51 protein-coding genes, 2 tRNA genes and 1 pseudogene (1 of these 54 only partly in view) are annotated in these 55,597 nt (G+C 67.2%); 30 read left to right on the top strand and 24 right to left on the bottom strand.

All coding sequences use genetic code 11. From position 1 onward, the window contains the following. Together B6S44_RS10530 and B6S44_RS10535 are read right to left on the bottom strand one after the other, a co-directional pair. On the bottom strand, positions 1–536 hold the 5' portion of the coding sequence (locus B6S44_RS10530) for an SDR family oxidoreductase (protein WP_129156846.1). The gene continues 241 nt to the left of window position 1, outside the view; the window shows 536 of its 777 coding nt (coding positions 1–536); it begins with the start codon at positions 534–536; the stop codon falls past the left edge of the window. Positions 537–574: 38 nt separating this feature from the next. Further along, complete coding sequence (locus tag B6S44_RS10535) at positions 575–1,273, bottom strand: GntR family transcriptional regulator (RefSeq protein ID WP_248309538.1); 699 nt, start codon at positions 1,271–1,273, stop codon at positions 575–577. 185 nt (positions 1,274–1,458) lie between these two features. Here B6S44_RS10535 and B6S44_RS10540 point away from each other — a divergent pair, with 185 nt between their 5' ends. The 6 genes from B6S44_RS10540 (at position 1,459) to B6S44_RS10565 (ending at position 10,177) form a co-directional block, all read left to right on the top strand. After that, entirely contained in the window at positions 1,459–2,718 is a 1,260-nt protein-coding gene (locus B6S44_RS10540; RefSeq protein WP_129156848.1) for an ABC transporter substrate-binding protein, read from the top strand. Positions 2,719–2,918: 200 nt separating this feature from the next. Further along, positions 2,919–3,794: a branched-chain amino acid ABC transporter permease gene (locus B6S44_RS10545; RefSeq protein WP_129156849.1), complete on the top strand. Its 876-nt coding sequence runs from the start codon at positions 2,919–2,921 to the stop codon at positions 3,792–3,794. A 7-nt stretch (positions 3,795–3,801) separates the two neighbouring features. After that, a complete protein-coding gene (locus B6S44_RS10550; RefSeq protein ID WP_129156850.1) occupies positions 3,802–6,327 on the top strand; it encodes a branched-chain amino acid ABC transporter ATP-binding protein/permease in 2,526 nt (841 codons plus the stop codon). A gap of 202 nt (positions 6,328–6,529) precedes the next feature. Further along, positions 6,530–7,471: a 3-hydroxyacyl-CoA dehydrogenase gene (locus tag B6S44_RS10555; protein ID WP_129156851.1), complete on the top strand. Its 942-nt coding sequence runs from the start codon at positions 6,530–6,532 to the stop codon at positions 7,469–7,471. Positions 7,472–7,505: 34 nt separating this feature from the next. Further along, a complete protein-coding gene (gene kce, locus B6S44_RS10560) occupies positions 7,506–8,438 on the top strand; it encodes a 3,5-dioxohexanoate:acetyl-CoA acetone transferase (RefSeq protein WP_129156852.1) in 933 nt (310 codons plus the stop codon). Positions 8,439–8,536: 98 nt separating this feature from the next. Then, positions 8,537–10,177 (top strand): Na+/H+ antiporter, encoded by a 1,641-nt coding sequence (locus tag B6S44_RS10565; RefSeq protein WP_129156853.1) that lies wholly within the window; start codon positions 8,537–8,539, stop codon positions 10,175–10,177. A 15-nt stretch (positions 10,178–10,192) separates the two neighbouring features. Here B6S44_RS10565 and tam read toward each other — a convergent pair whose 3' ends face one another. Both tam and B6S44_RS10575 read right to left on the bottom strand, forming a co-directional pair. Beyond that, complete coding sequence (gene tam / locus B6S44_RS10570; protein WP_129156854.1) at positions 10,193–10,975, bottom strand: trans-aconitate 2-methyltransferase; 783 nt, start codon at positions 10,973–10,975, stop codon at positions 10,193–10,195. Positions 10,976–11,017: 42 nt separating this feature from the next. Beyond that, the gene (locus B6S44_RS10575) at positions 11,018–11,722 is read right to left on the bottom strand and encodes an SDR family oxidoreductase (protein ID WP_129156855.1); all 705 of its coding nucleotides are present in this window, start codon (positions 11,720–11,722) and stop codon (positions 11,018–11,020) included. 131 nt (positions 11,723–11,853) lie between these two features. On the opposite strand from B6S44_RS10575, the gene B6S44_RS10580 reads away from it, so the two are divergent. Next, positions 11,854–12,723, top strand: coding sequence for a LysR substrate-binding domain-containing protein (locus B6S44_RS10580; RefSeq protein WP_129156856.1), 870 nt, complete (start codon positions 11,854–11,856; stop codon positions 12,721–12,723). 7 nt (positions 12,724–12,730) lie between these two features. On the opposite strand, the gene B6S44_RS10585 is transcribed toward B6S44_RS10580, so the two are convergent. Continuing rightward, a complete protein-coding gene (locus B6S44_RS10585; RefSeq protein ID WP_129156857.1) occupies positions 12,731–13,528 on the bottom strand; it encodes an SRPBCC family protein in 798 nt (265 codons plus the stop codon). Between the two features lie 15 nt (positions 13,529–13,543). Continuing rightward, entirely contained in the window at positions 13,544–14,134 is a 591-nt protein-coding gene (locus B6S44_RS10590) for an ArsR/SmtB family transcription factor (RefSeq protein ID WP_129156858.1), read from the bottom strand. A gap of 99 nt (positions 14,135–14,233) precedes the next feature. On the opposite strand from B6S44_RS10590, the gene B6S44_RS10595 reads away from it, so the two are divergent. The 3 genes from B6S44_RS10595 to B6S44_RS10605 are packed head-to-tail and all read left to right on the top strand — an operon-like array spanning position 14,234 to position 15,700. Beyond that, entirely contained in the window at positions 14,234–14,872 is a 639-nt protein-coding gene (locus B6S44_RS10595; protein WP_129156859.1) for a TetR/AcrR family transcriptional regulator, read from the top strand. Continuing rightward, the gene (locus B6S44_RS10600) at positions 14,869–15,405 is read left to right on the top strand and encodes a GFA family protein (RefSeq protein ID WP_129156860.1); all 537 of its coding nucleotides are present in this window, start codon (positions 14,869–14,871) and stop codon (positions 15,403–15,405) included. Before B6S44_RS10595 ends, B6S44_RS10600 begins: the two co-directional genes overlap by 4 nt. Beyond that, positions 15,398–15,700 (top strand): DUF6958 family protein, encoded by a 303-nt coding sequence (locus B6S44_RS10605; protein ID WP_129156861.1) that lies wholly within the window; start codon positions 15,398–15,400, stop codon positions 15,698–15,700. Before B6S44_RS10600 ends, B6S44_RS10605 begins: the two co-directional genes overlap by 8 nt. Before the next feature lie 2 nt (positions 15,701–15,702). Here the strand turns inward: B6S44_RS10605 and B6S44_RS10610 are convergent, their stop codons facing one another. Together B6S44_RS10610 and B6S44_RS10615 are read right to left on the bottom strand one after the other, a co-directional pair. Then, positions 15,703–16,833 (bottom strand): aminotransferase class I/II-fold pyridoxal phosphate-dependent enzyme, encoded by a 1,131-nt coding sequence (locus B6S44_RS10610; protein WP_129156862.1) that lies wholly within the window; start codon positions 16,831–16,833, stop codon positions 15,703–15,705. Continuing rightward, on the bottom strand, positions 16,830–18,005 hold the full coding sequence (locus B6S44_RS10615) for an amidohydrolase (RefSeq protein WP_129156863.1): 1,176 nt from the start codon (positions 18,003–18,005) through the stop codon (positions 16,830–16,832). Before B6S44_RS10615 ends, B6S44_RS10610 begins: the two co-directional genes overlap by 4 nt. A gap of 65 nt (positions 18,006–18,070) precedes the next feature. Here B6S44_RS10615 and B6S44_RS10620 point away from each other — a divergent pair, with 65 nt between their 5' ends. Further along, the gene (locus tag B6S44_RS10620; RefSeq protein ID WP_129156864.1) at positions 18,071–18,895 is read left to right on the top strand and encodes an AraC family transcriptional regulator; all 825 of its coding nucleotides are present in this window, start codon (positions 18,071–18,073) and stop codon (positions 18,893–18,895) included. A 13-nt stretch (positions 18,896–18,908) separates the two neighbouring features. Here the strand turns inward: B6S44_RS10620 and B6S44_RS10625 are convergent, their stop codons facing one another. Further along, positions 18,909–19,619: an outer membrane protein gene (locus B6S44_RS10625; protein WP_129156865.1), complete on the bottom strand. Its 711-nt coding sequence runs from the start codon at positions 19,617–19,619 to the stop codon at positions 18,909–18,911. Between the two features lie 209 nt (positions 19,620–19,828). On the opposite strand from B6S44_RS10625, the gene B6S44_RS10630 reads away from it, so the two are divergent. The 4 genes from B6S44_RS10630 (at position 19,829) to B6S44_RS10645 (ending at position 23,434) form a co-directional block, all read left to right on the top strand. Beyond that, the gene (locus B6S44_RS10630; RefSeq protein WP_129156866.1) at positions 19,829–20,854 is read left to right on the top strand and encodes a YihY/virulence factor BrkB family protein; all 1,026 of its coding nucleotides are present in this window, start codon (positions 19,829–19,831) and stop codon (positions 20,852–20,854) included. A gap of 114 nt (positions 20,855–20,968) precedes the next feature. Beyond that, complete coding sequence (locus B6S44_RS10635; protein WP_129156867.1) at positions 20,969–21,340, top strand: DUF423 domain-containing protein; 372 nt, start codon at positions 20,969–20,971, stop codon at positions 21,338–21,340. Positions 21,341–21,429: 89 nt separating this feature from the next. Then, on the top strand, positions 21,430–22,326 hold the full coding sequence (argB, locus tag B6S44_RS10640; protein WP_129156868.1) for an acetylglutamate kinase: 897 nt from the start codon (positions 21,430–21,432) through the stop codon (positions 22,324–22,326). 340 nt (positions 22,327–22,666) lie between these two features. Next, the gene (locus B6S44_RS10645; RefSeq protein ID WP_129156869.1) at positions 22,667–23,434 is read left to right on the top strand and encodes a pyrimidine 5'-nucleotidase; all 768 of its coding nucleotides are present in this window, start codon (positions 22,667–22,669) and stop codon (positions 23,432–23,434) included. A 104-nt stretch (positions 23,435–23,538) separates the two neighbouring features. Here the strand turns inward: B6S44_RS10645 and B6S44_RS10650 are convergent, their stop codons facing one another. Further along, a complete protein-coding gene (locus tag B6S44_RS10650) occupies positions 23,539–24,873 on the bottom strand; it encodes an 8-oxoguanine deaminase (RefSeq protein WP_129156870.1) in 1,335 nt (444 codons plus the stop codon). Between the two features lie 195 nt (positions 24,874–25,068). Further along, positions 25,069–26,919 carry an ABC transporter ATP-binding protein gene (locus B6S44_RS10655; RefSeq protein ID WP_129156871.1) on the bottom strand — a complete coding sequence of 617 codons (1,851 nt, stop codon included), beginning with the start codon at positions 26,917–26,919 and terminating at the stop codon, positions 25,069–25,071. A 262-nt stretch (positions 26,920–27,181) separates the two neighbouring features. On the opposite strand from B6S44_RS10655, the gene B6S44_RS10660 reads away from it, so the two are divergent. Both B6S44_RS10660 and B6S44_RS10665 read left to right on the top strand, forming a co-directional pair. Beyond that, complete coding sequence (locus tag B6S44_RS10660) at positions 27,182–28,732, top strand: ABC transporter substrate-binding protein (protein WP_129156872.1); 1,551 nt, start codon at positions 27,182–27,184, stop codon at positions 28,730–28,732. Positions 28,733–28,753: 21 nt separating this feature from the next. Continuing rightward, a complete protein-coding gene (locus B6S44_RS10665; RefSeq protein WP_129156873.1) occupies positions 28,754–30,103 on the top strand; it encodes an MmgE/PrpD family protein in 1,350 nt (449 codons plus the stop codon). On the opposite strand, the gene B6S44_RS10670 is transcribed toward B6S44_RS10665, so the two are convergent. Continuing rightward, complete coding sequence (locus B6S44_RS10670; RefSeq protein WP_129156874.1) at positions 30,078–31,001, bottom strand: LysR substrate-binding domain-containing protein; 924 nt, start codon at positions 30,999–31,001, stop codon at positions 30,078–30,080. The genes B6S44_RS10665 and B6S44_RS10670 overlap by 26 nt on opposite strands. Before the next feature lie 90 nt (positions 31,002–31,091). On the opposite strand from B6S44_RS10670, the gene B6S44_RS10675 reads away from it, so the two are divergent. Genes B6S44_RS10675 through B6S44_RS10700 form a run of 6 tightly spaced genes read left to right on the top strand, consistent with a single transcriptional unit; the run spans position 31,092 to position 36,815 of the window. Beyond that, positions 31,092–32,210 (top strand): NAD(P)/FAD-dependent oxidoreductase, encoded by a 1,119-nt coding sequence (locus B6S44_RS10675; RefSeq protein ID WP_129156875.1) that lies wholly within the window; start codon positions 31,092–31,094, stop codon positions 32,208–32,210. Further along, entirely contained in the window at positions 32,191–32,487 is a 297-nt protein-coding gene (locus tag B6S44_RS10680; RefSeq protein ID WP_129156876.1) for a (2Fe-2S)-binding protein, read from the top strand. Before B6S44_RS10675 ends, B6S44_RS10680 begins: the two co-directional genes overlap by 20 nt. Further along, complete coding sequence (locus B6S44_RS10685) at positions 32,484–33,884, top strand: FAD/NAD(P)-dependent oxidoreductase (RefSeq protein ID WP_129156877.1); 1,401 nt, start codon at positions 32,484–32,486, stop codon at positions 33,882–33,884. The genes B6S44_RS10680 and B6S44_RS10685 overlap by 4 nt, the downstream gene beginning before the upstream one ends. Further along, complete coding sequence (locus B6S44_RS10690) at positions 33,881–35,011, top strand: NAD(P)/FAD-dependent oxidoreductase (protein WP_129156878.1); 1,131 nt, start codon at positions 33,881–33,883, stop codon at positions 35,009–35,011. The genes B6S44_RS10685 and B6S44_RS10690 overlap by 4 nt, the downstream gene beginning before the upstream one ends. Further along, entirely contained in the window at positions 35,008–35,952 is a 945-nt protein-coding gene (locus tag B6S44_RS10695) for an ABC transporter permease (protein ID WP_129156879.1), read from the top strand. The genes B6S44_RS10690 and B6S44_RS10695 overlap by 4 nt, the downstream gene beginning before the upstream one ends. Then, positions 35,949–36,815, top strand: a complete 867-nt coding sequence (locus tag B6S44_RS10700) for an ABC transporter permease (protein WP_129156880.1) — start codon at positions 35,949–35,951, stop codon at positions 36,813–36,815. Before B6S44_RS10695 ends, B6S44_RS10700 begins: the two co-directional genes overlap by 4 nt. 234 nt (positions 36,816–37,049) lie before the next feature. Here B6S44_RS10700 and B6S44_RS10705 read toward each other — a convergent pair. After that, a pseudogene (locus B6S44_RS10705) lies at positions 37,050–37,407 on the bottom strand (transposase); the annotation flags it as partial. A 142-nt stretch (positions 37,408–37,549) separates the two neighbouring features. Between B6S44_RS10705 and B6S44_RS10710 the strand changes: the two are divergent. Then, a complete protein-coding gene (locus B6S44_RS10710; protein WP_129156881.1) occupies positions 37,550–37,945 on the top strand; it encodes a GFA family protein in 396 nt (131 codons plus the stop codon). Between the two features lie 141 nt (positions 37,946–38,086). Here B6S44_RS10710 and B6S44_RS10715 read toward each other — a convergent pair whose 3' ends face one another. The 3 genes from B6S44_RS10715 to B6S44_RS10725 form a co-directional block, all read right to left on the bottom strand. Then, on the bottom strand, positions 38,087–38,395 hold the full coding sequence (locus B6S44_RS10715; RefSeq protein WP_129156882.1) for a hypothetical protein: 309 nt from the start codon (positions 38,393–38,395) through the stop codon (positions 38,087–38,089). A 6-nt stretch (positions 38,396–38,401) separates the two neighbouring features. Then, positions 38,402–38,848 (bottom strand): hypothetical protein, encoded by a 447-nt coding sequence (locus tag B6S44_RS10720; RefSeq protein ID WP_129156883.1) that lies wholly within the window; start codon positions 38,846–38,848, stop codon positions 38,402–38,404. 82 nt (positions 38,849–38,930) lie between these two features. Continuing rightward, positions 38,931–39,005, bottom strand: a tRNA-Gln gene (locus B6S44_RS10725). A 184-nt stretch (positions 39,006–39,189) separates the two neighbouring features. On the opposite strand from B6S44_RS10725, the gene B6S44_RS10730 reads away from it, so the two are divergent. Further along, positions 39,190–39,266: transfer RNA gene (locus B6S44_RS10730), tRNA-Pro, on the top strand. A 135-nt stretch (positions 39,267–39,401) separates the two neighbouring features. Here B6S44_RS10730 and B6S44_RS10735 read toward each other — a convergent pair. Then, positions 39,402–40,862, bottom strand: coding sequence for a methyl-accepting chemotaxis protein (locus tag B6S44_RS10735; RefSeq protein WP_129156884.1), 1,461 nt, complete (start codon positions 40,860–40,862; stop codon positions 39,402–39,404). Continuing rightward, positions 40,855–41,172 carry a hypothetical protein gene (locus tag B6S44_RS10740; RefSeq protein WP_129156885.1) on the bottom strand — a complete coding sequence of 106 codons (318 nt, stop codon included), beginning with the start codon at positions 41,170–41,172 and terminating at the stop codon, positions 40,855–40,857. Before B6S44_RS10740 ends, B6S44_RS10735 begins: the two co-directional genes overlap by 8 nt. Before the next feature lie 311 nt (positions 41,173–41,483). Here B6S44_RS10740 and B6S44_RS29330 point away from each other — a divergent pair, with 311 nt between their 5' ends. Continuing rightward, positions 41,484–41,627 carry a hypothetical protein gene (locus tag B6S44_RS29330; RefSeq protein WP_164985785.1) on the top strand — a complete coding sequence of 48 codons (144 nt, stop codon included), beginning with the start codon at positions 41,484–41,486 and terminating at the stop codon, positions 41,625–41,627. A 78-nt stretch (positions 41,628–41,705) separates the two neighbouring features. Here B6S44_RS29330 and B6S44_RS10745 read toward each other — a convergent pair whose 3' ends face one another. Beyond that, a complete protein-coding gene (locus tag B6S44_RS10745) occupies positions 41,706–42,332 on the bottom strand; it encodes a biotin transporter BioY (RefSeq protein WP_129156886.1) in 627 nt (208 codons plus the stop codon). A gap of 219 nt (positions 42,333–42,551) precedes the next feature. Here B6S44_RS10745 and B6S44_RS10750 point away from each other — a divergent pair, with 219 nt between their 5' ends. Beyond that, entirely contained in the window at positions 42,552–43,490 is a 939-nt protein-coding gene (locus tag B6S44_RS10750; protein WP_129156887.1) for an MBL fold metallo-hydrolase, read from the top strand. A gap of 3 nt (positions 43,491–43,493) precedes the next feature. Here B6S44_RS10750 and B6S44_RS10755 read toward each other — a convergent pair whose 3' ends face one another. The 5 genes from B6S44_RS10755 to ilvD all read right to left on the bottom strand — a co-directional run bounded on the left by B6S44_RS10755 (position 43,494) and on the right by ilvD (position 51,821). Beyond that, a complete protein-coding gene (locus B6S44_RS10755; protein ID WP_129156888.1) occupies positions 43,494–44,270 on the bottom strand; it encodes a DUF1499 domain-containing protein in 777 nt (258 codons plus the stop codon). Between the two features lie 41 nt (positions 44,271–44,311). Continuing rightward, complete coding sequence (locus B6S44_RS10760; protein WP_248309539.1) at positions 44,312–45,649, bottom strand: hypothetical protein; 1,338 nt, start codon at positions 45,647–45,649, stop codon at positions 44,312–44,314. A gap of 9 nt (positions 45,650–45,658) precedes the next feature. Continuing rightward, the gene (locus tag B6S44_RS10765; protein ID WP_465246103.1) at positions 45,659–47,713 is read right to left on the bottom strand and encodes a caspase family protein; all 2,055 of its coding nucleotides are present in this window, start codon (positions 47,711–47,713) and stop codon (positions 45,659–45,661) included. Between the two features lie 262 nt (positions 47,714–47,975). Beyond that, positions 47,976–49,811: a caspase family protein gene (locus B6S44_RS10770; protein WP_248309541.1), complete on the bottom strand. Its 1,836-nt coding sequence runs from the start codon at positions 49,809–49,811 to the stop codon at positions 47,976–47,978. 168 nt (positions 49,812–49,979) lie between these two features. After that, on the bottom strand, positions 49,980–51,821 hold the full coding sequence (gene ilvD, locus B6S44_RS10775) for a dihydroxy-acid dehydratase (protein ID WP_129156891.1): 1,842 nt from the start codon (positions 51,819–51,821) through the stop codon (positions 49,980–49,982). A 222-nt stretch (positions 51,822–52,043) separates the two neighbouring features. Here ilvD and B6S44_RS10780 point away from each other — a divergent pair, with 222 nt between their 5' ends. From B6S44_RS10780 to B6S44_RS10790, 3 genes are read left to right on the top strand one after another with little or no spacing between them, the layout of a single operon-like run. Then, positions 52,044–52,898, top strand: coding sequence for a phosphate/phosphite/phosphonate ABC transporter substrate-binding protein (locus tag B6S44_RS10780; RefSeq protein ID WP_206735128.1), 855 nt, complete (start codon positions 52,044–52,046; stop codon positions 52,896–52,898). A 2-nt stretch (positions 52,899–52,900) separates the two neighbouring features. After that, complete coding sequence (locus tag B6S44_RS10785) at positions 52,901–54,583, top strand: tetratricopeptide repeat protein (RefSeq protein WP_129156892.1); 1,683 nt, start codon at positions 52,901–52,903, stop codon at positions 54,581–54,583. 10 nt (positions 54,584–54,593) lie between these two features. Then, entirely contained in the window at positions 54,594–55,451 is an 858-nt protein-coding gene (locus tag B6S44_RS10790) for a LysR substrate-binding domain-containing protein (RefSeq protein ID WP_164985786.1), read from the top strand. Positions 55,452–55,597: the final 146 nt, after the last annotated feature.

Raw genomic sequence — 55,597 nt, forward strand, 5'->3', positions numbered from 1 at the left:
TTGACCCGGATGCCGAACTCGCCGAGCTCGGCCGAGAGCGCCTTGGTGAAGCCGATCACGCCCCATTTCGCCGCCGCATAGGGCGAGCGCAGCGGGAAGCCGTGCTTGCCGGCCTGGCTGGAGAGATTGACGATCGAAGCGTTCTTCGACTGCTTCAAGTGCTCGACGGCGAGCCGGGTGCAGTTGAACTGGCCGGTCAGGTCGATGGCGACGCAGGAATCCCAGTCCTCGGGCGCGATCTCGTCGACGCGCCCGGTCGGCCCGGCGATCCCGGCATTGTTGACGAGGCAATCGAGCCCGCCGAGCGCCGCCAGCGCCTCCTCGAACAGGCGCGCCACCGCCTTGCGGTCGGAGACGTCGCAGACCGACCGCGTGATCGCAGGGTCGCTCTGCGCCATCTCAGAGAGCGCTTTCTCGTCGACGTCGCAGATATGGACCCTGGCGCCCTCCGCCGCGAAGGCGCGCGCCGTCGCGCGGCCGATGCCGTTGGCGCCCGCTGTCACCAGCACGCGCAGGCCCTTGATCGTCAGATCCATCGTTTCCGTCCCTTTTTCCTTCGTTGTTCTCGCGGGGCTTATTCCACCAGCCGCGCCGTGCGTTCGATATGGTCCGCCGCAGCGCTGATGTCCTCGACCAGCGCCTGCCTCGCCGCGGCCGGATCGCGCCGTCGCAACGCCTTCAACAGTGCCGCATGCGCGACGACGGCGCTGCCGCCGTCGAGCCGGCGCGGCTCGTGCCGCATGTCGAGATTGAGGATCGGTCCCGCCTTGAGCCAGAGCCGGGAGATCATCTCGATCAGCGAGGGCATGCCAGCGGCTTCGTAAAGAGCAAAATGCAGGTCGCGATTGGTCGCAACCGCAGCCGCCGGGTCCGGCGGGTCGGCCCTCGCCGCCGCGAGGAACGCCGCCTCATGCCGCGCAACCAAGGCGATCTGCTCATCGGTGATCACCTTCGCCGCCTCCTCGGCGGCGAAGCCCTCGACCACCAGCCTGATCCGGGTGAGCTCGCGGAACTGCGCCAGCGTCAGCACCGGCACGCGCACCGCCCGCCCCGGCAACACCTCCAGCGCCTTGTCGGCTGCGAGCCGGCTGACCGCCTCGCGCACCGGCATCATCGAGACGCCGAGCGCCTCGGCGACACGGCGCAGCGAGAGCTTCTCGCCCGGCGCCAGCCGCCCGGCGATCAGCAGCGCCCGAAGCTCGCCGGTGACCCGCTCGCCCAATGTCTCGTGCTGGAGCGAGCCAACCTCGTCGAGCGCGGACGCCTCTCCCACCTTCCCCCTGACGGAGGAGGCGAGCCGCGATCGCGGCGCATCTGAGGGCTGGACTCGGGCAATCATGTCTGCCAACCTAACTGTGATCACAGATCACGACAAGCAGCTGCGATGCCGCGCAATAAAGAATGACGATCGACGTAATCCGACGCCAAAGCGCGCGGGAAAGTTCTGGGAGGAACGGAATGTCAGAGCAGTCACGGATCAAGAGCCTCTCGCGCCGCCAGACGCTAGTTGGATTGGGCGCCACAGCCACTGGCCTCATCGCCAGCCCGGCGGTCATTCTCGCGCAAACGTCGGAGGCGATCCGCTTTGGGCACCTGACGCCGCGCACCGGCTTTCTTGGGCCGCTCGGCGAGTACGGCGTCATGGCCGCCGATCTCGCCGCCGAGGAGATCAATGCGGCCGGCGGCATCAACGGCCGCAAGCTCGAACTGCTGAAGGAAGATTCGGTCAATCCGCAGACTGCCTCGACCAAGGCCGAGCGCATGATCGAGCGCGACAAGGTCGCCTGCATCATCGGAGAGATCTCGTCCGCCTCCTGTCTGACGATTTCGCAGGTCGCAGCCCGCAACAAGACGCTGTTCCTCAACACCGGTGGCAATTCCGACGCGCTGCGCGGCGAGAGCTGCAACCGCTACATGTTCCATGTCGAGCACCAGAACTCGATGTATGTGAAGAGCTGCGGCCGCTCGCTGCTGGCTCAGGGGCTGGTCAAGGGCAAGAAGTGGTTCTCGCTCACCGCCGACTACGCCTTCGGCCATGACCTCAGCAAGGTCGCCAAGCGCTTTATGGAAGCCAATGGCGGCCAGTTCGCCGCCGACAAGCTGGTGCCGACCGACGCGACCGACTTCTCGGCGCTGCTGCTCGAGATCCGCGCCGCCAAGCCCGATCTCGTCATCTCCAACCTCGCCGGCAACCAGATCACCAATTTCCTCAAGCAGTATTCCGAGTTCGGCCTGACCTTCCCGGTCGCCGGCTTCGGCTTCGACACGGCTTTGGCCTGGGCCGCCGGCAAGGACAATTTCGGCGGCACCTGGCCCTGCGTCTGGCATCACCTGATCGACACGCCCTCGACCAAGGCCTTCGTCGCCGCCTTCACCAAGAAATACGGCAAGCCGCCAGAGAACCAGGCCTGGGGCGACTATGTCGGCGTCAAGGTCATGGCCCAGTCGATGAACGAGCTGAAGTCGACCGACACCGCCAAGATCCTCGAGCATCTCGAGAAAGGCGCGAAGTTCGACGTGATGAAGCCGCGCCAGGGCTATTTCCGCGCCTCCGACCACCAGCTGATCAGCGAGATGTACACGATCACCGCCTTGCCGGCGGCGCAGGTCAAGAACCAGTGGGACCTCTTCACCTCCTCGGCTCCGGTGCCCGGCCCGAACGAGGACATGGAGGTCATCGCCACTCAGGGCGACGAAGCCATCTGCAAGATGAGCTGAGGCGCTCTCCACGGTCATTCCGGGGCAGGCCGCAGGCCTGAGCCCGGAACCCATAACCGCAGGTATCGCCGTCAGGGCGCGGCGTACACAGCGCGTCTCCCCGGAGCTCCAGTGGTTATGGATTCCGGGCTCTTCGCTCCGCGAAGCCCCGGAAAGACGAGGGGGTTCCGTCGGCCCCGTTTTTGAACAAAGGCCATCCCTTGCTCACCCTCTTCATCCAGCAGGTGCTGAACGGGCTGCTCGACGGGGTCTATTACCTCCTGATCGCGCTCGGCCTGTCGCTGATCTTCTCGCTCGGCGGCATCGTCAACCTGGCGCATGGCGCCTTCTATGCGATCGGCGCTTATCTCACGATCGTGCTCGCCCCCCATATCGGTTTCGGCGGCGCCATCATCGCCTCGCCCGTGCTGGTCGCGCTGATCGGCATCGTCATCGAGCGCGGGCTGTTCCAGCGCTTCTACCGTTCCGACCCGATCCTCTCGTTGCTGCTGACCTTCGGCCTCGCCATGGTCGCCGAGCAGTCGCTTCGGATGATCTTCGGTGCGCCGCCGCTGTCCTTCTCGATCCCGCCGGCGCTGCGCGGCCAGATCTTCATCGGCGACTTCATCTATTCGCGCTATCGCGCTTTGCTGATCCTGATCGCCGCCGCATGCGTGCTCGGCCTCTGGTTCCTGCTGCAACGCACCGCCTTCGGCCGCGTCGTGCGCGCCGGCGTGCAGAACCCCGACATGGTCGGCGCGCTCGGCATCTCGCTCCAGCCCTACATGATGACGGTCGCCGGCATCGGCATCGGCCTAGCGGGGCTTGCCGGCGTGCTGCTCGCGCCGATCTATTCGATCCACCCGGCGATGGGCCAGGAGATCATCACGCCTGCCTTCGTCGTCGTCGTCATCGGCGGGCTCGGCTCCTTCTGGGGCGTCGTCGTCGCCGCGCTCATGGTCGGCCTGGTCAAGGGCATCACCATCGGCCTCGGCCTGACGCAATGGTCGACCGCGGTGATCTACCTGATGATGCTGTTCGTCCTGCTCTTCCGTCCGCGCGGCCTGTTCGGCGAGCGCATCCAGCGCTTCGAGTGAGGCCGTCATGACCAGCTCCCAGCGCGATTATCTTCCGCTCGTCCTCGCCGCAATCGGCCTCGCCATCCTGCCCTCGCTGATGCATGCGGTCGGGCTCGGCACGACCTCGGCCACCGAGGTCGTGGTCTTCGCCATCGCCTGCATGGCGCTCAACATCCTGGTCGGCACCACCGGCCTGGTCTCCTTCGGCCACGGCGCCTGGTTCGGCATCGCCGCCTATGCGGCGGGCCTGATCCAGCGCAACTGGCTGCCCGGCCAGTTCGCCTTGCCAATCCTGCTCGCAGTCGCGCTCGTCGCGCTGATCGCCTTCGCCTTCGGCGCCCTGATCCTGCGTCGCAAGGGCGTCTATTTCTCGCTGCTGACGCTGGCGCTCGCCGCCATGATCTATTCGGTCGCCTTCCGCTGGACCTCGGTCACCGGCGGCGAGGACGGCCTCGGCGGCATCAAGCGTCCGCTCTTCGCCGGCGTCGATTTCGAGGTCGCCCTGCCCTTCTACATGCTGGTCGCGACGATCGCCTTTGTTGTGGTCTACGGCCTCTGGCGCTTCCATCGCTCGCCTGTCGGCACCGTCCTCGTCGCGATCCGCGAGAACGAGCAGCGCGCCCGCTTCCTCGGCTACGCCACGAACCGCTACAAGCTCGTCGCCTTCACCGTCTCGGCCGCGCTGACAGGGCTCGCCGGCACGCTCCTCCTCTTCAACAACCGCATGACCTCGGCCGAGCCGATCTCCGTCGCCTTCTCCGGCGAGCTCCTGGCGATGGTCGTGATCGGCGGCATGCGCTCCTTCCTCGGGCCGGCACTGGGCGCGCTCTTCTTCGTTGTCTTCCGCGACTATCTCTCCAGCGTCACCGAAAACTGGCTGTTCTGGTTCGGCCTGCTCTTCGTCGCCTTCATCGTCTTCTCGCCCGACGGGCTCGTCGGCGTCGGCCAGCGCCTGCTCAAGCCCTTCCGCAAGCAGGTCGCCGAGGATGCGGCGATGTCGGCCCGCAAGGCCGGCGCCGTCGAGCTCCCCGCCTTCATGAAGCCGCAGGATGCCGGCGACGGCACCATCCTGACTGCGACCGGCCTCGCCAAGAGCTTCGGCGGCATCAAGGCGGTCGAGAACGTCGATATCACCATGCGCGACCGGCGCCTGCATGCGCTGATCGGCCCCAACGGCGCCGGCAAGACCACCGCCTTCAACCTGATCTCCGGTCTGTTCAAGCCTGACCGCGGCGAGGTCCGCCTGCGTGAGCGCGACATCGCCGGGCTCTCACCCGAGGCGATCACCCGGGCCGGTATCGGCCGCGCCTTCCAGATCACCAATCTCTTCCCGACGCTCTCGGTCGCCGAGAATGTCCGCCTCGCCGTGCAGGCGCGGGCCCCCGAGCGCTTCGGCCTCTGGCAAGCGGCTGGTGGGCTGGATCAGGTCAATGACGAGACCCGTCAGGTCATCTCGACCATGGGCCTCTCCGGCATCGAAGCGGCCGAAGCCGGCTCGCTCAGCTATGGCGGCCAGCGCCTGCTCGACATGAGCCTCGCCCTCGCCACCAGCCCGCGCATCCTCCTGCTCGACGAGCCGCTCGCCGGCCTTGCCGCGGCCGAGCGCGAGCGCGTCGGCAACCTGATCAAGTCGATCTCGACCGATCTGCCGGTGCTGCTGGTCGAGCACGACATCGACCGCGTCTTCGCCATCGCCGACCATGTCACAGTGATGAACGAGGGCTCGGTGCTGGTCGACGGCACGGTCGAGGACGCCCGCTCGTCGCCGAAGGTGCAAGAGGTCTATATCGGCTCGGGCGCCCATGCGCTGGCCGAGAAGCCGCGCGAGAGCGCCGCCGGTTCCAAAGTCCTGCTCGGGCTCGACAAGATCGATACCTTCTACGGCAAGAGCCACATCCTGCGTGACGTCTCCTTCGGCGTGCACGAGAACGAGATCGTCGCCTTGCTCGGCCGCAACGGCGCCGGCAAGTCGACCTTGCTCAAGACCATCACCGGCATCGCCCCGCCGGCTTCCGGCGCGATCAGCCTTGCCGGCAGCGATATCGCCCGCCTGCCGCCGGCTGGGATCGCCCGTGCCGGTATCGCCTATGTGCCACAGGGCCGCGGCCTCTTCGCCGGCATGAGCGTCAAGGACAACATGGAGCTCGGCCGCCTCAAGCGCCGGACCGGCAACGGCACCCATTGGGAAGACGAGAAAATCTTCGCCTTCTTCCCGCGCATCAAGCAGCGCTGGCATTCCCCTGCCGATTACCTCTCCGGCGGCGAACAGCAGATGGTGGCGGTGGCGCGCGCGCTGTCCGGCGACACCCGCGTCCTGCTGCTCGACGAGCCGTTCGAGGGATTGGCCCCAGCGGTGGTCGAGGAGCTGTTCGAGGCCTTCGACAAGCTCAGGAGGGAGATCGCCATCGTCATCGTCGACCACCATCTCGACCTGGCGCTGGCGCTCTCCGACCGCACCGTCGTGCTCGAACGCGGCCAGGTCACCCATATCGGCCCATCACGGGCGTTGAGCCAGGACCTCGCGCTGCGGCGGCAAGTGCTGTGGTTGTGATGACGGTTCTCCTCCGCCGTCATTCCGGGGCTGCGCGCAGCGAAGAGCCCGGAACCCATAACCACTGCCTATCCCGGAAGAACCGTCGCCATTGCCGCGCCTCGTCTTTGGCCCTCTGCGGTTATGGGTTCCGGGCTCACGCCTGCGGCGTGCCCCGGAATGACGGCGTGGCTTCGACATCTCTGAACCCGGATGTTTTCGCATGACCAAGATCGCCATCGTCGGCTCGGGCCTGATCGGCCGCGCCTGGGCCACCGTCTTCGCCAGCCACGGCTTCGAAGTCGCGCTGCACGATGTGAAGCCCGACGCCGCCAAGGCCGCCCGCACCCATATCGGCAGGAACCTCAGGGAGCTCGCCGGCCACGGCCTCGTCGACGACCCCAAGGGTTCGATCGCCCGCATCCGCGTCGCCAGGGATCTCGCCGATGCGCTGAAGGGTGTCGCGCTGGTGCAGGAGAACGGGCCGGAGACGGTCGAGGCCAAACGCGAGCTCTTCGCGCAGATGGATGCGCTCGCGCCCGCTTCCGCGATCCTGGCGTCCTCGACCTCCTTCATCATGGCCTCGAGCTTCTCGGAGGAGCTGAAGGGCCGGGCCCGCTGCCTCGTCGCCCATCCGGTCAACCCGCCGCATCTGGTGCCGATCGTCGAGCTCGCCCCGGCGCCCTGGACCGATCCGAAGGTCGTCGCCAGGGCCAAGCGCATCTACGAGCAGGCCGGGCAGGTCGCGATCATGCTGCGCAAGGAAAAGCCCGGCTTCGTGCTCAACCGCCTGCAGGCGGTGCTGCTGGCTGAGGCTTTCCGCCTTGTCGGCGAGGGCGTCGCCAGCGCCGAGGATGTCGACAAGACCATACGCGACGGGCTCGGCCTGCGCTGGTCGTTCATGGGTCCGTTCGAGACGATCGAGCTCAATGCGCCCGGCGGCATCCCCGACTATTGCGCACGTTATTCGGAATCGCTCGACCGCATGGTCAAGTCCTCGGAGGGGCTCGGCAATCCGTTCAAGCCGGAGACGGTCACCGAAGTGATGCGCGAATGGCGCGGCGCGCAGGAGGCCGGCCGCGTCAAGCGCCTGAGCGACTGGCGCGACAGCCGCCTCGCCGCCTTGCAGGCCCATAAGCGCGCGGCGAAGCGCAAGCCGGCGTGAGCTTTTGATTTCGGATCAGCGAAGGACTTATTGCATGGCCAAGAACCGCAAAGTCATCATTACCTGCGCCGTCACCGGCGCGATCCATACCCCCTCGATGTCGCCTTACCTACCGGTGACGCCGGAGGAGATCATCGACGCCGCGGTCGGCGCGGCTGAGGCCGGCGCGGCGCTGGTCCATGTCCATGCCCGCAATCCCAAGACCGGCCAGCCCGACCAGTCGCCGGAGGCCTTCGAGCCCTTCCTCAAGGTGATCAAACAGCGCTCGAACTGCGTCATCAACATCACCACCGGCGGCGCGCCCACCATGCTGGTCGAGGAGCGGCTGAAGCCCTGCGCCCATTTCAAGCCCGAGGTCGCCTCGCTCAATATGGGCTCGATGAATTTCGGGCTCTACCCGATGCTGAACCGCTTCAAGGAGTTCAAGCACGACTGGGAGCGGCCCTATCTCGAGGGCTCGAACGACCGCGTCTTCAAGAACACCTTCAAGGACATCGAGAACATCCTGACGACCTGCGCCGAGAACGGCACCCGCTTCGAGATCGAGTGCTACGACATCGGCCATCTCTATACGCTCGCCCATTTCGTCGACCGCGGGCTGGTCAAGCCGCCCTTCTTCGTCCAGTCGGTCTTCGGCCTGCTCGGCGGCATCGGCCCGCATCCCGAGGACGTCGTCCATATGAAGCGCACCGCCGACCGGCTCTTCGGCGACGACTATCACTGGTCGGTGCTCGGCGCCGGCCGCCACCAGCTACCGATCGCGGCGATGGCGGTCGCGATGGGCGGCAATTTGCGCGTCGGCCTCGAGGATTCGCTCTGGCTCGGCCCAGGCCAGCTCGCCAAGTCGAACGCCGACCAGGTCCGCGCCGCCCGCAAGATCATCGAGGGCCTCGGCCTCGAGATCGCCACCCCGGACGACGCCCGCGAGCAATTGCAGCTGAAGGGCGCCGACAAGGTCGCGTTCTGACAGGTCTTAACCCGCATCCGGCGAGCTTGGCTTGCCGGATACCTCTACGCTAAAGCTCGCGGCCGACCCCCAAGCGAACCCGGCCGGCCGCTGAGTCAATGCATACCTTCACGTTCATCCTGATCCTGGTCATGGCCGTGGTGGCCTCGCAGCCGCTCACCCGGCTGTTCAGGATCGTCCCGCTTCCGATCGTCCAGATCGCGCTCGGCGCGGCGCTCGCCTGGCCAACCGCCGGCTTCCATACCGCGATCGAGCCGGAACTCTTTCTCCTGCTCTTCATCGCGCCGCTGCTCTTCGCCGACGCCTGGGAAGCGCCGAAGCGCGAATACCGCCGGCTGCTGCGGCCGATCCTGTCGCTGTCTTTCGGCCTGGTCTTCTTCACCACCCTCGGCTGCGGCCTCGCCTTGCACTGGCTGGTGCCCTCCATGCCGCTGCCGGTGGCCTTCGCGCTCGCCGCCGTGCTCTCGCCGACCGATGCCGTCGCGGTCTCCTCCATTGTCGACAAGGAGAGCGTGCCGAAGGACCTGATGCATATTCTCGAAGGGGAATCGCTGCTCAACGACGCCTCCGGCCTAGTGATCTTCCGCTTCGCCACCGCCGCGGCCCTGACCGGCAGCTTCTCGCTCTGGCAGGCCTCGCTCGCCTTCCTCTTCGCCGTCGCCGGAGGTGTCGCCGCAGGCCTGCTCGCGGTCATCGTGGTCTCCTGGGCGCTGAAGCTGCTGGCGAAGTTCGATCGGATCCCGCCGGAGGCGCAGGTGCTGGTCGTGATGTTCCTGCCCTTCGCCGCCTTCCTGGCGGCGGAGGCAGTGCACGCGTCCGGCGTGCTCGCCGCCGTCGTCGCCGGCCTCACGGTCGGGCGCACGCGCACCGCCAGCCAGCTCAGCGTCTCTGCCTATATGCTCGCCCACTCCTTCTGGACGATGCTCGCCTTCCTCCTCAACGGCACGCTCTTCGTGGTGCTCGGCCTGCAATTGCCGGCGATCATCCGTGCCGTGCCGCCGGCACTGACCAGCTCACACTGGCTCTGGCAGCCGCTCGGCATCGTCGTCGCGCTGACGCTTTGCCTGATCGTCCTGCGTTATCTTTGGATCACGGTGGCGGTCGGGGCCGGACGCATCATCAGCCGGCTCAGGCGCGAGGTTCCATTGAACGCCACCCCGCGTATCCGTCTTGCAAGCTCGATCGCCGGCGTGCGCGGCGCCGTCACGCTGGCCGGCGTCTTGTCCTTGCCCGTGCTCGCACTCGACGGCTCGCCCTTTCCAGGACGGGACGTCGCGATCTTCCTGGCCGCCGGCGTGATCCTGCTCTGGCTCGTGATCGCCAGCGTCGGACTGCCGCCGATCGTGCGCGGGCTCGTTGTCGGACACGCCGCTCATGCCACCGAGGTGCGCAGGGCGCGCATCACCGCCACTGAAGCCGCGATCGCCCGGCTCGAGGGCGTCGCCCATCGCGGCGGCACCGACGGCGCTGCGACTGTCGACCAGGCGGTGGCAGAGGGCCTGATCGCGACTTACCGGCGCCGCCTCGCCTTGCTCGACGACGGCAAGACGCCGCAGGAGGAAGCCGTGACGCTACAAAAGGCCGAGGGTGCATTGCGCCATGCAGCCCTGACCGCAGAACGCGAGGCTCTGCGTGGCCTGCTCAAGAGCGGCGAGATCGACGACGCCACCTTCAACGCGCTGGCGCACGAACTCGCTTTGCATGACGTGCTCGCCGAGGCCAAGGCCAGATCCCGCTGACTGCCGGCGCTGGCGCTAGCTGCGGACCGCGAGGATGAACAGGCGCGGGAAGCGGAGCAGCACCTTGCCGTCCGGCTCGACCGGGTAGGCCGCGGCGATCTTCTCGCGATAGCGTGCGAGGAAAGCCTCGCGCTCCTCGGCCGGCAGGGGATCGATATAGGGTTTCAGCCCTGTGCTCTTGAACCACTCGACGATCGCATCATGGCCGGCGAGCGCGTGGACATAGGTCGTCTGCCAGATGTCGACCTGGCAGCCGGCTTCCATCAGCCAACGCCGATAATCCGAGAACGAGCCGATCACCGCCTTCGAGGCCCGCGCATTGGCGAGGCGAGCGGCCCACGGCCCCTCGGCCGCGGCCTCGTCCATCGCGACATGCGAGGGTTCGCTGAGGTTGTTGGGCATCTGCACCGCAAGCGCCCCACCCGGCGCCAGTGACCGCGCCAGCCGCGCGAACAAAGCGGGATGGTCGGGAATCCATTGCAGCGCCGCATTGGCGAAGATCAGGTCGTAGCGACCATCCGCCGACCAATTCTCCAGATCGGCCAAGGTGAACGAAAGCTGCGGCAGGCGCTTGCGCGCCTTCTCCAGCATGTCCGGCGAGGAATCGAGACCTTCGACCTTGGCAGCCGGGAAGCGGGCGGCGACCAGCTCGGTGCTGTTGCCCGGTCCGCAGCCGAGATCGATGCAGTGCTGCGGATCGGTGAGGCGCACGCGCTGGATCAGGTCGAGCGGCGGCCGTGTCCGCTCGTCCTCGAAGCGCAGATACTGGTTCGCATCCCAGTCGACCTTGCCCGTCATCGCGCCTGCTCCGTCCGTCCATCTGGCGCGATGGCTACGCTCCTAGAGCGAGCGCATCAAGCCGCCATCGACGCGCAGGTTCTGGCCGGTGATGTAGCCGGCGCCGTCCGAGGCGAGGAAGGCGATCGTCGCGGCGATCTCCTCGCTCGTGCCGTAGCGTCGCATCGGCACGCCATCGCGGCGCTCGTCGGTCTGCGGCAGCGAGTCGATCCAGCCTGGCAGGACGTTGTTCATCCGCACGTTCTGGGCGGCGTATTGGTCGGCGAAGAGCTTGGTGTAGGCGGCGAGCCCGGCGCGGAACACCGCCGAGGTCGGGAACATCGCGCTCGGCTCGAAAGCCCAGGCGGTCGAGATGTTGATGATCGTCCCGCCCTTCTGCGCCGCCATCACCGGCGCGACCAGCCGGGTCGGCCGGATCACGTTCATCAGGTAGACGTCGAGCCCGGTATGCCATTGCTCGTCGGTGATCTCGGTGATCGGCGCGCGCGGGCCGTGGCCGGCGCTGTTGACCAGCACATCGATGCGGCCGAAGCGCTCCATCGCCATGTCGATCAGGCGCTTGAGATCGTCGTTCGACTGGTTCGAGCCGGTGACGCCGAATCCGCCGAGCTCTTTCGCCAGCGCTTCGCCCTTGCCGGAGGAGGACAGGATCGCGACCTTGAAGCCGTCCTGCGCCAGCCGCTTTGCCGCGGCGGCGCCCATGCCACTGCCGCCGGCGGTAACAACAGCTACTTTTTCTCCTGCCATATGGAGGCTCCATCTGCTCGGTGGGTTACGAAAGCAATGCAAGCAGCAAGGCTCATTCTAGCCTTTCTCGCATTGCCTGCGTAAACTCGCCAGCGAGTTACACGGCGCTCTATCAATAGAAAAACTATCGCATGATCGAGACGCAGCAACGCCTGCCGTCGCTCAATGCTCTACGCGCCTTCGAGGCGGCAGCGCGGCACCTCAACTTCCGCGTTGCCGCCGATGAGCTCGGTGTCACGCAAGGCGCCGTCGCACAGCATGTCCGCGGGCTGGAGAGCGATCTCGGCCTGAAGCTGTTCGAACGCCAGCCGCGCCTGCTCGCCTTGACCAGCGCCGGTCGCAGCTATGCGACCCATGTCGCCCACGCCTTCGCCTTGCTCGCCGAGGCGACCGACAACCTTCGTCCGCAGCCCTTGCGCCTGACCATCAGCGCCACGCCGAGCATCGCGGCGAAATGGCTGGTGCCAAGGCTGCCCGATTTCACCGCCGCCCATCCGCAGCTGGAGTTGAATATCCTCGCGAGCGATGCGCTGGCGAATTTCCAGTCGGATGGCGTCGACATCGCCATTCGCCAGGGCCGCCCGCCCTTCGGCCCAGGCCTGACCGCAGACCTGTTGTTCGAGCACGAGATCGTCGCAGCCTGCCATCCCAGCCTGCGTCCCGCCGAGGAAGAGCTGGCGCGCCTGCCCTTGCTACGCGACGGGCACGACCTCTGGCCGGAGTTCTTCGAGCGTGCGCTCGGGCGGCCCATGCCGCTGACGATCCGCAGCACGCGCTTCAACCAGACGGCACTGGCGATCGACGCCGCGATCGCCGGCCAGGGCATCGCGCTCGCCAGCCGCTTCCTGATCGAGCCCGACCTTGCCGCCGGCCGCCTCGCCCTGGCGACGCCGGCCAACATGCGCGGCGGCCTCGACTTCTACGTCGTCTGCGCCCGCAGGCCGCGCCATCCCGAGCAGGCCACGCTGGTCAAGGCGTGGCTGCTCGCCCAGCGCAGCTAAGCAGAGTTCAACCGGCTGCCGCGAAGGTGTCCTTGAGCCAGGCTTGCCATCTCGGCTCGTTCTCGGCGACGCGCTTGTCGGCATCGTCGCCATAGAAGAACAGGCTGGCGCTGACATTGACCTTGTCGCCCATCTGGTAGCTGCCGATCAGCGCGATGCCTTCGTCGGAGCGCAAGAGGATATGGCGCTGCTTCCGCCCCTGCTCGGTCTGCTCGACCGTGCCGGCGAAGGCTTGCGGCGCGGCTGGCAGCTCGCGCCGCTCGCCGACATTCGCGCCGGCGAGGCCAAGCCTCTCGGTGAGCCGCTTCCAGACCGCGAGATGTTCGCCATCGGTCATCCGCATCGCCTGGAAGGAGGCGCCCTTCAGGCTGGCGAAATGGCTGAGATAGAGCCGCAGCACCGCGAAGAAGCCGGGCCAGCCGCCCTCGAACCCCTCCATCTGATCGTCCCAGTCGTCGCTGGAGGCGAAAAGTGAGTGCACCATCCGCACCAGGCACTGGTCACCGGAGCGGCTGGTGATGGTGATCTCGGTCGCGACCGGCGGAGCCTTCTCGCTCCATTCATACTCTGTGTAGCCGAAGCGGTGCGGCGGCTCCCAGAGGTTGATCTCTCCGGCCGAGCCCATCTCCGGCCCGAAATTGAAGCTGAGCTTGCCGCCGACCCGCTCCTCGATCGTCGTGCGGGTGAACCAGGCGGTGTTGCCCGGCCCCGTCGCCATCGCCTGCCAGACCTGCTCGGGCGTGCCGGGGACCAGCACCTCCATCTCGACCCAGCGCTTGCCGGTTCCGTCCTTCTTGATCGGCATGATCTTGATATCCTTTCAGGCCTTGGCCGGTTCGGGCGCCGGATAGGCGGCGACCACGAGGCGGTGCGAGCGCCCGCCCGGCGCGCTGTCGTCGTGATAGCGGGCGGCGAGCGCCGCCACGGTTTCGGTGAGCTCGCGGGTGAAGGCGGCGCGCTCGGTCGGCGAGCGGAAGCGGATGACGCTGTCGAGCGACAATGTCGCCAGCCGCTTCTCCTGCCGGCGCGCCTCATTCCAGAGTGTTCCGACCTCGCGCACGATCCGGGCAGCCAGCGCGATCAGATAGCTCGCCGAGAGCCGGTCGGGGTTGCGCTCCGGATCGGCACCGAGCGAGCCCAGCGCTGCCGGCGAGACGACGAAGGAGGCGGCGCTCGCCACCATCAATCGCTCCGTCAGCCCGCCCCACTGCCGCTCGCCCGCCGGCGCGACCAGCCGGTGCTCTTCGAGCGCGCGCAGATGGTAGTTGACCTTCTGCCGGGTCAGCCCGACCCGCCCGGCCAGCGACGCGGCCGAGGCCGGCTCGGACAGTTCGGCGAGGATCCGCCGCTTGACCGGGTCGAGCGCCACGGTGGCGCGAGCGGGATCGTCGATGACATCGAGGTCGAGCATGACCTGAAGCTCTCATTGACAGTTTTTTCTGTCAATGGATTGCGGCTGCTCATAGCAAAAGTTGCTTGCAACATACCAACTGAATGGTATGTATCTCTCATGCCACGACCCACGAAACAATCCCCCGAGCGCGGGAACGCACGCACCCGGCTCCTCGAAGCGGCGCGCGACGTCATCCGCGCCAAGGGCTTCGCCGCCACCAGCGTCGACGATCTCTGCCGCGCCGCCGACGTCACCAAGGGCGCCTTCTTCCATCATTTCGCCAGCAAGGAAGCGCTCGGCATCGCCGCGGCCGAGTTCTGGACGCAGGAGGTCACCCCCTTCTTCGCGGCCGCCCCTTATCACCAACCGGCCGACGCCCTCGATCGCGTCCTCGCTTATATCGCCTTCCGCAAGGCGATCATCGCCGGCGATCTCGCCGAGTTCACCTGCCTCGTCGGGACGATGGCGCAGGAGGTCCACGCAAGCGCACCCGAGATCCGCGACGCCTGCGGCCGCAGCATCTTCGGCCATGCCGCGACGCTGGAAGCCGATATCGAGCAGGCCCGCCGCGACCACGGCATCGCGACGACCGGCTGGACCGCCGAGAGCCTGGCACGGCACACACAGACCGTCCTGCAGGGTGGCTTCGTGCTGGCCAAGGCCGGGAACGATCCCGATCTGGCGCGCGAAAGCCTCGATCATCTCGACCGGTACATCCGGCACCTTTTCCACGTCGCGGAGGATTTGGCAGCATGAGCCAGCGCATGACGATCGGATGCGCCTGCGGGCATACGCGGCTCGAAGTCGCCGGGAGTCCGATCCTCGTCTCGGAATGCCTGTGCAACAGCTGCCGGGCCGCTGCAGCACGGCTCGCGAAGCTGCCGAATGCGAGGAGCATGCTGACCGCGTACGACGCGACGCCAACCGCCGAATATCGCAAGGACCGGGTCGGGATCGTCGCAGGCGCGGAGAGCCTGCGCGAGTTCCGGCTGAAGCCCGAGGCCGGCTCGCGCCGCATCATCGCGACCTGCTGCAACACGCCGGTCTTCCTGGAGATGAAGGGCGCGCACTGGCTCAGCCTCTATCTGCATCTCTGGCCCGAGGAGACCCGGCCTAAAGCAACGCTGCGGACCATGACCGGCGACCTGCCCGACGCGTCCAGCCTGCCGGCCGACATACCCAATCTGAAGACCCACACGGTCTCGTTCTACATGAAGCTGCTGGGCGCCTGGATCGCCATGGGCTTCCGCAACCCGAAGATCACGACAGCGGGGACGATCGATGCCTGACGACAAGATCGAGATCGAGAACATCAACAAGCCCGGCAAGTCTGAGCGGGTCGACCGCGCCAAATATCTGGCGATGCGCAAGGCACTGCTCGCGGCACTGCCGGAAGAGGCGCCAGGGCTGACGGTTCCGGACGCGAAGGAGGCGCTGCTACCGCTCCTACCGGACGATCTCTTCCCGCAGGGCAATACGGCCGGCTGGTGGTTGAAGGCCGTCCAGCTCGACCTCGAGGCCAAGGGCGTGATCAAGCGCGCCCCGCGCAAGCCGGTGCATCTCTACCGGCTCGCGGCGACCTAATCTCAACCCGTTTCGGCGAACGCCGTCGCCAGCGCTGCCGCCGCCTCGTCGAGCTCGGCCGTCTCATGGGCCGCGCTGACTTGCAGCCGCAGGCGCGCATCGCCCTGCGCCACGATCGGGAAGGACACAGCCGGAGCAAAAACGCCGGCCCTGGTCAGGCGCGCGGTCATCATCCGCGCGCGCTCCTCGCCCCCGACCTTGACCGCGGTGATGGCGCTGTCGCTGTCATGGCAGGCGAGCGCGTAGAAGCGCAGCGCCTCGCGCAAATGGGCGACATTGCGCCAGAGCCGCTCACGCGGGCCGGGATCGTCGCGGCAGATCTTCAGCGCCGTCAGCGCCGTCGCGGCATTCGCCGTCGTCATCCCCATGGTGAAGATCCAGCTGCGCGACTGCGCCTTCAGCTTCTCGATCAAGAGGCGAGGCCCGGCGACGAAGCCGCCGCTGGCGCCGCCCAGTGCCTTCGACAGCGAGCCGGTCAGCAGCATGTCGGGCGCTCCATTGGCGAGGCCGCAAAGCGGCGCGGTGCCCTTGCCGCCCGGCCCGACCACGCCGGTCGCATGCGCCTCGTCGATCATCAGCAGCGCATCGAACTCCCGCGCCAGCGCCTGGATCTCAGCGAGCCGCGACGCGCCGCCCTCCATACTGAAGATGCCGTCGGTGACGATCAGGCGCTGCTTGGCCCGCCTCGTCCCCTCCAACGCCCGGCGCAGGCCCGCGATATTGCGGTTCTCATAGGTCTCGACCTCGGCCCGGCTCAGGCGGCAGCCATCGATGATGCTGGCATGGTTCAGCCGATCCGAGATGATGACGTCCCCCGCCCCGACCAGCGTGGTGAGCACGCCGCCATTGGCGCTGCCGCCGGAGGAAAACAGCGCCACCGCCTCGACGCCGAGGAAGGAAGCGAGGTTCTCGGCCAGCGCCTCATGCAGCGGCGTCGTCACGAAAACCGGATAGATACCAGTCCCCGTCCCATAGAGCCGCATCGCCTCATTGGTCGCGGCGAGCACGCGCTCATCGGTCGAGAGGCCGAGATAGTCGTTGGCGCCAAGCATGATCGTGTCGACGCCGTCGAGCAGAATGCGCCCGCCGGAGCGGCGCTCGATCATCCGGCGCGCGGGAACATGCGCGTTCATGGCGCGGCCTTCGGCAGCGCGCCCGTGACCAGATTCTGCCAGTAGCGCAGCACATGCGGGACGATCGCATCGTTGAAGATATAACGGTCGCCATGCAGCCCCTCGCCGGGGCCGACCTCGCCGGCGCCGATCCAGGCATAGCAGCCACTGGCGGCGCGGATCATGAAGGCGAAGTCCTCGCAGCCCAGGCTCGGCTTGAATTCGGCCATGACATTCTCCGGCCCGACAGCTGCGCCCGCCGCTCGTGCCGCCAGCGCCGCCGCCTCGACGGTGTTGATCACCGGCGGATAGCCGCGCTTGTAGTCGAGCGCAGCGGTGACGCCATGCGAGGCGGCGACACCATCAGCGATCTCGCCGATGAGCCTCTCGCAAAGATCGGAGAGTGCCGGATCGAAGAAGCGGCAGGTGCCCTGCAGCCAGATCTCCTTCGGCACGATGTTGCCGACATTGCCGCCATGGACCTGGGTCAGGCTGACGACGATCGGCGTTTGCGGGTCGACGGCACGCGAGACGATGCGCTGCACGCTCTGGATGAAGGCCCCGGCGGCGAGGATCGGATCGTCGCCGAGATGTGGCATGGCGACATGGGCTCCGAGCCCCAAGAAGCGCAGTTCGAAATTGTCGACCGCCGCCATCTGTGCCCCGGCGCGGGCCGCGATGGTGCCGAACGGCACGCCCGGCCAATTGTGCACGGCATAAACCGCCTCGACCGGAAAGCGCTCGAACAGCCCGGCCTCGATCATCCTCATGCTGCCGCCCTCGTTCTCCTCGGCCGGCTGGAAGATGAAATGCACGGTGCCGTCGAAATCCGGGTTCTCGCTCAGGAGTTTCGCGGCCCCGAGCAGCATGGCGCTGTGGCCGTCATGGCCGCAAGCGTGCATCACGCCCGCATTCTTCGAGGCGTAGGGCAGGCCGGTGCGCTCGATGACGGGCAGCGCATCGAGCTCGGCACGCAGGCCGATGGCGCGCTTGCCGGAGCCGGCGCGCAACGTGCCGACGACGCCGGTGCCGCCGATGCCCTCCTGCACCTCGAGGCCGAAGGAGCGCAGCTTCTCGGCAACGAAGCGGGCGGTCTCAACCTCCTGGAAGCCGAGTTCGGGATTGGCGTGGATATGATGGCGCCAGGCGACGACCTCTGGTGTCAGCGCGGCGATCGGATCATTGTGCAGCATGGTTCTCTCCTGTCCCGCATGGATTAGGAGAGTGGACCGGGCAGCGTCTTGAACCAGATTGACCGATGAGTGAGCCGCGACAGGAGACGCAGGAATTTTGGCGCCACGCCGCCTTCCGCGAGCTCGGCCTGCTCAAGGCGCGCTTCCGCGAGCATCGTTATGACCGCCACACCCATGACGGCTACGTCATCGCGCTGATCACCGATGGCTGCGAGCGCGTGCGCGTCGGCCGCCAGGTGGTGCTGGCCCCGGCTGGCTCGGTGCTCGTCGTCAATCCGGAGGAGTGGCACGACGGCGAGGCCGGCGCCGAGGAGGGCTGGGCCTACCGAACCTTCTACCCATCGGTCGCGCTGCTCTCGGAGTTGGCAACCGAGCTCGGGCAGCCGCATGTACCGCTCTTCCCGCAGGCCCTGCTCGACGATCCCGAATTGGCCCGGCTGCTCGCTGCGGCCCATGCGGAATCAACCTCGCCGGAAGCCACCCGTGCGGAAACCTCCCTGCTGACCGCACTGCGCCGACTGATCCTGCAACATGGCGATGCCGACCGGCCGGCCGAGCCGCTCGACCGCTCCGGCTCGCAGCGCCGCTTGTCACGCTATGAGCAAGTGATCGAGGACGGGCTCGCTGGCGAGATCGACCTGCAAGGGCTCGCCGTGGCCGCTGGTGTCACGCGCTTCCAGGTCATCCGCGACTTCAAGAAGCTCACCGGCTCGACGCCGGCCACCTTCATCCGCGACCGCCGTTTGCGCCGCGCCAATCGGCTGATCCAGGAGGGCGCCAGCCTGGCGGATGCCGCCTTCGCCGCGGGCTTTTCCGACCAGAGCCATCTCTCGCGCAGCTTCCGTGCCGTCCACGGCATCACCCCCGGAATGTTTCGCAAGGCAGGCTGAGGCGCTACGTATCTCAGAACTTGTAGGCGAGGCTGGCGCGCACCGCGTGGGCGGACGGCTCGTGCTCGACCGTGCGGCCGAGATAAGCCCCCGCCCCGACATGATCGAAGCGGCCATAGTCGGTATAGCGATAGTCGACACCGAGGATGATATTGTCGGTCAAGGCGTAGTCGACGCCGCCGCCGACCGTCCAGCCGGTCCTCGAGGCGTTGATCGTCTCGGTCAGGCCCGCCAGCGGGCTGACATAGGTGTATTCGAGCTTGGTGAAGGCCACGCCGCCGGTGGCGTAGATCATGATCCGGTCGAGGCTGTAGCCGAGGCGGGCGCGCACCGAGCCCTGCCAGTCCTGCCGCACGCGGACCACGCCGCCGAGATCGCCCTGCCCGGCATGCGCATTCACGCCTTCGATGTCGCCCTCGACGCCGAGCACGATTGAACCGAGCTGGTAGTTGAAGCCGAGGCGGGCGCCGCCGATGAAGGAGGACGGGCTGTAGTCGAAGGAGCGGCCGAGCGGCGCGCGGCCGGCGCTGGTGAATTCGCTCGCCCGGTCGGAGCCCCAGGAATAGCCGACCTGGCCGCCGAGATAGATGCCAGTCCAGTTGTAGAAGGTCGGCAGCTCCGGCGCTGGCGGCAGGACGCCCTTACTGGAGAAGTCGGCCGCCAAGGAGGCGCCACCAGCCAACAGGGCGACAGCTGCGATGGAGGCTTTCAGAAGGGCGTTCATCACAATCTCGGCTCGAACGACGGCTGCTTCCGGGCGGGTGATCCGGTCGGCAACGCGATGGCGTCAGGAGCGGCATTATGAAAATGTTAAGGTTAACGAACCTCTAAGCGGCCCCGCCGCGGTCCGCTTCCCGGAACGAAAACGCCTGCCGCAACGTTGCCAGCACGACGGAGCTGTCTAGGATCGACCGCCCCCGGACCGGAGCGCGCATGGCCTATTTCAAGCGACTGACGGGCGCCGCCGGGCTCGCGGCTGTGGTCGCCGGTTATGTCCACGGCCTGGTCTCGCGCCGCGTCGGCGAACCCCTGCGCCAGGCCCGGCGTGGCCAGGGCGCCGTCAGCCCAATCGCCTTGCCCTGGCGCGGCTGGAAGGACGTGCTGCTGCGCTTCAGCACCCGCATCCAGGAAGCGCGCGTGCTCTCGCTCGCCGGCGCCGTCGCCTTCTTCACCCTGCTGTCGCTGGTGCCGGCCCTGTCGCTGCTGGTGACGCTCTACGGCATGCTGACCGACCCGGCGACGATCGTCGGTCAGCTCGACAACGTCACCATCGTCTTGCCCGAGGCCGCACGCGAGCTCATCCGCGAGCAGGCGGTGCGGCTGTCCGGCCAGAACGCGATGAATCTTTCGCTGACTTTCATGATCGGGTTCCTCGTCGCGATCTGGAGCGCCAATGCCGCGATGAAGGCGATCTTCGACGCGCTCAACATCATCTATGGCGTGCGCGAACAACGCGGCTTCATCCGCCTCAACCTGGTCTCGCTCGGGACGACGCTGAGCGCACTCTTCGTGCTGATCCTGGCGCTGTCCCTGATCGCGAGCCTGCCGGTGGTGACCGCGCTCTTTCCCTTCGGCCACGAGATCGAGGTCGTGATCCGCTGGCTGCGCTGGCCTGCCTTCTTCCTCGTCGGCATCACCGCGATCGGCTGCCTCTATTGGATCGGCCCGGACCGCAAGCCGCCGCGCTTCGCCTGGGTGCTGCCCGGCGCCATCGCCGCGGCACTGCTCTGGGTCGCGGCCTCGGTCGGCTTCTCCTTCTATGTCAGCACGCTCGGCCGCTACACCGCGACCTATGGCTCGCTCGCCACCATCGTCGTGTTCATGACCTGGCTCTGGCTCTCCGCGATCATCGTCCTCGCCGGCGCCGAACTCAATGCCGAACTCGAGCATCAGAGCCGCTATGGCTCGGCGCCCGCGCCGGTAACGCAACTCACCCGCAACGCACCAGGCCGAGACTGAAGCTGCCCGCTGGAGCACGATGCCACAGCCGGCACCGCTTGACCTTCCCCGTAACCGCAGCGTCTGCTCGCCCGCAGGTCGCCCCGCCCCCGGGGCAATGATACGGATCCGCCGATGATCACCGCCACCCGCATCCATCTCACCATCGCCATGCTGATGGGGCTCGCCGGCGTGACGCTGCTCGCGGCCGGGACGCATGCCGGCGGCTCCGACAATATCCAGATCGCCGGTCAGATGCTGCTCTTCCATGCACCTGCGGTGATCGCCGCCTGCACGGCGCGGCGCGCCGAATTGCTTGCGGACTGGCCGGCTCGCCTCGCGATCTCGCTGCTGATCCTCGGCGTCGCGCTCTTTTCTGCCGATCTCGCGATGCGCGGCTTCCATGGCGAGCGGCTCTTCCTCGGCGCCGCGCCCGCCGGCGGCTTCATGATGCTCGGCGGCTGGCTCGGGCTCGTCATCGCCGCCTTGTTCTCCAAGCGCGCCTGACCGGCATCGACACGCTTTCGCAGCCTTTCGTCTTCAGTTAGAACGCGGCGCGGCGCGGCTGCCTCCCCGTGCCTTCGCGGAGCCTGCCGATGAACGCCCCTCATAATCTCACGCCCTCGCAAGCCGCCGAACTGCTCGTCCAGGCGCTGCCGCATATGCAGCGCTATGACCAGGAGGTGATCGTGATCAAATATGGCGGCAACGCCATGGGTGACGCCGCCACCGCCGAGGATTTCGCCGAGGATGTGGTGCTGCTCGAGCAGTCCGGCCTGAAGCCGGTGGTCTGCCATGGCGGCGGCCCCCAGATCGCCCGCATGCTGGACAAGCTTGGCCTCAAGTCCGAGTTCAAGCAGGGCCTGCGCGTCACCGACGCTGCGACCGTCGACGTTGTCGAGATGGTCCTGGCCGGCTCGGTCAACAAGGAGATCGTCGGCTACATCTCGCGCGAGGGCGGCAAGGCGATCGGGCTCTGCGGCAAGGACGGCAACATGGTCACCGCCCGCAAGGCGACCCGCACCATCGTCGATCCCGATTCGAAGATCGAGCAGGTCCTCGACCTCGGCTTCGTCGGCGAGCCCGAGACGGTCGACACCACCGTTCTCAAGGCGATCCTCAAGGAAGAGCTGATCCCGGTGCTGGCGCCGGTCTGTGCCGCCGCCGACGGCCAGACCTACAATGTCAACGCCGACACATTCGCCGGTGCGATCGCGGGCGCGCTCGGCGCCAAGCGCCTTTTGCTGCTCACCGACGTGCCGGGCGTGCTCGACAAGGACAAGAACCTGATCCCGGAGCTCACCATCGAGCAGTGCCGGCGCCTGATCGCCGACGGCACCATCTCCGGCGGCATGATCCCGAAGATCGAGACCTGCATCTACGCGCTGGAAAAGGGCGTCGAGGCCGTCGTCATCCTCGACGGCAAGGTCCCGCATGCGGCGCTGATCGAGCTCTTCACCGATACCGGCTCCGGCACGATCATCCGGCGTTGAGGCGTCTGCAAGGTAAGGCGCGGGGAACCCCTCCCCCTTGTGGGAAGGGGCAGGGGGTGGGGGTCGCAAAGCCGGAGCGATCGGTAGAAGCCGAGAACGCCGTCGCTGCTGCCACCCCCCGGTTCTTTCTGCCGGCGATCACCAGGCGGCACCACCCCCATCCCCTTACCCTTCCCCACAAGGGGGAAGGGAGGAGCGCAGGCGATAAGCCTTTCGCAGTTGAATCCGGAAGAGGGGAAGGCGGGACGTCGCGGCTCCCTCGTCTGGACGACCTCGTCGTCGCAAGGACTTTGCAAGTATCTTGCATGTCATGATGGTGCCCCCCACATGACATGCCCCAATGAACCAGAACACGACCATTCCAGCCATCGCCATCCCGCTCCTGCCGGAGCAGGCGGCGTTCGGCCATGTCGACCACTGGATCTTCGACCTCGACAACACGCTCTATTCGCATGAGGCAAAGGTCTGGCCCCAGGTCAATGAACGGATCACCCTCTTCCTGCTCGAGCTCTTCGGTCTCGACGGCCTCTCCTCGCACGAGCTGCGCCGCTATTATTACGAGCGTTACGGCACCACGCTGAAAGGCTTGATGGAAGAACACGGCGTCGATCCCAGCGACTTCCTCGCTTTCGCCCACGACATCGACCTGTCGCTGCTCGACCCCAATCCCGATCTCGGCGCGGCGATCGCTGCCCTGCCAGGCCGCAAGCTGATCCTGACCAACGGCTCGCGCGGCCATGCCGAGAATGTCGCCGGCAAGCTCGGCATCCTCCATCATTTCGAGGACATCTTCGACATCGTCGAGGCCGGCTTCCTGCCCAAGCCCGAGCGGGCGACCTATGAGAACTTCCTCGCCAAGCATGCGGTCGATCCGGCCCGGGCAGCGATGTTCGAGGACATCGACAAGAACCTGCTCGTGCCGAGCGCGCTCGGCATGAAGACGGTGCTTATCGTGCCGCGCACGCCCGATCCCTTCCGCGAGGCCTGGGAGCAGGCCGTGGTCGAGGCAGGCCATGTCGATTTCGTCACCGACGATCTGACCGGCTTCCTGAAGCCGCTGATGCGGCCGAGCGAAACCCTCCCGGTTACCGGCATCCTAGGTGAATAGCACCAGGCCGTTTTCCGTCATTGCGAGGAGCGCGAGCGACGAAGCATCCAGGGGCGGCAGCGCTCTACATCCCCCTGGATTGCTTCGCTGCGCTCGCAATGACGTTAGCCGTAGCGCTCCGCCGCAAGCCCATGGGCGCGGCGCAAGGATGCGAGGTCGAGCCCCGGAATCTCACCGTCGATCACGCGCCAGCGCCCGCCGATCATGACGCGGTCGGCCCGGTTCGCGCCGCACAGGACCAGCGCCGCGATCGGGTCATGCGCACCTGAGAAGCGCAGTTCGTCGAGCTTGTAGAGAGCAAGATCGCCCTGCAGGCCGATGGCGATCCGGCCGATGTCGGCACGCCCCAAGCAGCGCGCCGAGCCCTCCGTCGCCCAGCGGATCGTGTCGCGCGCCGTCACTGCGCTCGCATTCTTGTAGTGCAGCCGGTTGACCAGCAGCGCGTGGCGCAATTCCTCCATCAGGTTCGAGCCGTCATTGCTGGCCGAACCATCGACGCCGAGGCCTACGGCTGAGCCCGCCGCCTCGAGCTCGCGCGTCTTGCAGAAGCCCGAGGCGAGCACGCCGTTCGAAGTCGGGCAATGGCAGACCCCGACGCCGGCCTTGCCGAGCCGCTCGCACTCCTCGCAGGAGAAATGGATGCCGTGCGCCAGCCAGGTCTTCGGCCGCATCCATCCGACGTCCTCCAGCAAGTCGAGCGGGCGCTTGCCATAGACCTCCAGACAATAGGCGTCCTCGTCCTCGGTTTCGGCGAGATGGGTGTGCAACGGCGCGTCGAAGCGGGCCGCGAGCTCGGCCGATCTCGCCATCAGCAAGGGCGTCACCGAGAAGGGCGAACAGGGCGCAAGCGCGATCTGCACCATGCTGCCGGGCTTGGGATCATGGAACAGGCCGAGCACCCGCTCGCAATCGGCAAGGATCGTGTCCTCGTCCTGCACCACTTCGTCGGGCGGCAGGCCGCCATCCTTCTGCGACAGGTTCATCGAGCCGCGCGAGATGGTGACGCGGATGCCGAGCGCCCTCGCCTCCTCGACAGCGATGTCGACGGCGTTCTCCAGCCCGGCCGGATAGAGATAATGGTGGTCGGCCGCCGTGGTGCAGCCGGAAAGCATGAGCTCGACCAGCGCGGCGCGCACCGCGAGCCTCAGGTCTTCCGGCCGCAGCCGGGCCCAGAGCGGGTAGAGCGCCTTCAGCCAAGGAAAGAGCTCGCGGTCGATCGCGGCGGGATGGGCGCGGGTCAGCGTCTGGTAGAAATGGTGGTGGGTGTTGATCAGCCCCGGCAACACGACATGGCCGGAGGCGTCGAAGCTTTCGGTCACCGGCAGCGCCGGATAGCTACCGCTCGCGACCAGCTCGACGATCACCCCGTCCTCGATCACGACCCCGCCGCCGGCGTTCTCGGCGAGGATCGCGAGCGGATTCCTGATCCAGATGCGCATGACTGGTTCTATCAACGATTCTCAGCACTTGGCATAGGCTGAGATCGTTCGGCATGCCAGCCTGCGCAGCTGGGGCCCAGTTGATCAAAGGGACTAGTCAGACGGGGGAGAGTATCGCCGCTCTGCCATGCGCGTCACCGGCCAGCCCAAGTGCAAGCTGACCGGTGCGAACTGTGCGGGCCGGACTGGAGCGGCTCACGCCACCTTGGCGATCAGCGGCTTGGTCTCCCATTCCTCGCCCCAGATCATCACGGCGTGGCCGGGCGAGGCTTCGCGATACTGGCGCACCGGCGGGACGTAGTCGGCCGGGCGGATCGGGCTCTTGATCTCGTCGTTCGAGACCGGGCGCTTCTCCAGGCGCCTGGCCGGATCGGCGATCGGCACCGCCGCCAAGAGCCGCTTGGTATAGGGGTGCTGCGGGTTGCCGAAGATCGCCTCGCGCGGGCCGATCTCGACGATCTCGCCGAGATACATCACCGCGACCCGGTGGCTGACGCGCTCGACCACCGCCATGTCGTGCGAGATGAAGAGATAGCCTAGGCCCATGCGGGCCTGCAGATCGAGCATCAGGTTGACCACCTGCGCCTTGACCGACACGTCGAGCGCCGAGACCGCCTCGTCCGCCACGATCAGGCGCGGCTCGACCGCGAGCGCGCGGGCGATGCAGATGCGCTGGCGTTGGCCGCCCGAGAACTCGTGCGGGAAGCGGCTCGCCATGTCAGGCAGCAGGCCGACGCGCTTCAGCAGGTCGGCGACCTTGTCGCGCGCTTCGGAGCGAGTGGCGAGATTGTTGATCAGCAGCGGCTCGGCCACGGCCGCGCCGATGTTCATCCGCGGATTGAGCGAGGCGAACGGATCCTGGAAGATCATCTGCATGCGCTTGCGCTGCTCGCGCAACTCGCTCTGCCCGAGCTTCAACACATCGACGCCGTCGAGCAGCACCGAGCCCGAGAGCGGCTCGACCAGGCGCAGCACCGAGCGGCCGGTCGTCGACTTGCCGCAGCCGGATTCGCCGACCAGCGCCAGCGTCTCGCCCGCCTTCAGGCTGAAGGAGACGTTCTCGACCGCATGCACCCGGCCCTTGACCGAGGAGAGCAGGCCCGAGCGGATTTCGAAGCGGGTCGTCAGGCCCGAGACCTCAAGCACCGGCCGCTCGGCTGCCTGGACCGTATCGGGCACCTCGGTGGGCACGTCCGACAGGCCCGTCGCACGGTCGACCACCGGGAAGCGCATCGGCCGCCTGCGCCCTTCCATCGAGCCCAGCCGCGGCACGGCCGAGAGCAGCGACTTGGTATAGGGCTTCTGCGGATTGGCGAAGATGTCCTCGGTCGCGCCGGTCTCGATCTCGTCGCCATTGTACATCACGACGGTACGGTCGGCGATCTCGGCGACGACGCCCATGTCGTGGGTGATGAAGAGGACGGACATGCCCTCCTCCTCCTGCAGCGACTTGATCAGCTCGAGAATCTGCGCCTGGATCGTCACGTCGAGCGCCGTCGTCGGCTCGTCGGCGATCAAGAGCTTGGGCTTGCAGGCCAGCGCCATCGCGATCATCACGCGCTGGCGCATGCCACCGGAGAAGCGGTGCGGGTATTCGTGGAAGCGCGACTTCGCTGCCGGGATCTTGACCTTCTCCAGCAGACGCACCGTCTCGGCCTCCGCCTCGCTGCGCGACATGTTGCGATGCAGGATCAGCGCCTCGGCGATCTGGAAGCCGATGGTCAGCACCGGGTTGAGCGAGGTCATCGGCTCCTGGAAGATCATCGCGATCTCGTTGCCGCGGATCTCGCGCATCTGCGCATCCGGCAGGGTCAGCAGTTCCTTGCCGTTGAGCTTGATCGAGCCCTCGATCTTGCTCGAGCTGGGCGGGGTCAGCCGCATGATCGACAGCGCCGTCACGCTCTTGCCGGAGCCGGACTCGCCGACCACCGCCAGAGTCTCCTGCGGCTTGATCTCGAAGGAGATGTTGCGCACGACCGGTTTCCAGAGCCCCTCGACCCGGAAGGAGGTCGTCAGGTTCGAGACCGAGAGGATCGGAGAGGTCATGCCAGGTCCTTCATTGCGATCTGATCAGAGGCTGCGGACCGGGCACGAACGCCCACCCCGCAGCCGGTGGGCCGCGTTCAAAAGCCGGATCAGAATAACCAGAGCGCGGCGGATGTCAGCAGGCTGCGTGATAAAATATTGAGCGCTCCTGCCGTTTGCACACGCCATAACCACAGAGAATACTTCATCCCTGATTTCGACTTGGACAGGCCGGGATGGCGATCCCCACTATCGCGTCAAGAATGATCGAGGGGATCACACCATGAAAACGCATGTCGCCGGGCTTGCGGGCCTGATGCTGTTCGCGGGCCTCCAAGGGCAGGCCTGCGCCCAGGAAACCATCCTCAGGGTCAGCTCCGGCGCCAGCAATGTCTCGACCCTCGACGCCCACCGCGCCAGCGCGACCGACGACAAGGCGCTGGTCGGCTGGCTCTATAACGGCCTCGTCCGCTTCAAACCCGGCAGCGCCGACCCTAAGGACCTCGAACCCGATCTTGCCGAGCGCTGGGAGACCTCCCCGGACGGCAAGGTCTGGACCTTCCACTTACGCAGGGGCGTCAAGTTCCATGGCGACTGGGGCACGCTCGGTGCCGACGACGTCGTCTATTCCCTGCAGCGCGCCGGCGATCCGAAGCGCTCGACCTTCTCCTCGGACTTTTCGGCGATCGACAAGGCCGAGAAGCTCGACGACCTCACCGTCCGGATCACCCTGAAATACCCGGACGTCAACTTCCTCGGCCGCGTCTCCAACTACCATGGCGGCAACATCGTCAGCCGCAAGGCCGGTGAGGAACTGGGTGACCGCTATGGCGCCAAGCCCGTCGGCACCGGCCCCTTCACCTTCGTCGAGCAGGTGACCCAGCAATATGTGAAGCTCGCCGCCAACCCCGATTATTTCCGCGGCAAGCCCAAGATCGACACGATCATGATGCGCGCCATCCCCTCCGACAGTGCGCGCGAGCTCGCCTTCACCTCCGGCGAGCTCGACCTGTTCTACGGCAAGCGCGAGCAGCGCTGGGTCGATTCCGCCCGCCGCCGCCCCGGCTTCAATGTCGAGATCTTCCAGCCCGGCGAATACCGGCTGCTGCACATCAACCGCAGCCAGCCGCCGCTCGACGACATCCGCGTGCGCCGCGCTATCGCCGCCGCGGTCAATGTCGACGATCTCGTGCGCTATGTCGGCAAGGACGTCGGCCCCAGGGGCTGCTCGGTCGTGCCGCCCGGCTATCTCGGCGAGGATTGCACGATCCGCTACGGCTTCGACGTCGCCAGGGCCAAGGCGCTGCTGGTCGAGGCCGGCCACAAGGACGGCATCACCGTCAAGGCGATCGTCTCCAACATCTCGGCGCAGCAGCCCTTCATGGAGATCATCCAGGCGCAGCTCGCCAAGGCCGGGATCAAGCTCGAGATGCAGGTCGTCGACCACGCGACCTATCAGAGCCAGACTCGCAAGGATCTGAGCGGTCTCGTCTTCTACGGCGCGGCGCGTTTCCCGATCGCCGACACCTATCTCAGCGAGTTCTTCCACTCGCGCGCCACCGTCGGCACGCCGACCGCCGCCACGAACTTCTCGCACTGCGCCATCGCCGACAAGGAGATCGAGGAAGCGCGGGTCGCAGCCGACGCCGAGGCCCAGAAGACGCTCTGGAAGGAGGCGCAACGCAAGATCATGGACGATGTCTGCGCGATCCCCCTGTTCGAGCTGCGCCAGGTCTGGGCCCGCAGCGACAAGCTCGATTTCGGCTATGAGCTCAAAGGCGCGCTCAACCTCGCCCCGCCGATCACCGAGGCGACCACGCTGAAGCCGCGCTGATCACTGGCTCAGGGTCCGCTCGTGGAAACCGTACGCCGGCTCGCAGCCTATGTCGCCGAGGCGCGTGAACAAGAGCTGGCTGAGGATCTACGCGACGCCGCATGCCGCGCCATGCTTGACCTCGTCGCCGCGGCGCTTCCCGGCATCGATGCGCCCGGACCGCGCGCGGTCCGGCGGGTCGCCTCTGCGACGATGGCCGGCGGCAACCTGCCGGTCTGGTTCACCGGGCAGCGAGCCGGCCTTGCTGGCGCGGTCTGGTGCAACGCCTCCGCCGCAGCGGCGCTCGATCTCGATGACGGCCATCGCATCGCGCGCGGCCATCCCGGCGCGGCGATCATCCCGGCGGCCCTCGCGGCGGCCGAGGAGATCGGCGCCACGACGGAGGAGCTGCTGCGGGCGATCGCGGTCGGATACGAGGTGGGTGTCGCCGTTGGTGCCTCCCGTCGCTTCTACGCCAATACCGGGATGTGGTCGGGCTATGGCGTCGTCGCTACACTGGGCGCTCTCAGGCGAACGCCGCCGGACGTGCTGGCGCATGCCTTCGCCATCGCCGGCATCAGTGCGCCGAACCAACTCCATGCCGGCGCGGGCCCGCTCTTTCCAGCCCAGGAAGGCAACGACGTCAAGGAAGGTATCGCCTGGTCGAGCGCGACCGCCGTCAACGCCCTGCTCCTGGCCGAGGCCGGCCATGGCGGCCCGCTCGCCTTGCTCGACCAGCCCGAGCACTTCCGGCTGGAGGAGCTCACAGACGGTCTCGGCCGGCACCGCTACATCGCCCGCAACTACACGAAGTTCCACGCCTGCTGCCGGCATGTGCATGCGCCGGTCGAGGCGCTGCTCGGCCTTGTAGCGGAGCACCACCTCGCGCCTGATGGCATCGAGTCGATCGAGGTCGCGACCTATGCCGGCGCCCTGCGCATCGCCAACCGGCCGGAGCCAAGCGGCTTCACCGACATCCAGTTCAGCATCCCCTATTGCCTGGCGCTGGTCGCGATCGACGGGCCCGGCGCCCTGCTGCCGTTGACGCCCTCGGCGATTGGCCGGCCGGGTATAGTCGCGCTGGCGCGGACAGTCTCGCTGCGCCTCGATCCGGAGCTCGACGCCCGTTTTCCGGCGGAGACGCTGGCACGCGTGACCGTCCGCAGCGGCGGGAACACGCTCACCTCACCCGTGACGGCACCGCGCGGCGAAGCGAGGGTGCCGTCCTCCTGGGCAGAGCTGGAAGGGAAACTGCGGCGAGCCAGCCGCTTCGTCGCCACGCCGGCCCAGCAGGAGATACTCACCGACGCCTGCAACCGGCTGCGCGACGGCGACCATGCGCCGCTGCTCTACGCGCTCGCGACGATCAGGCTGGATTCGGCGTCAGGATAGCCCGCGAGATCTCTACCGCCGCTTCACGCGCGCTTGCCAGGAAGGCATCGACCAATCGGGCATTGCGGCTGTCGCGGTTGCGGCAGAGCTGGAAGTCGAGCTGGAACTCCGGCTCGAAGCGGCGGATGGCGATCTTGTCGCGCAGGCCGCCGACGATCAGCGGATGCACCAGCGAGACACCGACGCCGGCGGCGACGAACTCGCACAAGGTCGGCGAGACGTTCGCGGCCATGACGACTTCGGGCGTGACGCCGTGGCCTTCGAGCACCCGGCTGATGCTGCGATGGGTGTGGCTCTCCGGGTCGAACGAGACGAACGGAACCCCGGCGAGATCCTCGGGGATGATGACCTCCTTCGCCGCGAGGGGATGGCCGAGCGGCAGGATGCAGACCACCGGATGGCCCATCATCGGCTCGGCGGCGACATAGGGGTTGTCGACAGGGGCGATGATCAATCCGACATCGAGCCGGTGGGTGACGAGGGCATCGGCGATCCATTGCGAGCTGCGCGACTGGACCGAGCAAAACACGCCCGGCTGTCTTGCAAGGAAGCGCGACGTCGCCTCCTGGATGAAGGAGCCGGAGAGCGCCGGCATGACACCGATCAAGAGGCGGCTCTGCTCGTCGCGCCGGATCGCCTCGACCGCGTTCTCGACCTGGCGCACGCCGGCGAAGATCCGGTCGATCTCCTCATAGAGCCGCATGCCGCGCCGCGTCGCCACCAGCCGGCCCTTTACCCGGTCGAAGAGGCGCAAGGCCGTATCCTCTTCCAGATGCGCGATCAGCTTGCTCATCGCCGGCTGCGAGACGCTCATCATCTCGGCCGCGCGGCTGACGGTGCCGTACTCGATCACCGCCTTGAACGCTTCGACCTGACGCAGGTTGAGCCGTCTCACCATTGCATAACCCCAGGGAATAGAGCCGAGAGAAAAACGACTTTGACGAAATACAATGTCGCTCCCTAACGTCAAAGCCAACGAGGGATTTTCATGCGACCGGACATCGTCGTCATCGGAGGGGGAACGGTCGGCGCCGCCATCGCCTACGGCCTCGTCCGCAAGCAGGAGAATGTGCTGCTGCTCGATGGCGACGATGGCGATTTCCGCGCGGCGCGGGCGAATTTCGGGCTGGTCTGGCTGCAGGGCAAGGGCCTGGGCATGCCGGCCTACCAGGCCCTGACCCGCGACAGCATCGCGCTCTGGCGCGGCTTCACCGAGCAGCTCGAGACCGAGACCACGATCGCTCTCGCCTATGAGCAGAATGGCGGCCTCGCCTTCTGCCTTGGTGAGCAGGCCTTCGAGAAGCGCCGGCTCGACCTCTTGCGCCTCCATAACCAGCGCGGCGACAGCGAGCCGGATTGGGAGATGCTCGACCGCCCGGCGCTGGAGCGCCTGCTGCCGAAGGTGACACTCGGCCCCGATGTCGCCGGCGCCAGCTTCGGGCGACATGACGGGCACGCCAACCCCTTGCGGCTGCTGGCCGCGCTGCATGCCGGCGTCCTGCATCATGGCGGGGCGCTGCGCCACCGCGCCCGGGTCCGGCGGATCGAGCCGGCGGGAACCGATTTCCGGCTCGTGCTCGACGGCGAATCTCTGGTCGCGCCGCGGATCGTCCTCGCCGCCGGGCTCGGCTCGCCGGAGCTCGCAAGTCAGGTCGGGCTCGACGTGCCGCTGCGCCCGGAGCGCGGCCAGGTGCTGGTCACCGAGCGGCTCGAACCCTTTCTGCCGCTACCGGCGAGTGGCCTGCGCCAGACTGGCGAAGGCACGGTGATGATCGGGGCGACCAAGGATGATCCGGGCTTCGATGTCTCGACCACCGGCGAGGCGGCCGCGCGGCTCAGCCGCAAGACGGTGGAGATCGTCCCCGCTTTGGCCAAGGTCGGACTCGTCAGGCAATGGGCAGGGCTGCGTGTCCTGACGCCGGACAGCTACCCGATCTACGCGCAATCGCAGAGCCATCCCGGCGCCTTCGTCGCACTCTGCCATTCCGGCGTGACGCTCGCGGCGTTCCACGCCGAGGAACTGGCCACGGCTATCGCCGCAGGCAGCCTGCCCGAGCGCTTTTCTCCCTTCCATCAGAGTCGTTTCGATGTTCCGCAAGCTGCATGACCCGGGGCCGCAGGCGGTCACCATCTTCATCGACGGCCGCCCCGTCACTGCCGAGCTCGGCGAAAGCGTCGCCGCGGTGCTGCTGCGCCAGCAGGAAGGCTGGAGCCGGACCACCCCGGTCTCGCAGAGCCGGCGCGCGCCCTATTGCATGATGGGCGTCTGCTTCGAATGCCTGGTCGAGATCGATGGCCAGGGCTCGGTCCAGAGCTGCCTGACCCCGGTCGCCGCCGGCATGCGCATCGCCCGCCAGCAGGGCCGCCGGAGCCTCTCGGCATGAGCGATCACACCGACATCCTGATCGTCGGCGCCGGCCCGGCCGGCATGGCCGCCGCCGTCACCGCCCGCCGCCACGGCCTCTCCGTCCGCATCGTCGACGACCAGCCGGCGCCCGGCGGCCAGATCTGGCGCGGCATCGAAACGGTCGCCGCGACGCCGCGCGCCAAGCGGCTCGGCGAGAGCTACCTTGCCGGGGCCGAACGCGCCGCGGCCTTCCGCGCCTGCGGCGCCGACTACGAGCCCGCAAGCCAGCTCTGGCAGATCGAGCCGGGCTTCCGCGCCTTCATCACGCGAGGCGGGAAGGCTCGCGCCGTGACGGCCGAGGCGATCGTCCTCGCCACCGGCGCGCAGGAGCGTCCGATGCCCTTCCCCGGCTGGACGCTGCCGGGCGTGCTGACGGTCGGCGCGGCTCAAATCCTGCTGAAGACAGCCGATTCCGTGCCGGAAAAGCCAGTCTGGATCGCCGGCTGCGGACCTCTGCCGCTGCTCTACATGACCCAGCTTCTGGCGGCGGGTGGCCGCATCGCCGGCTTCCTCGACACGACCCCGCGCGGGCGCCTCGGTTCGGCGCTGCGCCATCTGCCGCAGGGCCTCGGACGCCTGGGTGATCTCATCAAGGGCCTGTCCTGGTCGCTGGCGCTGCGTCGCGCCGGCGTACCGATCATTCGCCATGTCACCGAGTTGCGCGCCGAAGGCGAAGGTCGCCTCCAGCGCCTGCGCTACTGCGCTGCGAGCGGACAGGAGTTTGAGGTTCCCGCTGAGGTGCTGCTCGTGCATGAGGGCGTGGTGCCGAACATCCATGCGCCACTGGCGCTCGGCTGCACTGTCCAATGGCATGCCGGCCAGCACTGCTATGTGCCGGTGCTCGATAGCTGGGGCGAGACCTCGCAAGCCAACATCTTCGTCGCCGGCGACGGCGCCGGCATCGGCGGGGCCGAGGCGGCCGAACCGCGCGGCCGGCTCGCGGCGCTGCGGGTCGCGACGAAGCTCGGCCGGCTCGACGATGGCACCGCTGAAGCTGCCGCGGCTCCTGAGCGTGCCGCTCTCTCCAGCGCGCTCGCACTGCGGCCCTTCCTCGACGCGCTCTACGCACCGCGCCCGCAGCTCTATGCACCGCCGGACGAGACGCTGGTCTGCCGCTGCGAGGAGGTCACCGCCGGCGAGTTGCGTGCCCGTGCGGTCGAGGGGCGACCCGGCCCCAACCAGCTCAAGGCCTTCACCCGCGCCGGAATGGGTCCCTGCCAGGGCCGGCAATGCGGCTACTCCATGGCCCATATCGTCGCGGCGGCGCAGGGCCGCTCCGTCGAGGAAGTCGGCTTCTACCGGATCCGGCCGCCGCTGAAGCCGGTGACGCTCGGCGAGCTCGCCAGCCTCGACGAGCAGGAACCGGCGGCATGACGGACGCCGCATTCGACGTCGTCGTGGTCGGCGGCGGCCTGCACGGGCTCTCCGCCGCGCTGCATCTCGCCCGCGCCGGCCGCAAAGTCGCGCTGGTCGAGCGGCGCTGGACCGGCCGTCACGCCTCCGGCGCCACGGCGGCCGGTGTCCGGACTCTCGGCCGCGATATCGCCGAGATCCCGATCTCGCTCGAAGCCATGGCGATGTGGCACAGGATCGAGGCGATCGTCGGCGACGATTGCGGCTTTCACGCCCATGGCCAGATGCGCGTCGCCGAGATGGCCGAACAAATGCCGGCTTTGATCGAGCGGCAGGCGCGCACGCGCGCCCTCGGCTACAGCCATGAAGAGATCATCGACGCCGCCGAACTGCGCCGGCTCGTGCCGGCGCTCAGCCCGCATTGCGTCGGCGCGCTGGTGGCGCGTCGCGACGGCGCCGCCGACCCGCACCGCACCATCGCCGCCTTCCGCCGTGCCTGCGAGGCCGAAGGCGTCGTCATCGCCGAGGGCTGCGGCGTCGAGGCGATTGACCGGCGGGGCGGCGACTGGCTGCTCGTCTGCGGTATCAGACGCTTTCGCGCGCCTCACGTGGTCAACGCCGCCGGTGCCTGGGCCGGACGGCTCGCGGCCCTGTTCGGCGATGCGATCGCGCTCGGCGTTCGCGCCTCGATGATGATCGTCACTGAGCGGCTCGCGCCCCTGCTCGACCCGGTCGTCAGCGTCGTCGGCCGTGCGCTCTCCTTCAAGCAGGCGGGCCAGGGCACGCTGGTGATCGGCGGTGGCCTGCAAGGCTCGGCCGATCTCGACGCTGAGCGCAGCACCGTCGACTTCCGCAACCTCGCCCGGGGCGCGCGCGCGGCGAGCGACCTCTTCCCGGCCGTCCAGGGCGTACGCATCGCGCGCTGCTGGACCGGTATCGAGGCTGAGACCCGCGATCATATCCCCGTCATCGGCCTGTCGCCGAACGCACCGGGCCTCGTCCACGCCTTCGGCTTCTCCGGCCACGGCTTCCAGCTCGTCCCGGTCGTCGGCGCGATCCTGGCAGAGCTCGTCTGCGAAGGGCGGACGCGCCGCGAGATCTCCGCCTTCGCGCCGGCGCGGCTGATGCAGGAAAGGGCGGTGGCATGATCGGCTATCTGGTCAGGCGCATATTGCTCGCCATCCCCACACTGTTCGTGATGCTGACGGCGATCTTCGTGCTCGTGCGCCTCGTGCCGGGCGATGCCGCCTCCGTCATCCTCGGCGACCAGGCCAGCGCCGCCTCGCTCGCCGCGCTTCGGGAAAAGCTCGGTCTCGACCAGCCGGTCCACGTCCAGTACCTCAGCTTCCTCGGCAAGATCCTCACCGGCGATTTCGGCCAGTCGCTATCGAGCGGCCGCAGCGTCATGCGCGAGGTGCTGCTCGTCCTGCCCTCGACGATCGAGCTCACTGTCGCCGCCATCGCGATCGGCCTCGTCTTCGGCCTGCCGCTCGGCATTGCCGCGGCGCTCGCCCGCAATGGCTGGGTCGACTATGTCTCGCGTGTCGTCTCGCTGGTCGGCCTGTCCTTTCCGGCCTTCGTCTCCGGCATCCTGATGCTGATCGTGTTTTCGATCCAGCTCGGCTGGTTTCCGGTGCTCGGCAACACCAGCGGCGCCGGCAGCTTCGCCGAGCGGATGCGGGCGCTGGCCCTGCCAGCGCTCAATCTCGGCATCATCATGACCGCCTATGTGATGCGGGTGACGCGCGCGGCGATGCTCGGCGTGCTGACCGAGGACTATATCCGCACCGCCCGCGCCAAGGGCGTCGGCCCGACCCAGATCGTCGTCACCCATGCCCTGCGCAACGGGCTGATCCCGATCATCACTGTGGTGGGGCTCTATTTCGGCACGCTGATCGGTAATTCCGTGCTGACCGAGATCATCTTCAACCGGCCGGGCCTCGGCAAACTGATCATCGGCGCGCTCAATGCCCGCGACTACACCCTGCTGCAGGGGCTGATGATCATCTTCGCAATCTGCGTGATCGTCGTGAACACGCTGACCGACCTCGCCTACGGCCTCGTCGACCCCAGGGTGAAATACTCATGAGCACGGCCGACACCCCCGTCGCGATCCAGCCCGGCGGGCTCTGGCTCGCCTTCACGCAGAACCGGCTCGCCTGGGTCGGGCTCGTCCTGCTGGCGCTGATCGTCTTCATCGCGCTCTTCGCGCCCTGGCTCGCGCCGCATGATCCGCTCGAGCAGAACATCGTTGCCCGGCTCGAACCGCCCTCGGCCGAATTCTGGCTCGGCACCGATTCCTACGGCCGCGACGTGCTCTCGCGGCTGATCTACGGCGCCCGCATCTCGCTCTTCGTCGGCTTCGTCGCGATCCTGATCGCGATGCTGGTCGGCACCGCGATCGGCGTGCTCGCCGGCTATATCGGCGGCGTCTTCGACCAGCTCGTCATGGGCGTGCTCGACGTGCTGCTCGCCTTCCCGACCCTGCTGCTCGGTCTGATGATCGCCGCCATGCTCGGCGCCAGCTTGGAGAACCTGATCATCGCCATCGCGGTGACCGAGGTCGCGCCCTTCGCCCGCGTCGCCCGCGCGCCGACGATCACGCTGCGCCAGCGCGATTTCGTCGAGGCCAGCCGCTCCTATGGCTGCGGCCCGTTCCGGATCATGACGCGCCACATCCTGCCGAACATGATCTCGGACGTGGTGGTGATGAGCTCGCTCTGGCTGGCATCGGCGATCCGCACCGAGGCCTCGCTCAGCTTCATCGGGCTCGGCGTGCCGCCGCCGGCGCCGACCTGGGGCGCGATGATCCGCGAGGGCTTCGAGAACATCCTCGACGCCTGGTGGCTCGCCGTTTTCCCGAGTCTCGCCATCCTCGTCACGGTGCTGGCGCTGAACCTGCTCGGCGATGCGCTGCGCGACGCCTCCGATCCCCGTTCCCGCGCAAGGTGACAGCGCCCCGCGGCATTGTTGCCGCGCAAAACCTGCGCCGGTATCGTCGCGGCGATGACGTCAGCCGACCCCAGCCTTTCGCTCGATGAACTGACCGACGCGCTCTACCAGAAGCTGCGCAGGATCAGCGACGGCCCATAGTCTCGTCGCTACCAGTCGACTGCTTGCCGCCATTGCCGCTCGGCGCCGGCCGTATCGCCGCGACACAAGGGCATGCCATTTCGAGGACGAGACCTGGATGGCCGGGCCATTGTCCTTCCGGACGTCGGCGATCGTCTTGTGGTCAGGCGCCAGTCGGCCGGTCAGCCACATCAGCTCGACATTGCGCTGAGCCTCGCGCTCCAAGCGGCGGCTGGACTGCACCTTGTTCAGGTAGCCGTAGATGTAGAGTTTCAGCAGAGTCGCCGGGTGGCAGGCTGGCCGCCCCGTCACCGCCGGCGTTACGCCCTCGAAGCCCAGCGCCCCCCAGATCCAGGTCATCGACGAACACGTCGACCACTCGCACCGGGTTCTCATCGGCTAAATAGTCGTCAAGACAATCAGGAAGCCGTGTCGGCTGGCGCCGGTCAGAACCTTGGACGAAGCGGCTCAAATCCAACCTCCCGACTGCAACGTCAGGAGTCTAGCTCAACAGCGCGTTTGCACACAGCCTCGACCCGTTGCGGACGCTCTTGCGAACGTCGCAACCCCGATGCCATGCTTCCCGACTAGACGCCTGCGGGAGTGAATCGAGGATGCACAGCGGCTCATGCCTTTGTGGTGCGGTCACCTTAACAGTGGCCGGCAGTCTGCCAAATCCCAACTTCTGCCATTGTCGTATGTGCCGCAAGCACTCGGGCCACCACTTCGCATCCACCGATGTGCCCAGGACTGCCTTGACGATTGTCGGCGAGGAAAAGCTGACGTGGTTTCAATCGTCGGAGAACGTCCGACGCGGCTTCTGCTCGACATGCGGATCGTCTCTATTCTGGGATCGGTCGGATCGGGGTTGGATCGCCGTGGCAATGGGTGCTTTCGACGGACCGACAGAGACCACTGCAAATTTGCATATCTACGTCGCCGACAAGGGGGACTACTACGAGATCGCAGACGGCCTGCCGCAATACGACACCGTTCCACCGCGCGACTGAGGTGTTGAGAGCGAACGTCCGTTTCGACCCGACTGAGACATTCCACGCCTCGGGGCCTTCACACCCATGGCCCAATAGAGAAGCCAGCCCGGAGCGGCAATGCCGGTTCGTTCTGGATTTGGCCGGGCGAGTTTCGCGCTCTCATACGGGCCTGAGCTTCGATCCGTTGGGGAGGAGCTTGGCGAGCTTCCTGAGGTTCTGGGCGCCGGCGAGGTGGAACTCGTCTCTGGCGCCATTGGGCCCGCTCAGTCGCAAGCTGTCGAGCCGCAGGATGCGCTGGGCAAGCACCACATGTCTGGAGAAAATCGTGAGAAACGCAGCCGATAAACTATCATATAGTTTTGCGGCAAAAGTGCCTAACGAAAGCGTTTCGCAGCAGCTCGCGGGGTGATCTTGCATCCAGTCCTGGAGCGTTTTGACGCCTTCGCGCTGTGCTGTGCCTGTCTTCATGGTCGTTTAACGGCCGCCTGTAGGTCGATGCTGTTGCGTGATCGGAAGGAGCTTGCCTTTCAGCGCGGTGGCGACGTGGTTGGCGATGACCTCGCGGGCGAAGGCATCGGGTGTCGGACCGGGCACGAGCGCCGCGTTGACGCCCATGAAGCTGCGGTAGCCAGTCTCGCTGAGGAAGGGCTGGTTCCAGTCGAGGGCGTGGGCGCTGAAGCTGAGGTATGACATGAAGCGCGTCCCGATGCCGAACAGGCCGCTCATTTTGATGAGCACGCGCATGCCGATGACCTCGAGGATGAGTTCGCCCTGCTGGCCCAGGTCGGAATCGTACCGGGCTCCGCGGCAGTGAAATCGGCGAGCTTGCAGCCGGGGGCGCGGGGCCGGCGAGAATACCTGGCTCTGCGTGGTTGAGGCGTAAGGCGAGATGGCCGGCCTCCTCACGAAGCGCGATGCCATTGTAGCAACCGAACGGGCAAATCGCATTGCCGGGCAGGTGAGGGCAACAGAACCGCTTGTAAATCAGCGCTTTACGCGAAAATGGCTGGGGCGCCAGGATTCGAACCTGGGAATGGCGGTACCAAAAACCGCTGCCTTACCGCTTGGCGACGCCCCAATCTGCGCTGCCTTCTAGAGCGCGTCGCGAGCGCGTGCAACATCGGATCGCTCACCTCCCGTTTCGATCGTGATGCGAGTGGCCCCGTATCGATCCGGCCCTTTGCCGAAAAGATTGCGCATCGCCATAACCTTGGGTGTTGCGCTGCGGTGGCCGGCTGGCTATAAGCCGGCCACCAGTTGATCGGAGTGTGGCTCAGCCTGGTAGAGCACCTCGTTCGGGACGAGGGGGTCGCAGGTTCAAATCCTGCCACTCCGACCAAAATTTCCCGCATTGTCCAAAGTATCGCGAGAACAGCCCTTCGGGGCTTCCTACCTGCTTGCCGGTATTGCCGGCGGTTCAAGCATCCGCCCGCACTGGTTCGTGGTGCGCGCTTCGCCCAAGACAGGCGGCCTGTCAGGCGACCCGGATCCGCCCCAGGAAGTCGGCGACTTCGGTGTCGAGATCGGCCGATTGGCTCGAGAGCACGTCCGCGGAATCCGCGACATGATTCGCCGCTTCGCCGGTTTCATCGGCGACGCGGCTGACGACGTCGATGTGCCCGCCGGCGGTGACCGTCTCGTTTGCCGCGCGCCTGACGTTCTCGGCGATCACGGCCGTGGCCACGTTCTGTTTCTCCACCACCGCGGCGACCGCGCCCGAAATCTGGTTGAGCGTGTCGATCGTCGCCGTCATCGCGTCGATCGCCTTGATCGCATCGGCGCCGGACAGGCCGATCGCGTCGATCTGGTTTTGGATCTGCTCGGTCGCCCGCCAGGTCTCGTCGGCCAGGCCCTTGATCTCGTGCGCGACGACGGCGAAGCCGCCTCCCATATTGCCGATCCGCGCAGCCTCGATCGAGGCGTTGAGCGCCAGCAGGTTGGTATGCCGCGCGATGGTCGAGATCACCTGGGTGACGCTGCCGATCTCATCCACCTTGCGCGAGAGGTCGCCGACCCTGTCGAGCACGGTGAGCGCCTGCCGCGTCGTATCGCCGACGAGGCGCGCCGCCTCGTTCACCTGACGATCGACCTCGGTGAACGAAGTAGCCAGTTCCGACGTCGCCTCGGTGATGGCGATGACGTTCGAGGACGACTGACGCGACGCGTCCAGTGCTGCGCTCGAACGCTGCGAGACCTCGGCGGCGCCGCTGCGCATCTGCTCGGACGCAACCCGCAGGGACGCGATCGATGCGATGACGGCGCGTGCGATACCTGCGATCTTGCGTTCGAACTCGTTGGCGAGGTCGTGCAGGATGCGTCGCCGCTCGCCGGCCGCCCGTGCCGTCGTCGTCGCGACATCCTTGCGCGCTTCATCGGCGATCGTCCTGGCCGCGTCCGCCGCCGCGCGTTCGCGCTCGGACACCTCGACCGCCTGCCGCAGCGACCAGACGATCCAGCTCAGCGCCCCGGCCTGGACCGCGACGATGGCGCCATGCAGGAAGGCGCGCCGGATGTCGTTGCCGCCCGGAAACACACCGGCCGAATAGACAAGGCTCAGCGTGAGGTGATGGGCGCTGATCGCAAGCGTCGCCGGCAGGAAGATGCGCCAGTCCAGCCAGCCGACCAGTACCGCCAGCATGGCGAAGAAGTACATATGCAGGTCGGCCTGATAGGGGTGGCCGGCGAAGCCATAGACCAGCAGCATGACCTGGCCGACCAGAGCCATGCTGGTGATCTGCCGTGTGAGCCAGCCGATGCGATCGAGCCGCCAGGCGAGCGTCCCCAGGATCGCGAGCGCAGCCCCGGCCGCCGAGATCGTCGTCGCATGCGGCGCCCCGTCGGACGGGATGCCGATCAGGAGCAAGGCCGAATTCGCCCACAGAATTGTGATCAGGAGCCTGGCGAAGCGTATGCGGAGCCGTTCGACCTCACCCACGAGCAATGCTCCTCACCTGACGGATGCATGATTGGGCGAGGGAGCCGTCCACCACGAGCCAGGCCCCCGACCGATAGAGAGAGACCGCATAATCGCTGCCATCGCCGATGCTGATCGCGACCGCGGCGGCTGTATCCAGCTGAAGGATGCTGCCTCCGGCCTGCGAGACCGCGCGCGCCATCTCTGGTGAGGAGGTTCCTGCAGGAAAGAACGCGGCGATGGGCTGCCCTGGAACCGGCCAGGCGGCGATGGAAAAGGCGCCCAGCGCCATGACCAGGCCGACGATCAGGCCGAAGCCGATTTCACGCATCGCGTGCCCCCCGACATCCGATCCGCAGTTCAATTAACGACGAAGAGTGCGGTTGACTGGCTTTACAACTGGTAAACGCCGCTAATTACTATTTCCGCAGGATCGATTTCGTGATCATGCCAACATTCCATAACATAAGCAGCTTGAAGTCGCCCCTCACGATGCACGCCTGAGCAGAAGGCATCTGCAGGACTGCGCCTGCAATGATGCGCAGGTATGACCCAACCGTCGCCATGATGAGCCTTCAGCACCGCATGGCGCGGCGCCTGCGGCTTCGTTATGCTCGCACCGCAATCTGGAGCCGCTCTCGCATGAAATCCGCTTTTCGTCTCATCGCCGTCCTCGGCCTCACGACATTGCTCGCCGGCTGCGACCGCTGCGGCAACATGATGGAGCTCGACATGTTCCTGCAGCCGGTCAAGAAAGCCTGCACCGACCAGAAGCCGCAGGGCTGAGCCTCTACGACGACACGGCAGGAAACAAAAAAGCCGGGGCATTGCCCCGGCTTCGTGATTCTGTAGTGGCCGTTCGGCTCAACCGCGGCGCTTCAGCACCGACCAGCCGGCACCGACCAGGCTCGCCGCCAGCGCCGCCTTGATCAGATCGCCGAGCAGGAAGGGCTGCACGCCGGCCGCCCAGGCCTTGGCGAAGCCGATACCGGTCGCGCCGCTCGCCATCTGCGCGCCGAGCGCCAGCCAGGCGAAGCCAAATGCCATCAGCACGATTTCGGCCAGCACCACGCCGCCGGCCAGGCGCCAGAGCGAGGCGCCGCGCGAGCCGGCCCAGCCGGCGATCGCGGCCGCGGCGATAAAGCCGATCAGGAAGCCGCCGGTCGGCCCGAGCAGATAGAGCGGGCCGGCCGCGACCGGCGGGGTGTTGGTGAAGACCGGCAGGCCGAAGAGGCCGTAGGCGATGTAGAGCGCGACGGTCGCGGCGCCGAGGCGCGCGCCATAGGCGGCGCCGAGGCCGAGCACGGCCAGCGTCTGCAGCGTCATCGGCACCGGCCAGAACGGCACCTTGACCTTGGCGGCGGCGATGATCAGCAGGCTGCCGACGACGGCGAGCGCGACATTGCGCAGGACCCGCGTGCGCGGATCGGACAGGGCCGGCAGGGCCGCGTTGACCATGGTGTTGGCAGACAAAGGCAATGTCTCGGCCATCGGATCTCGTCCTTCTGCTTCGGGCCGTCGACGCCCGGCTCGTTCGTCTATAGGAAATGGCCCGCCGGCCGACAAGCCGGCGCTAGAGCCGGATCGGATCAGGTTGGCACAACCTGATCGGTGAATCCGTCTCTAAACTTTTGATTGAGAACACGTTATCCGGTCAGATTGCCCGGCAATCTGCCCGGCGTGTGCTCATGCCCGCTTCCGGATGTGCAGATGACCAGCTCCCCTTCCGACACGGCCTACGAGCAGCTCGACTTCGACCGCGACCCCGGCGCGGCGTCGGGCGAGTTGGTGCAGCTCTCGCCCCTGGTGCGACGCCTGATCGCCGGCAATGGCGGGCCGATGACCTTCACCGGTACCTGCAGCTATATCGTCGGCCGCGGCCGGATCGCGATCATCGATCCGGGCCCGGACGATCCCGCTCATATCGAGCGCCTGCTTGCCGCGATCGCCGGCGAGACCGTCACCGACATCGTCATCACCCATACCCATCGCGACCATTCCCCGGCCTCGCGCGCGCTCAAGGCGGCGACGGGTGCGCGCATCGTCGGCTGCGGGCTGCACCGTCCGGCGCGCGAGCTCGTCCTCGGCGAGATCAACCCGCTCGACGCCGCGGCCGACAAAGACTATGCGCCCGATCTCATCATGACCGAGGGCGATGCCGTCTCCGGTCCGGGGTGGACGCTCCAGGCATTGGAAACACCAGGCCACACCGCCAACCATCTCGCCTTCGCCCTGCCCGAAGAGAACACCTTGTTCTCCGGCGACCACGTCATGGCCTGGTCGACCTCGATCGTCGCCCCGCCCGATGGTTCGATGGTCGCCTACATGGCCTCGATCGAGAAGCTGCGGGGCCGTGACGACAAGCTCTACTGGCCCGGCCACGGCGGCCCGGTGCGCGAGCCGCAGCGCTTCCTGCGCGGGCTGGTGCAACATCGGCGCCTGCGCGAGGCCGCAATCCTCAGCCGTTTGCAGGCCGGCGATGAAACGATCGCCGAGATGGTGCCGCCGATATACCAGGAGCTGCCGGCAGCCCTGCGCGGCGCTGCCTCGCTCTCGGTGCTGGCCCAGCTCGAGGATCTGGTCGAGCGCGGCGTCGTGCTCTGTGACGACGAAGCGCCGATGCTGGCGAGCCGCTATCGGCTGGCGTGACGTTCAGCGTAACTCCACCAGCAGCTTTACCTCCTCCTCGAACGCCGCGATACGCTTGGCATTCGCGCCGAAATCGAAGCCGCCGAGCCGGGAAGCCGAGCGGATGTCGATGCGGCTACCATCGGCGCGCGGCCGGATGCGGATGGTGATGTCGTCGACGAGACGCAGCACGCGCGAGCGCGCCACGGCGTCGAGCCGCCCTGCTCCGCTGCGCCCGCCGGGCGCCGCGCCTTCCAGCACCTGCCAGCCGAGGTTGACTGATGCCTTGCGGGCGATGTCGTAGGCGACTTCGGCCGGCAGTTCGAGCACGATCGGCAGCGCCTTCGGATAGCCCTGGCGCTGCACCCTGCGCCGCTCGGCCGGGACATCGGGCGGCACGATCCCGCCTCTGGCGGAGAGCGCCACGCGCGAGCGGCTGAAGGCGGGCGGCTCGTCGATATCGGTCGAGACGTCGGCGATCAGCGGCAGGGTCGCGAGTTGGAAGCCGGCATAGGCGACCGGGGCGAGCAGGAGCAGGCAGAGCACGAAGGCCTGCACGGCAATGCCGATGCCGCGATGTCCGTCCTGCCAGATCCGGACGAAGGCGGCGAGCGCCAGCAGGGAAGCGAGCAGCACGAAGATGTAAGCGCCGGCGATCGGCGCCAGCCGGTCGACCGATGGCTGGCCGAAGCGGAAGATCAGCACGGCGAGCGCCACGACCGTCAGCCCGAACAGGGCCAGCCGCCGGCTCCAGATCGCCGCGCGTGAAACTGGCTCTTCGAAGACGAGGCGCCGGTGCATCTCTCTTAGGTGGCGGAGCGCCGGGAGGAAGGCAAGCGCCGCTAGCGCACGACAATCGGCGCAGTCGCCTCGACCACGCCCGGCACGGCCCGCAGCTTCTCCATCAGGTCGAGCACCTCGTCCGGCTGCAGCGTCGCCGCATCTTCAGTTGCGCTCGGCGCCGCCTTGAGCCAGCGCTCGCGCAGCGCTCCCGGCAACTCGGTTTCGGTTCCGAAGCAGGCGAACAGGTTCTCGAACGCCGCGTCGAGCACGATGTCGTTCAGCCCGAAATCATAGGGGTAGGACTGGCCGCCGGCGCGCAGCACGCTCCTGCCCTCCTCGCCACGCACCGGCAGCACGACCGAGGCGGCGCCATCCGGCGACAGCACCCAGCAGGACAGCTTGGTCCCCGCCTTACCCTCGATGCGGATGTCTAACCGCCTTCCCCTGGCGAAGGGCGAGGCCGCCGGCAGCAAGGCGAGGCGCGCCCGATCCGAGCCGGCGGTAGCGGCGACATGGTCGAGGAAGGGCCGGACCGCCGGATCACAGCCCAGCCCCTCGACCGGGATGCGATTGCGCCCGGTCGGCGCCAATACGGTATCGCTACGGCGGAATTCGAGCTCCATCCAGCTCTGGCCATCGCGATCCCCGCCGAAGCGGCCGCGCGTCGTCACCTCGGGGCCAACAGCTGCGCATTGCCCGGGCGCGGCCTTGCGGATTTCCAGCGGCCGCGAACGCAGGACGCGGTCGTCCGAGCGGGATTCTGTGTCGAGCGCAAGCAGCAGCCGCTCACCGAGCGCGGCGCCGCAGGCGCTGTAGCCGCTCGCCGCGGCGAAGGGGCAGATGTCGACCCGCCGCAGATCGGGCGCGGCGCGCACGAGGTTCTCGACCGCCCTGCTCATCACCTGGTCGACATCGACCACGCCGGGCTTGATCCGGATCGCGATCGCGATCGGCTCGCTCGTCGCCTTGCAGTCGCCGTTCCGGGCGATCGCCTGCAGGCGGAAGCTCGCCTTGTCGTCCAGCCGGGCCGGCTCGGTGAAGAACACGCTGGCATCGCCGTCGAACGCCTTGCGGATCTGCGCTTCGGCCTCGCCCGGCTTCTGCAGGTTGAGACTGTCGCGTAGCGTCTTGATGCGCACGACATCGCCGCTTGCCGCCAGACTGATCCGGCCCTCGCTCTGCAACCGGCTCTCGATCGCGAGCCTGACCTCGTCGGCTTGCGTGCGCGACAGCACCTGCTGGCCGGCGTCGAAGCCGACGACCGCGAGCGAGAGATCGCGCTTGCCCGAGCAGGCTGCGACCTTGTCGAGCCAGCTCGACAGCGCATCGGCACGCGCGCTGGAGGCACCGGCGAGAAGCAATCCGGCGACGAGAACGCTGCGCAGCAATTCGCTCACGGCCCGGCCCTAATGCTCCTGCTCCAGCGAACGCGCATAGCCATCCAGCGCGCGGACGAAGACGGGGTTGAAGCGCCCGTCGATCGCGCCGCTGTAATGATCCGCCTTCTGTGCCGCGCGTTGCAAGGCCCGCACTGTATCCGGCTTCAGCTTCTGGTCGGAGACGTCGCTGGAAGACACAGCTGCCGCGCCGGCTTCGCCCTTCTCCAGCGCCTTCATCAGCATCTGCAGCGAATTCGTGCCCGGGAAATACGAGCCGAAACCGTTGTCGATCAGCATCGCCATCGAGACCATCGCGATCGGGTCGCCCTTATCGGCAGCCTGGCGGAACAGGTTGAAACCCTTCTGCGGATTCTTCGGAAAGCCCGGCCGTCCTTCGAGATAGGCCGGCACCAGCTTGGCGATCGAGAAGGCGTCGCCCGCCTCCGCCGCCTTCTGGTACCAGCGCAGTGCCCCGCTTTCATCGCGCGCCCGGCCGCGGCCATATTGCAGCATCCGTCCGACATTGCTCATCGCGACCGGGTTGCCGGTGCCGGCGGCGCGCTCATAGAGCGCAAAAGCCTTCTGCAGCTCGACCTTGCTGCCCTGGCCGTTCTCGTAGAGCGCGCCGAGATTGTTCATCGCCGCGGCGCTGCCGGCCTCGGCCGCCTTGTCGTAAGCAGCGAGCGCCTCCTTGTAGCGCTCGGCTTTGTCATAGGCGCGGCCGAGCTGATAGGAGAGCCGCCTGACTTCCGGCTGCGCCTCGGCCGCCTGCCGGCAGGCGGCGATCGCCGCGCGCGTATCGAGCCGCCCGTACTTCACGCCCTTGGCGCCTTCGCGCCTGTCGGGATCGTTCGGATCGCCGGCGAGCTCGTCGCATTCCTGGACGCGGGGGCCGCGCGAGGCGTCGCTGCGTCCAAGATAGCCCTCGGCCAGCGAGCGATAGGCGCAGACCGTGCCGCAGTCCTTGAGATAATCCTCGTATTTGCCGGAGCCGCCGAGCCTGACCCAGTTCTGCTCGTCGCTGACGGCTTCGGTACTACGGCGCTTGTCGAGCAGCAGCGCCATCGCCGCCTCGCGATACCCGCAGGTCTCACCGCAGCGCGCGACATAGGCCTCGAGCGCGCTGCGCTCGCCGGCCGCCTTGGCCCGCTGCCAGTTGGCCTCGTCCCGCGCCTGCGCGACGGCGCGCGCCACGGCCGGCACCGGCTGTGCCACCGGCAGCGCGATCGAGGCAAAGTCGATCTCCGGCGCCTGCTCGCGGCCGCTGTCGCGCCGGGCCGCGGCTTCGACGCTGTCCTTGAGATAGCGCTGCAGATCGGACCAGGCGAGCGGCCCGGTCTCGGGCGCGCCGGCCGGCCGCGCCAGCCCGGCGGCACCCATCAGGAAGCGACTGGTGAACAGCCCGAGCTTCGCCTCCCGGTCCCAGTTGGCCGGCGTCGCGCCGGAGGTCGCAACCAGCTTGACGATGCCACCGCCGGTGCGCGGCTTGGCCGGGGTGAAGCCCGGGGCCGAAACGGCGAGCAGGCTCTCGCCCTTGCGGCCAGTCTCGCCGGTGAAGCAGGCGTCGATCATCACGATCAGCTGCCGCTGCGGCCCGATCTTCTGCCTGACCAGCTCGAGGTTCCGATAGAGCGTCTGCACGGCATAGCCGCTCTCGCTCGCATTTGGATTGCCGTCCTGCGGCAAGAGGAAGGGCTGGCGCGTCGCAAGATCAGGCACGCCGTGGCCGGAATAATAGACGAAGACGTTGGAGCGGCCCTCGACCGCGCTGCGCCAGAGCCGCCCGCCCTGCGGGTTGGCCTCGCTGCCGAACATCTGGGTGAGCTCGCCGAGCGTCGCATCCTTGAGCAGGAAGACGTTCTGCTCGCGGAAGCCGAGCGTACAGGTGAGCCAGGCCTTGATCGCCTCGGCATCGTTATGGGCGAAGTCGACCGTGCTGGTCTGCTTGTAGCTCTTGTTGCCGACCACCACCGCGATCGACTCGGCATTGTCCGAAAACGTTGCCGGTGGCGCCTGCGCGATCGAACTGGAGATGAGCCCGAGCCAGAGCAGGGCTGCGATCAGGAACGCCGGCAAGGCCACCTCCAAAATCAGTGCGCGCCAGCGCTATGCCGCGCTGGCGCGTCGACCTGTCGATGCGGCTTTTGTCCGGACGATCCGTGGCGAAGATGTGACGCGGAGGAAGAGCCCCCTTCCCCACTCCCATACTCGGGTCATCCCAGGCGAAGCGAAGGTCCGGGATTGATACGAGGATACAGCTTGCGAGACGCGAGCATTACAACCCTTGCGCTAGTGACCGCTTATAGATGTTGCACCTCGGCACGAAGGGGATGGCCCACCGAATCTAAATACCACTCGCTTGATTAGTTGCAAGATTTACCTTGACCTGATCCCGATCAACTTCAACACCATCTCTGTAAACTATACGTTCTACGACTCTGATTGTCTGCCCATTCTCCACGTATGTTCTTACGGTTCTGGCCCTGACAACAACATTTTGTCCGCTGGAGTTCCTAAAACGCTGCTCATTTTGCCCCGCAGCTAACGGTGGGATGGATGGTGCCGGCTTGGCCTGCTTGACCTTTTCCGTCTTGTCCTTGACGGCGACGCAGCGCCCGGCGCTCAGTCTCTGCCCCGAGCTGCAGGCTCCCGGACAGACCAGACGCGGTTGCGCCCGGATTTTTTCCACCGCCCCCGGGCTCGCAGCCCCCGTATCGAGCTTCGCTCCCGCGTGCCGATTAAAGCTGCGCATGGCCTGCTGCGTCGAGGCTCCCCATTCGCCATCGATGGCGCCGGCATGACAGCCGACGCGCTTGAGTTCCACCTGAAGTGCTTTGATCACCTGCGGATCGTTGCCCGGCGCGCCAGCCTCCGGCTTCAACGGCGCGGATGCGGGCTGCGAGGGCGTGAGCAATGGTGCCGGCGCCGGGCCAGGCTGCTCCGTCGGCGACGGCTGCGCTGCCCCGGACTGCAGCTTCTCGGCATCCCCGTCGCTTTTCGCGTGCGCAAGCCGAAGGTAGCCCTGCGCAACGGTGCGATAGGCGCAGATGACGCGGCAACCCTTGAGATATTCCTCATACTGGCCGGCGGCGCTGAGACGTTGCCAGTTCTGCTCGTCGGTTGCAGCTTCCGCGCTGCGCCGCCTGTCGAGCAGCAGCTCCATCGCTACCTCGCGGTACTGGCAAATCTCGCCGCAGCGCGCGATGTACCCCTCGAGCGCACTGCGCTCGCCCGCCGCCTTGGCCCGCCGCCAATTGGCCTCATCCCGTGTCAGCCCGACCGCACGCGCCACGGCCGGCACCGGCAACGCAACCGGCAGGACAATCGCGGCCTCGTCGATCTCCGGCGCCTGCTCGCGACCGCTGTCGCGCCGCGCGGCGGCTTCGACCTCGCGGACGACATAGGATTGCAGTTCCGACCAGACGATCCGCATGTCATTGGAAGAGCCGCTCTGGCCAGCTTGCGCCAAACCAGCGGCGCCCATCAGGAAGCGGCTGGTGAACAGGCCGAGCTTCGCCTTCTCGTCCCAGTTCGCCGGAGTCGCGCCCGAGGTCGCGACGAGCTTGACGATGCTGCCTCCTGCTCGCGGCCTGGCTGGCGTGAACCCCGGCGCCGAGACGGCGAGCAGGCTTTCGCCCTTGCGGCCAGTCTCGCCGGTGAAGCAGGCATCGATCATCACGATCAACTGGCGCTGCGAACCGATCTTCTGCCGGACCAGCTCCAGATTGCGATAGAGCGCCTGCAGCGAATAGCCGGTCTCGGTCAAATTGGGATTGCCGTCCTGCGGCAACAGGAAAGGCTGGCGGGTGGCGAGGTCGGGCACGCCATGGCCGGAATAGTAGACGAAGACGTTGGAACGGCTCTCTGAAACGCTGCGCCAGAGCCGCCCCGCCTGGGGATTGACCTCGCTGCCGAAGACCTGGTTGAGTTCGCTCAGCGTCGCGTCCTTGAGCAGGAAGACGTTCTGCTCGCGAAAACCAAGAGTGCCGGTGAGCCAGGCCTTGATCGCCTCGGCGTCATTATGGGCGAAGTCGACCGTGCTGGTCTGCTTGTAGGCCTTGTTGCCGATCACAACCGCGATCGACTCGGCGTTGTCGGAGAGCGTTGCCGGCAGCGTCTGCGCGATCGGGCCGGAGACCAGCCCGAACCAAAGTAAAACCGCGAGCAGGAACGCTGGCAAGCTCGCCTCCGAAATCAGCGACCGTCAACATTATGTTGCACTGACGCATCGATTTGTCGACGAGACTCTTGCTTGAACGATCCATTACGCAAAGGAATGGATTTGACTTACGTTCCGCACCGCAGTCATCCCGGGCTCGGCGTAGCGAAGCCCGGGATGAGCAGAATCTCAGTCGATCGCCCGCACCGCCCCCTTGGCCGCGCTGGTCGCCAGCGCCGCATAGGCTTTCAGCGCGGTCGTGACCTTGCGCTTGCGCGGCGCCGCCGGCTTCCAGGCATCCTTGCCCTTGGCGTCCATCGCGGCACGCCGGCGTGCCATCTCCTCGTCGGAGACCTTGAGGCTGATGCCGCGGTTCGGGATGTCGATCTCGATCACGTCGCCGCTTTCGACGAGGCCGATCGCGCCGCCCTCGGCCGCCTCAGGCGAGACATGGCCGATCGAGAGACCGGAGGAGCCGCCCGAGAAGCGCCCGTCGGTGATCAGCGCGCAGGCCTTTCCGAGCCCCTTCGACTTCAGATAGCTCGTCGGATAGAGCATCTCCTGCATGCCCGGCCCGCCGCGCGGCCCCTCATAGCGGATTAGCACGATCTCGCCGGCCTTGACCTTGTTGTTGAGGATGCCCTCGACCGCCGCGTCCTGGCTCTCGAAGATCACCGCCTTGCCGGAGAAGGTCAGGATCGAGGCGTCGACACCCGCCGTCTTCACGATGCAGCCGTCGAGCGCGATATTGCCGTAGAGCACGGCGAGGCCGCCATCCTGCGAATGCGCATGCGCCTTCTCGCGGATGACGCCCTTTTCGCGATCGAGGTCGAGTTCCCCATAGCGCCGGTCCTGGCTGAAGGCAGTCTGCGTCGGCACGCCGCCGGGGGCGGCGCTGTAGAAGGAGCGCACCGCCTCGCTCTGCGTCTGCCTGATGTCCCAGCGCTCCAGCGCCTCGGCCATCGTCGCGCTATGCACGGTCGGCAGCGAGGTGTCGATCAGCCCGGCCCGGTCGAGCTCGCCCAGGATCGCCATGATGCCGCCGGCGCGATGGACATCCTCCATGTGGACGTTGGCGACGGCGGGCGCGACCTTGCACAGCACTGGGACGTTGCGCGAGAGCCGGTCGATATCGGCCATGGTGAAGTCGATCTCGGCCTCGTGCGCCGCTGCCAGCAAATGCAGCACCGTATTGGTCGAGCCGCCCATCGAGATGTCGAGCGTCATCGCGTTCTCGAAGGCCTTGAAGCTCGCGACATTGCGCGGCAGCACGCTCTCGTCGTCCTGCTCGTACCAGCGCTTGGCGATGTCGACGATCAGATGCCCGGCCTCGACGAACAGGCGCTTGCGGTCGGCATGGGTCGCCAGCGTCGAGCCGTTGCCCGGCAGCGCGAGACCCAGCGCCTCGGTCAGGCAGTTCATCGAATTGGCGGTGAACATGCCCGAGCACGAACCGCAGGTCGGGCAGGCCGAGCGCTCGATCACCTCGACTTCGCTGTCCGAGTACTTGCTGTCGGCGGCAGCGACCATGGCATCGACCAGGTCGACCTTCTTCAGCACGCCGTCGGCGATGTACTTGCCCGCTTCCATCGGTCCGCCCGAGACGAACACGACCGGGATATTCAGGCGCATCGCCGCCATCAGCATGCCGGGCGTGATCTTGTCGCAATTGGAGATGCAGACCATCGCGTCGGCGCAATGCGCATTGACCATGTATTCGACGCTGTCGGCGATCAGCTCGCGCGAGGGCAGCGAATAGAGCATGCCGTCATGGCCCATGGCGATGCCGTCATCGACCGCGATGGTGTTGAACTCCTTGGCGACGCCGCCGGCCTTCTCGATCTCGCGCGCCACCAGCTGGCCGAGGTCCTTGAGATGGACATGGCCCGGCACGAACTGGGTGAAGGAGTTCACCACCGCGATGATCGGCTTGCCGAAATCCGAATCCTTCATGCCGGTGGCGCGCCAGAGGCCGCGGGCGCCGGCCATGTTGCGGCCATGGGTGGTGGTGGCGGATCTCAGCCTCGGCATGCTTGACCTCGTCGACAGGGCGTCCGAACAGAAGGGTTCGCCCTATAGCTAGCGACAGCGCACAACCAGCCAAAATTGAATTATTCGATTTTGATGATCGGCGCCGTCCATGCTGCGGGTGCGAGAGGCCTGCAGCGTCGCCCTCGCTTGTCGGCCGATGGCTACCTCCCCTAGCATGCCCGGCCGGACCGGGAGGCGGTCCAAATGGGGACGGGATTGGACATGACGGAGATCGCGGCGCGGGACTATCAGGCCGCGCGGGCAAAGGCGCCGCCGCTCTCGGCGACCTCGCCAATGTACAATCTCCCCGAAATGCGCGCCCTCTATCTGGCCTTCTGGGATGCGCTCGCCGCCGAACTCGGCCCGGAGGCGGGAGAATTGCCGCAAGCCTTCTCCTTCGACCGCCCCGCCGTACCCGAGGCAATCGGCTCGGAAGTGTTCTTCTCGCAGACTTGCGGCTACCCGCTGCAGACGATCTATCGCGGCCAGTACCAGTTGCTCGGCGTGCCCAGCTACGACGCGCCGGGCTGCGGCGAGGCCACCCATTGCGCCTTCCTGCTTGTGCGGGACGGTTCCCCTTTCGAGACCGTTGAGGACCTGCGCGGCACACGCTTCGCCTGCAACAGCCGGCAGTCGAACTCCGGCATGAACCTGCCGCGTCGCCTGATCGCCCCGCTCGCCGGCGGCAAGCCGTTCTTCGGCGAGGTCGTCGAGACCGGAACGCACCCGTTCAGCATGGCGCGCGTCGCCGCCGGCGAGCTCGACGCCGCCTCGATCGACTGCATGACCTATGCCTATTTCAGCCAGCACCGGCCTGAGGCCGTGGCGGGGCTGCGCGTCATCGCGCAGACGCCGCGGAGCCCGGCCATCCCCTTCGTCACCTCGATAGCGACGGCGCCGGCACGGGTCCAAGCCCTGCGCGCCGCGCTGCTCGCTTTGTCGTCGAAGCCGGAGCATCGCCCGGTGCTGCAGGCGCTGCGCATCGCCTCGATCGGCCCGGCTTCGCCGGCCGCCTATGAGCGCATCCTCGATTACGAGCGGGAGGCCGCCGAGCTGGGCTATCCCGAACTGGTGTGACGATGGATCGCTTCGATCTCGGCCTCCACAAGCGTACGATCCGGACCGCCTCTCCCGAGGCGCAACGCTTCTTCGATCTCGGCCTGAACTGGTGCTTCGGCTTCAATCAGGAGGAAGGGGTCAAGTGCTTCCAGCGGGCGCTGAGCTTCGATCCCGATTGCGTCATGGCGCATTGGGGCGTCGCCTATGGCGCCGGCCCCTTCTACAATCTGGTCCGGCGCGATCTCGGCCCGCAGGAGGCGCAGGCGGCCACGAGGCTCGCCTCCGACCACATCCAGCGGGCGCTTTCCTTGAGCGAAGGCTCGGACGATGCCGAGCGCCTGCTCGTCGAGGCCCTCGCACGCCGCGTCCAGAAGCCTCACCCGGTCGCAGCCGACGAGTATGATCGCTGGGACGACGACTACGCCGCCGCGATGCGCCGGGTCCATCATGCCTGCCCGGACGATCAGGACGTGATGGCACTCCTGGTCGAGGCCCTGATCACGCGCACGCCGCGGCGCCTCTGGGACCTGAGGACCGGCCGCCCGGCCAGAGGCGCCGACACGCTGGAGGCGCTCGCCATCTGCGAGCGCGGCATCGCCATGGCCGAGGCCGCCGGCACGCCGCCGCACCCGGCGCTGCTGCATCTGCACATCCATCTGCTCGAAATGTCGAACGAGCCCGAGCGGGCCCTCCGTTCGGCGGACAGCCTGACCGACAGGCTGCCGGATGCCGGCCACATGAACCACATGCCGGCGCATATCTATGTGCTGTGCGGTGACTATGAACGGTCGCGGCTGGCCAGCGAGCAGGCAATCCGCGCCGACGATCTCTATGCCGACTATGCCGGCTCGCGGAATTTCTACGTCACTGCGCGCTGCCACGACCTGCATCTGATGATGCATGCCTGCATGCTGCTCGGCCAGTACCGGCCGGCGCTCGCTGCGGCGAACAAGGTGCGGGCGATCGTGACCGAAGACATTCTCTCGCTGCACGAGCGGCCGAAGCTCGTCAGGGCCTGCGAGGCCTATGTCTCGATGAAGATGCATGTCCTCGTCCGCTTCGGACGCTGGCAGGAGATTCTCGACGAGCCCTTCCCCGGCGATCCCGAGATCTATCGCGTCTCCATCCCGATGCAGCACTACGCGCGCGGCATCGCCCATGCGACGCTGAAGGACTTTGCCGAGGCCGAGCGGGAACAGGAGCTGTTCGCCCGGTCCAGGGCACACATCGGCGCCGATTATCGTTTCCTCAGCAACTACGCCCAGGACACCCTGGCGGTAGGCGAAGCCATGCTCGGCGGCGAGCTCGACTACCACAAGGGCAATTACGAACGCGCCTATGGGCAGCTCAGGCAGGCCGTCCATCTCGACGATCACCTGAACTACACCGAGCCCTGGGCCTGGATGCATCCGCCTCGGCACGCCCTCGCCGCCCTGCTGATGGAACAGGGGCACCATGCCGAAGCGGAGGCGGTCTATCGCGACGATCTCGGTCTCACCCGCAACATCCAGCGCTGCGCCCAGCATCCCGATAATGTCTGGGCGCTGCACGGCCTGGTCGAATGCCTGCAACATCGCGGGGAGACCAGGGAGCGGCCGGAGCTCGAGCACAAGCTGGCGGCGGCCCTGGCACGAACCGATGTGCCGATCACCTCATCCTGCGCCTGCCGGACGGATGTCCGCCGGCCCTGCTGCTCTGCCTGAGGGCTCCCCTGTGTTGCGCAATATCGACATCGACCTGCTGCGGTCCTTCGTCACCATCGCCGAGCTGCGCTCTTTCACCCGCGCCGCAGCGGCCCTGAACCGCACCCAGTCGACGATCTCGACGCAGGTGCGAAAGCTCGAGGAGATCGCCGGCCAGACCCTGCTGCAGCGCTCGCCGCAGGAGGTGCTGCTGACTCGGGCCGGCGAGGATTTCCTCGGCTACGCCCGCCGCATCGTCGCGCTGCATGACGAGGCGCTCGACGTCGTCCGCGCCCAGAGCGTTTCCGGGCGCGTCCGACTCGCTGTGATGGACGACTACGCCACCATCGTCCTGCCCGAGACGCTTGCCCGCTTCGCCCGCTCGCATCCGGAGGTCGAGCTCGAGGTCACCACCGGCTTCACCCGCGACCTGCTCGCCAGTCTCGGCGAGGCCTTCGACATCGTCCTGGCGACGCAGAAGGCCGGCGATGGCAGCGGCGAGGTGCTGCGCACCGAGCGCACCGCCTGGGCCTGGTCCGACCGGCACGATTTCCCGCCGGCCGGCCCCTTGCCGCTCGCGCTGCTGAAGGCGCCGAACATGTATCGCGAATGGGCGCTCGCAGCGCTCAACGAGGCCGGCCAGACCTGGCGCATCCTGTTCTCCTCTTCCAGCATCGGCGCGGTCGAGGCGGTCGCTGCCGCCGGCGCGGCGCTGACCGTGGTCAAGGCCGGCACCGCCCGCGAGGGCCTGCGCCTGCTGGGCGAGACGGAGGGCCTGCCCGCCCTGCCGGCCTCCGAGATAGCGCTCCACCTGGCGCCGGGGCGCCCGACACCAGCAGTGCGGGCGCTCGCGGGTTTCCTGGCAGAGGCGCTCAAGGCGGAGGATTAGCGTCCTTCTCCACCAATCTCGGGCTTGCCCGAGATTGGCACTTAAAGTGATGCATGTCGGAAACATCCGACATGCATGGGGAGAAGGTCCGGCAGGGGATGAGGGCGTGAGGCACGGCGCTCCCCTTCTCCCCCTGCGGGAGCAGG

Source organism: Allobosea sp. Tri-44 (assembly GCF_004123845.1).
Classification (GTDB): domain Bacteria; phylum Pseudomonadota; class Alphaproteobacteria; order Rhizobiales; family Beijerinckiaceae; genus Allobosea.

What these genes read in the sequence shown, in the direction of transcription:
- B6S44_RS10575 (WP_129156855.1), bottom strand. Translation starts at nt 11,722, where the DNA reads ATGGCAGGAGAAAAAGTAGCTGTTGTTACCGCCGGCGGCAGTGGCATG.
- B6S44_RS10590 (WP_129156858.1), bottom strand. Translation starts at nt 14,134, where the DNA reads ATGCTCGACCTCGATGTCATCGACGATCCCGCTCGCGCCACCGTGGCG.
- B6S44_RS10565 (WP_129156853.1), top strand. Translation starts at nt 8,537, where the DNA reads ATGCATACCTTCACGTTCATCCTGATCCTGGTCATGGCCGTGGTGGCC.
- B6S44_RS10585 (WP_129156857.1), bottom strand. Translation starts at nt 13,528, where the DNA reads ATGCCGATCAAGAAGGACGGAACCGGCAAGCGCTGGGTCGAGATGGAG.
- B6S44_RS10550 (WP_129156850.1), top strand. Translation starts at nt 3,802, where the DNA reads ATGACCAGCTCCCAGCGCGATTATCTTCCGCTCGTCCTCGCCGCAATC.
- B6S44_RS10630 (WP_129156866.1), top strand. Translation starts at nt 19,829, where the DNA reads ATGGCCTATTTCAAGCGACTGACGGGCGCCGCCGGGCTCGCGGCTGTG.
- B6S44_RS10755 (WP_129156888.1), bottom strand. Translation starts at nt 44,270, where the DNA reads ATGCACCGGCGCCTCGTCTTCGAAGAGCCAGTTTCACGCGCGGCGATC.
- B6S44_RS10555 (WP_129156851.1), top strand. Translation starts at nt 6,530, where the DNA reads ATGACCAAGATCGCCATCGTCGGCTCGGGCCTGATCGGCCGCGCCTGG.
- B6S44_RS10780 (WP_206735128.1), top strand. Translation starts at nt 52,044, where the DNA reads ATGACGGAGATCGCGGCGCGGGACTATCAGGCCGCGCGGGCAAAGGCG.
- B6S44_RS10540 (WP_129156848.1), top strand. Translation starts at nt 1,459, where the DNA reads ATGTCAGAGCAGTCACGGATCAAGAGCCTCTCGCGCCGCCAGACGCTA.
- B6S44_RS10655 (WP_129156871.1), bottom strand. Translation starts at nt 26,919, where the DNA reads ATGACCTCTCCGATCCTCTCGGTCTCGAACCTGACGACCTCCTTCCGG.
- B6S44_RS10715 (WP_129156882.1), bottom strand. Translation starts at nt 38,395, where the DNA reads ATGAAGACAGGCACAGCACAGCGCGAAGGCGTCAAAACGCTCCAGGAC.
- B6S44_RS10625 (WP_129156865.1), bottom strand. Translation starts at nt 19,619, where the DNA reads ATGAACGCCCTTCTGAAAGCCTCCATCGCAGCTGTCGCCCTGTTGGCT.
- kce (WP_129156852.1), top strand. Translation starts at nt 7,506, where the DNA reads ATGGCCAAGAACCGCAAAGTCATCATTACCTGCGCCGTCACCGGCGCG.
- B6S44_RS10645 (WP_129156869.1), top strand. Translation starts at nt 22,667, where the DNA reads ATGAACCAGAACACGACCATTCCAGCCATCGCCATCCCGCTCCTGCCG.
- B6S44_RS10785 (WP_129156892.1), top strand. Translation starts at nt 52,901, where the DNA reads ATGGATCGCTTCGATCTCGGCCTCCACAAGCGTACGATCCGGACCGCC.
- ilvD (WP_129156891.1), bottom strand. Translation starts at nt 51,821, where the DNA reads ATGCCGAGGCTGAGATCCGCCACCACCACCCATGGCCGCAACATGGCC.
- tam (WP_129156854.1), bottom strand. Translation starts at nt 10,975, where the DNA reads ATGACGGGCAAGGTCGACTGGGATGCGAACCAGTATCTGCGCTTCGAG.
- B6S44_RS10650 (WP_129156870.1), bottom strand. Translation starts at nt 24,873, where the DNA reads ATGCGCATCTGGATCAGGAATCCGCTCGCGATCCTCGCCGAGAACGCC.
- B6S44_RS10720 (WP_129156883.1), bottom strand. Translation starts at nt 38,848, where the DNA reads ATGGCATCGCGCTTCGTGAGGAGGCCGGCCATCTCGCCTTACGCCTCA.
- B6S44_RS10740 (WP_129156885.1), bottom strand. Translation starts at nt 41,172, where the DNA reads ATGCGTGAAATCGGCTTCGGCCTGATCGTCGGCCTGGTCATGGCGCTG.
- B6S44_RS10680 (WP_129156876.1), top strand. Translation starts at nt 32,191, where the DNA reads ATGTTCCGCAAGCTGCATGACCCGGGGCCGCAGGCGGTCACCATCTTC.
- B6S44_RS10635 (WP_129156867.1), top strand. Translation starts at nt 20,969, where the DNA reads ATGATCACCGCCACCCGCATCCATCTCACCATCGCCATGCTGATGGGG.
- B6S44_RS10595 (WP_129156859.1), top strand. Translation starts at nt 14,234, where the DNA reads ATGCCACGACCCACGAAACAATCCCCCGAGCGCGGGAACGCACGCACC.
- B6S44_RS29330 (WP_164985785.1), top strand. Translation starts at nt 41,484, where the DNA reads ATGAAATCCGCTTTTCGTCTCATCGCCGTCCTCGGCCTCACGACATTG.
- B6S44_RS10695 (WP_129156879.1), top strand. Translation starts at nt 35,008, where the DNA reads ATGATCGGCTATCTGGTCAGGCGCATATTGCTCGCCATCCCCACACTG.
- B6S44_RS10660 (WP_129156872.1), top strand. Translation starts at nt 27,182, where the DNA reads ATGAAAACGCATGTCGCCGGGCTTGCGGGCCTGATGCTGTTCGCGGGC.
- B6S44_RS10580 (WP_129156856.1), top strand. Translation starts at nt 11,854, where the DNA reads ATGATCGAGACGCAGCAACGCCTGCCGTCGCTCAATGCTCTACGCGCC.
- argB (WP_129156868.1), top strand. Translation starts at nt 21,430, where the DNA reads ATGAACGCCCCTCATAATCTCACGCCCTCGCAAGCCGCCGAACTGCTC.
- B6S44_RS10710 (WP_129156881.1), top strand. Translation starts at nt 37,550, where the DNA reads ATGCACAGCGGCTCATGCCTTTGTGGTGCGGTCACCTTAACAGTGGCC.
- B6S44_RS10685 (WP_129156877.1), top strand. Translation starts at nt 32,484, where the DNA reads ATGAGCGATCACACCGACATCCTGATCGTCGGCGCCGGCCCGGCCGGC.
- B6S44_RS10745 (WP_129156886.1), bottom strand. Translation starts at nt 42,332, where the DNA reads ATGGCCGAGACATTGCCTTTGTCTGCCAACACCATGGTCAACGCGGCC.
- B6S44_RS10605 (WP_129156861.1), top strand. Translation starts at nt 15,398, where the DNA reads ATGCCTGACGACAAGATCGAGATCGAGAACATCAACAAGCCCGGCAAG.
- B6S44_RS10675 (WP_129156875.1), top strand. Translation starts at nt 31,092, where the DNA reads ATGCGACCGGACATCGTCGTCATCGGAGGGGGAACGGTCGGCGCCGCC.
- B6S44_RS10620 (WP_129156864.1), top strand. Translation starts at nt 18,071, where the DNA reads ATGAGTGAGCCGCGACAGGAGACGCAGGAATTTTGGCGCCACGCCGCC.
- B6S44_RS10615 (WP_129156863.1), bottom strand. Translation starts at nt 18,005, where the DNA reads ATGCTGCACAATGATCCGATCGCCGCGCTGACACCAGAGGTCGTCGCC.
- B6S44_RS10610 (WP_129156862.1), bottom strand. Translation starts at nt 16,833, where the DNA reads ATGAACGCGCATGTTCCCGCGCGCCGGATGATCGAGCGCCGCTCCGGC.
- B6S44_RS10670 (WP_129156874.1), bottom strand. Translation starts at nt 31,001, where the DNA reads ATGGTGAGACGGCTCAACCTGCGTCAGGTCGAAGCGTTCAAGGCGGTG.
- B6S44_RS10750 (WP_129156887.1), top strand. Translation starts at nt 42,552, where the DNA reads ATGACCAGCTCCCCTTCCGACACGGCCTACGAGCAGCTCGACTTCGAC.
- B6S44_RS10690 (WP_129156878.1), top strand. Translation starts at nt 33,881, where the DNA reads ATGACGGACGCCGCATTCGACGTCGTCGTGGTCGGCGGCGGCCTGCAC.
- B6S44_RS10600 (WP_129156860.1), top strand. Translation starts at nt 14,869, where the DNA reads ATGAGCCAGCGCATGACGATCGGATGCGCCTGCGGGCATACGCGGCTC.
- B6S44_RS10700 (WP_129156880.1), top strand. Translation starts at nt 35,949, where the DNA reads ATGAGCACGGCCGACACCCCCGTCGCGATCCAGCCCGGCGGGCTCTGG.